Raw genomic sequence first — 56,557 nt, 5'->3', positions numbered from 1 at the left:
CGAGGATGCCACCGTAGCCGTAGCCAACATTCAGCGATTCATTGGCAGAACCCTGCACAGCGGCCACCTCCACCATGCCCGCCAAACCCGCGCAGGAACCTGCCAGAAAGCAGATCATCACCGTCAGCCTGCCAACGGGTAGCCCCGCAATTTTGGCGGCGCGGATGTTGCCACCAGCGGTGCGGGCGGCGAAGCCAAAGGTGGTGCGCTGCATCAGGAAATAGGCGATGACGCAGGCGATCAGCCCATACAGCAAGCCCCAGTGAACCCGCGTGCCAGGAATGTCGCCCAGCATATTAATCTCCGCCAGCGGGAAGGTCGATGGCTTATTGAGCGAACTGGGATCGCGCATGGGGCCGCCAACGAGGTGATTCAGCAGGGCGATCGCCACGTAGTTCAACAGCAGGCTGCTAATCGTCTCATTCACGCCGCGATAGTGCCGCAGCCATCCCGCCGCGCCGATCCAGATGCCACCCATCACCATCCCGGCGATCGCCATTGCGATCTGCACCATCAAAGGAGGGAAAGCCGTTCCCATAGCGAGACCCATCGAAACGGCTGCCAGTCCACCAACCACCAGTGCGCCTTCGTTACCAATGATCACCAACCCCAGTCGGGCGGGCAGCGCCGTACACAGGGCCGACAGCATCAGCGGAGCCGCCCGCACCAGCGTATTTTGGAAGGTGCTCCACTTGCCAAAGGCAGCCTTCCAGATCGAGGCATACACCGCGAAGGGGTTCGTCCCCACCAGCGCACAAAAAATTCCAAACAGCAAGATTCCGGCCAGAATGGCCCCAAACGACAGACAGAGAGATTCCAGCGTCCTGCGCCAGGTTTGTGAAAGCGCCATTGTTCTCTAGCCTCCCACCGACCCGATTACGCCTTCTACCAGATAATCCATCTGCTCCAGCTTGGGATCTTTTTGCTCCAGCTTTTCGTTCGCCCCGACCACCACACCGCCCTTGTTGTCCTTCACTTCGCCGGAATAGATGACGAGGCTGCCGTCCATCAGCGTGGCTTTGGCTGCGTCCGCAGCGGCCTTGGCTTCGGCGCTGACTGCCGGGCCGTAGTCCGATACCTTACAGAAGCCGTCCTTCAAGCCGCCGCGCAGGATGTGGTCAATTGTGCCGTCTTGCAGCGACTTGCCCGCGTAGATGTCTTCGGCAATTTTGGAGTAGATATTCGTCCAGTCCCACTCGGCTCCGGTGAGGTAGCCCTTAGGAGCCAGGGCCGCTTGGTTGGCATGATAGCCTGTGCAAAAAATGCCGCGCCGTTCCGCTGTTTCCATCACCACCTTCGGACTGTCCACATGGCAGGTGACAACATCAATGCCCTGATCCACCATGCTGTTGGTGGCTTCTGCCTCTTTGATCGGCTCCGCCCAGTTTCCGGTGAAGAGAACCTGAGTTGTGGCATCGGGGCGGACGCTGCGAGCGCCAAGGGTATAGCTGTTGACGTTGCGAAGCACCTGGGGGATTGGTTTCGCGGCCACAAAGCCCAGCTTGCCGCTCTTGGACGTGAGGGCTGCGACGATGCCCGCAACGTATTGCGCCTCGTCGATATAGCCAAAGTAGCTGCCAATATTTTTTGGCGTTTTGCCTTCCTGGTACAGTCCGCCCGCGTGGAAAAATTGGACATCGGGATATTCTTCCGCCAGCTTCAGGATGTGCGGGTCAAAGTAGCCGAACGAGGTGGGGAAGATGGCTTTTGCGCCGTCGATGTCGATCATGCTCCGCATGGATTCGGCAACGGCGGTGGTTTCGGGCACGTTTGCCTCTTCCACCAGCTTCACCCAGTTGAACTTGGCTGCCATGCCCGCTGCGCCCTCGGCGTGGGCCTGGTTGTAGCCGTAGTCGTCCTTCGGCCCGACGTAGATAAAGCCGATGGTGAGCGGGTCGCCGCTGCCTGATGCGCCTCCTTCGGCGGCGGCATCTGTTCCGCCTGTGCCAGAAGGACTGCACGCTGTTCCCAACTTCGCCGTGAGACCAAAAGCGCTGGTGGCCAGCAGCCCTCGAATCACCTGCCGACGAGACACGTTCAAAATTCGTTTCCTGCCCATCTCTTTGCTCACAGTGCTAGCTCCCTTAGCGACAAAACCTGGTGACGAAACCTCTGCGGTGAAATCCCAATCTCAAAAATCTCGAAACTCTTGAAACTCTGAATCCCCAGATTGCGGCGGCTCGAAAAACCCTGAAGCCGTCCTGACTGGGGCGATTAGAAGTTAGACCAAAGCCTATCAAAGCCGCGCCGGAAACGGGGTTCTAAAAGGTGTGGGAAAGGTTCGCAAAAGGTTCGATCTGAGTCAAACAGAATGTGCCTTGGGCTACAAAGGGCGATCGCCCAAACCGTTAGCATCGCTGATACGCAGTGGGGAGCCGCAGTGGGGAGCCGCAATGGGGAGCAATGAGCGCGATCGCCCTGATAGCGGGCAATTTCGATAGGACTTACGCAGTTGGACGCTTTCTCTCGCGCGCAGCCCGCAAGCAAGCGTCCAAAACCCAGAAAACTTATCGCAAGGTAAGTCCTGTTTGAGTCTTTTTTGTAAACAGTTATGAACTCCGAAGAAGCCCTAGCCATAGTTGAGTTCGCCCTGCGGGACAATCGCCTCAGCAAGCTGCAACGTGCGGTATTTTGTCAGGCATGGGAGGAGCAATCTTATCTAGAAATTGCTCGTCGCTATGGCTATGAGTTGGGCTATGTGAAACAGACGGGTTCCCAACTCTGGCAACTGCTGTCGGATACGTTCCAGGAAAAGGTCACCAAGCACAATTTGCAGGTCGTGCTGAAGCGGCAGGCTCCACGGGTCAAAGCCACGGGTTCAGACCCAGAGCGATTAGAACCCGTTGCTTTAGAACCCATAATTTCAGAGCCGCCGGCTGTGCTGGAGCAGCGTGCCGAACCCAGCGCAAATCGAGAGACGCTGCTGAGAAATTCTGCTCTGCTGTTGTCTGCTCCGGTCGCCACCTTGCCCGAAACCCGCGTGGCGATCGCCCCTCCCGTTCCCGCGGCTGCTTCCCTCCCTGCGCCCGTGGCCGACTGGGGCGATGCGGTCGATCTGCCTGCCTTTTATGGTCGCGATGCCGAGTTGCAGCAGGTCGCAGACTGGATTTTGGGCGATCGCTGTCGGCTGATCCTGATTTTGGGCATGGGGGGCATCGGCAAAACCACGCTGTCCGTCAAGCTGGCAAAACGGCTATCGGAGCGGCAAACCGCTGAACCGGGCAGATGCGATGCACCGTTTCAGTTCACCCTCTGGCGATCGCTCCGCAATGCGCCGCCTGTCCTGGAACTGCTGGCAGATCTCATTCAGGTTCTCTCCCATCGCCGGGATGCCGACCTGCCCGACTCGCTGGATGGGCGCATCCGTCGCCTGCTGGACTATTTGCGGCAGCACCGCTGTCTGATCGTTCTGGATAACGGCGAAACGGTGATGCGCCAGGGCGATCGCGGCGGCGGCTACTTACCTGGCTACGAGGGCTATGGTCAACTCCTGCAAGCCCTGGGCGAAGCAGAACACCAGAGTACCGTCCTCCTCACCAGCCGCGAAAAGCCGGGAAACCTAGCGGTGCGTGAAGGGTCGCATCTCCCGATTCGCTCGCTGCGGCTGTCGGGCTTGCCGCCAAACATTGGGCAGGAACTCTTTGCGCTGAAGGGCGAATTTAGCGGCACGGATGCCGAATGGCAAACGCTGGTAAGCCACTATGCGGGCAATCCTCTGGCGCTGCAAATGGTTGCCTCGGTGATTCAGGATCTCTTCGACGGGCAACTTACAGACTTTCTGGACTGTCTGGAAACAGGAACCTCGGTCTTTGGCGATATCCGCGATCTATTGGCGCAGCAGGTAAACCGCCTCTCGCTGCTGGAGCAACAGGTGATGGACTGGCTGGCAATCGCCCGCAAGCCTGTAACCCTCTCCAACCTGCGATCGTGGCTGGTGCCGCCTGTGGCGCTGGGGGCGCTGCTGGAGGCGATTTGTTCCCTGGAGCGGCGCTGTTTGATTGAGAAAACCGCACCCCGTCTCACTGAAAAATCGCAGGCAAGGTTCACGCTCCAGCCTGCCGTGATGGAGTATGTGACGGAACAACTTATTGAACGGCTTCAGCAGGAGATTGGTCACGTTGGTGCTGCTCAAGCTGAATGTGCGAGTGGCCCTTCTGTGATTTCAAGCAACCTGCTGCATACCCACGCAGTCCTCCAGCCCCAGGCAAAGGATTACATCCGCGAAACGCAGACTCGCATGATCCTTGCGCCCCTGGCAAAGCGCCTGCTGGAAAACCAGACCCAGACCCAGCTAGAAGAACGAGTGCGATCGCACCTCCAGCACCTCCGCTGCACGTCTCAAGCTCGGTCTGGCTATACGGCAGGAACCCTGCTGAACCTGTTAGTGCAACTGGGTACAGACCTGACGGGTTGGGACTTTTCGGAACTCGCCGTGTGGAATGCGTATCTGCGCGGTGTGAATCTGCATCGGGTGAATTTCACCGGGGCGAATCTGGTGCGATCGGGCTTTACCGAAACCTTTAGCCAAATTTTGGCGATCGCCTTCAGTCCCGATGGCAAGCTGCTGGCCACGGGCGATATAAACCACGAAATCCACCTCTGGCAAGTGTCAGATGGGAAACAACTGCTCAGCTTGCGGGTTGATGAAGGCTGGGTCTGGTCGGTGGCGTTTTCGCCGGACGGACGCACCCTCGCTAGCAGCGCCAACCGCAGCGTTCACCTGTGGGATTTGCAAACCGGGGCCTGCCTGAAAACGCTGCCCGGATATAGCGATCGCGTCTTTTCGGTGGCGTTTTCGCCGGATGGACAATACCTGGCGACGGGCAGCGAAGACCACTGGGTGCGCGTCTGGAATGTGCGATCGGGAACCCTGCTGCATTCTCTGGCGGGCCATACCCATGAAGTTCGCTCCGTTGCCTTTTCGCCTGCCCCGCTGCGGCAGGGGCCGACCGCGAAGTGTGTATCCAAATCTTCTGCCTTTCTGCTGGCCAGCGCCAGCTACGACGGAACGGTGCGCCTGTGGAATGTCAGCAGCGGTGCGTGCCTTGCCACCCTGAAGCATCCAGATCCCCCTGCAACAGGGGCGCTACCCTGGGTCTGGTCAGTGGCGTTTTCACCCGACGGCCACACCCTTGCCAGCGGCAATGACGACGGCACGGTGTGCTTGTGGACGGTGGAATCGGCCGGATCTTCGAGGGCTGTAATCCCGACCACGCACCCCCCCCTGCAAGGCTCTCGGCAACCCGTGCGGGCGATCGCCTTTAGCCCCGATGGGCGCACCCTCGCCAGCGGCAGCGATGACGGCAGTCTGCGCCTATGGGACTATCGTCAGGGCGATTGTCGGCGTGTGCTGACTGGGCATCGAAGCTGGATTGCGGCGATCGCCTTCAGTCCAGACAGCGGCATTCTCGCCAGCGGCAGCGAAGACCAGTCTGTGCGCCTGTGGGACGGGCGGGGTCTGTGTTTGCGGACGCTCCAGGGCTACAGCAACGGCGTGTGGTCGGTGGCGTTTTCTCCTGATGGGCGCATTCTTGCCAGCGGCAGCCAAGATCGCACCCTGCGGTTGTGGGATCGGCAGTCGGGACAACTCCTCGGCAGCTTGCAGGGCCACACGCGCTGGATTTGGTCGGTGGCGTTTCACCCAAAGCAGCCCCTCCTAGCCAGCGGCAGCGAAGACCACAGCATCAAGGTGTGGAATGTTCAGACGCAACGCCTGCTGCAAACCCTGGAGGGACACCGCGACGCAGTGATTTCGGTGCTGTACAGCCCCACTGGGGAAACGCTGCTTAGCGGCAGTCTTGACGGCACAATCAAGCTCTGGGATGCCCCAATAGGGTTGTGTCGTCGCACGCTGGCTGTCCACGAGGGCGGCGTATGGTGTCTGGCGCTGAGTGTCGACGGTCGCCTGCTGGCCAGCGGCAGCCAGGATCAGACCCTGCGCCTGTGGCATGTAGAGAATGGAAGCTGTTTGCAAACGCTAACGGGGCACACGAGCTGGATTCGGGCGATCGCCCTCAGCCCCGATGGACAACTCCTGGCGAGCGGCAGCGCCGACGGCGTGATCAAGCTCTGGCGTGTGCAGGATGGAGTCTGTGTTGCCACCCTCAAGGCGCACCGGGGGCCCGTGCTGGCGATCGCCTTTCACCCCAGCGGCAACCACTTCGCCAGTTGCAGCACCGACACCACCCTCAAGCTCTGGGATTCTGGTGCTGCCACCTGCCTGCACACGCTCCACGGACACCACCGCTGGGTGCGCTTCCTGGCCTACAGCCCCGATGGCAACACCCTGGCAAGCTGCGGGCAGGATGAAACAATCCGCCTCTGGGAGTTGGGATTTGAGGATCAGGGGTGTTGCGGGGAAGGCACGTCCTTAAGCGCTTGTCCGCCAGCCTCGCACCTGCGGCAACCCGAAGCTTCCTGGGTGCTGCGCGTGCCGCGACCCTACGAAGGAATGGCGATCGCCCAAGTCACAGGACTCACCGACGCACAGCGGGCCACCCTGCGGATGCTGGGCGCGGTAGAGTGATGCCGTGCTGAAGTGATGCCGGGTAAGTGACACCGGGTTGCAGTGATACTGTGCTGAAGTGATGCCGGGTTGAAGCGCCAGTCATAGCAACAACTGCAAAAACTTCAAATCTAGCCAGCGATCGAACTTGTAGCCCACCTGTCGCAGATGCCCGACTTCTGCATAGCCAAAGCGCTGGTGCAGGCGCAGGCTGGCGGCGTTGTCGGCATCAATTCCCGCAATTAGGGTGTGCAGACTGCGAGCTTTGGCCGCTTCGATGAGGGGCGCAAGGAGGCGCTGACCAATGCCGAGACCGCGGGCAGGGGCTGCGACGTAGACTGAGCTTTCGGCGGTGTAGCGATAGGCGGCCCAGGCGCGGAAGGGACCGAGGGCAGCGTAGCCCAGAATCTCGGCATCATCGGTTGCGGCATCATCGGTTGCGGCATCATCGGTTGCGGCTGATGCGGCTGCGGCATTAACGGCAACGAGAATGGGATAGCCCTCTGTTTGGCGGGCGGCAAACCAGGACTGACGCATTTCCAGCGTATGTGGCTCGTAGTCGTAAACCGCAGTCGTGTGCAGGATCGCGTCGTTATAGATTGTCAAGATGCCAGGTACGTCGGCCTCAGTGGCAGGGCGAATGTGCAGGTTGTCTAGCGGCGAGTCGGTCGGTGTTTGTGGGATCATGCAGTCATTCCCCTTTGCAAAACTGCTTTATCCTACGATGCACTCGATGTCTCAACTGCCTCATATCCACCCAACGGAACTTGCCGAACGGCTGGCGCAGGGAGCGCGGCTGCAACTGGTGGACGTGCGCGAACCGGAGGAACTGGCGATCGCCCAGGTAGACGGCTTCATCAACCTGCCGCTGAGTCAGTATGGCGAATGGTCAACCGATATCCACAGCCGCTTAGATCCGGAGGCAGAAACCATCGTTATGTGTCACCACGGGATGCGGTCGGCGCAGATGTGCGGCTGGCTGCTGTCGCAGGGCTTTCAGAATGTCAAAAATCTAACGGGTGGAATCGAAGCCTATGCGATTGCCGTTGACCCCACCATTCCCCGCTATTAACGCTATTAGAGCTATTAGCGCTATTAAAAAGAGTCAGATGGGCGACACATAGAAAATTCCCTCTGAAAGTTTCTATCATGCTGTCTCGCAGCAATTGATACTGCATGGTTGGTATCTTTGCTGAGAAGTGAATGTCGCCTAAACCTTGGGACAGCGGGGGGCGCTGTCCTATGGTTGCCGATGCCCAAGGAAAAATCTCCAACCCTGAAGCTGGGCCTTTGAAATGAAGGGACTGGGGGTGATTTTGAATTTTGGATTTTGGATTGCCAATTCACCGATTTATCGGGCGTGGGGCGATTTCCAGGGGGATGTTGTTTGGCGGAATGGAGAGAAGCCGTTATCTCTAAAATGATCCGGTTTTGACAAACAGCGGTGCGGATGAAAAAGAAATGCGAATTGGGCCCCAGGGTTGTGCAGATTGAAAATCCGTCCATCTGGCCAATTGTGCCAGGGGCGATCGCGGTAGATTTAGGCTGCGAAGGCGACAGTCGTTGCTATACAAGGACTTTGAAGCCAGTGCGATCGCTGCCCTTTACACCGCTTTGCCTGTGGAACCCTGCACTCCTGACCCAAGCCAAAGCAACTTTTGCAACTCCGGTAGGAACATCACCGATATGCAAGCGTCATCTAGAAGTGTCATCTCCCAAAGCCAAGCGTTGCCCATGAGCGAGTCTATGTCTGCGTCCTGGTCTGCCGTTGGGGCATCTGCGCCCCAGGCCAAGGTTCCGGCAGAGTCTCTGTCGAACTACGATTTGATTCTGCAATGTCAGGCAGGGCTACGGCCAAGCAAGACGGCGTTTGCGGAATTAATTCGGCGCTATCAGTCTCATGTGGACAAGGTGTTGTATCACCTTGCGCCCGACTGGTCAGACCGGGCCGATTTGGCGCAGGAGGTGTGGATTCGGGTCTATCGCAACGTTAGTCGGTTGCAAGAGCCAGAAAAGTTTCGGGGCTGGCTCAGCCGAATTGCCACCAACCTGTTTTATGACGAACTGCGGAAGCGGAAGCGGGTCGATAGCCCTCTCTCGCTAGACGCACCGCGCACGCTAGACGATGGCGAGATGGATTGGGAGCTTGCGTCGGACGGGCCAGGGCCCTCCGAAGATTTGGTTACACGCGAGTTCTATGACCAATTGCGGGCAGCGATCGCCGATTTGCCAGAAGTCTTCCGCACCACAATCGTGCTGAGGGAAATTGAAGGCATGGCCTACGAAGAAATCGCTGAAATTACGGGTGTGTCTCTGGGCACGGTGAAGTCTAGAATTGCCAGAGCGCGTCAGCGGCTTCAGTATCAGCTCCAGACCTATCTGGACAGCTGAGGGATATCTCTCCACCCGTGTTGTGGAGGATTGAGGGAAACAATGGGCGATCGCGTCGAAGTTCTGGTTCGGCATGTAGTGTGTGCAACTAGAGGCTGAGGCTGGTTTTACTATATTTCCCTTATGATTCCCCTTATGATCTGAGTAAGGTCTGAACTCAATGTTGGAACTCTATCCTCTCGCGATTGTGCATAACCTTTGCACACTAGCCCTGTGCATTGACTCATCGGTTTAGCGGTTTGCTCTCGATTCTGAGTCCTTGATTGATTTGACCATGATGCCTGATATTAACGACGGTAAAACTCCCCGGCAGCGTGCCTCTCGCCCTGCCTCTGGGAGCGGTCTGCCCCCAGAATGGGCGCATCGTTCACCTGTAGAGCCGATTGACCATTTGAAGCGCGATCGCTTTGAGTTATTGAGCGCCTATCTAGATGGCGAAGTCTCTGCGAGCGATCGCCGCCAGATTGAGGCATGGCTTGCCAGCGACGCTTCTGCACAACAGCTTTATGCTCGCCTCCTCAAGCTGCGTCAAGGGTTGCATGGGCTACGCACCCTCCCTGTTCCTGCCGAGCGCCCCGTCGAACAGACGGTCAGCCAGGTGATGAAGCGGCTGGAGCGTAAGCCAAAGCGTACTGTGGCCTGGGGCGGCATGGCGGCGGCAGCAGCGCTGTTTGCAGGCGCAGTGACGACGGTGGTGGCTCCGAGCTATCTTTCCCCGCATGTCAACGTGATTTCCCAGTCCGATTCTCAACTGATGATCGCGCTGGATCGTCCAGTCATTGACATTCCCGACATTGCCTATCCGAGTGCTGTGCCTCCGAGGACGACGGCCGTTCCCGTTCCCGACGTGGTTCCTGTTGCACCGTCTAACGGCGGGCAGCCTATCACGCCCTAAAGAGGCTCCAGCAAAATAAATCTATAGCAAATAAATCTATAACAAGGTGCATGGGCTGCGTTTGGCTCATGCACCTTGCTGCTCATGCACCTTGCTATGTATATCTCTGCTCTGCATATCTCCCAGGTCAGATTCATTCAACCCGCACCCTGCTGCCAGATTGATCGGTGTGGACGTGATATTTCCCTTGAGGTGTGGAAACTGTGACCCTATAGCCAGGAGTCATGACCTCAGCACAAACCTCGTCAGGTTCTGCGGCACCCAGGCAAGCATTATTCCAGGTTTGGGGGCTGACGTTGCTCAGCGTCATTTGCGCTGTTGAAAGACCCGTTTTCTCCGCTAGCGTGGTCTTGATGCGGGCTGCGACTTCTGCCGGGAGCGGTGTGGATGTTCCAAAGGAGCGAGAGGGGGATGATGGGAGATGAGAGGAGTCCTGACGGGTGGTGGTGTGTACGCTGGAAGACTCTGGGCCAGAGGCAGCCGTTGCGCTGCACCCGGTTAATAAGCCGACCAAAAAAAGCAGGGCGATCGCCCTGAGCCACCGCTTCCAACCTGCGTCAATCGTCCACACCACATCCTTGAACATCATAAATTTGAAGGTCTATTCACCAACTCTTTAATTTTAGCGATCGCCTTGTCCATCAAGCATTTGACCGTCACTAAAAAATCATTTTGGTAGCAACACGTAGGGGACTGTATCTAACTTAGTGGCAATTCGTTCACAGCTATGCCAGTTTAGAGGAGTGCTTAATAAGCCGCGTAGCCATAGATCCGTATTCTCCGTATGGGTCTGCGCGCTCACCCATTGCATATGCTGGGGTTGCAGCGTGGGTTCACCAAAATTTAATGCCCTGGCTCTGCATCTTCATAGAACGTGCAGAGGCTATGTGCATTTTGGTTAACATCCTGGCAGCCGCACGCCTCAATCCTTAAACCCTTGTCAAACTGGAAACATGATTAAAGTTATTGAGCTTTCTGGCATTCTAGATGGCACCCAGGTAGATGCCTTCCATCAGCAAATTGGTGAGGCTCTGGAAACCGGCGCTTCCGTCATTTTGGTGGACTTAGAGAAAGTGACGTTTATGGATAGTTCTGGGCTGGGTGCTTTGGCAAGCGCCCACAAAAAGGTGCGGGCTGCTGGTAAGCGGCTGTCTTTCTGCTCGATTGGCGAACAAGTTAAGATTTTGTTTGAGCTGACCAGTATGGATCAGGTGTTTGAAGTATTTCCGAATCGGGAAGCGTTTGATCAGACCGTGCTATCGGGCGCGGTGTCTTGAGGCAAAACTGGGTATTTATCAAAGGTGTTCAGTCCATCGTCTTGGATAAATTCAGAGCTTAGCGAGTTAAGCTTAACGAGTTAAAAAGGGTGAGGCGCACTGCGTCCCACCCTTTCTGATTAAAGGTTTAATTTGTTGTGTGACCAGGGCAATGAGAAGGTAGTCTGGCTTGACAACTCGACTAAGTTTTACACTAAGAACGTTGCGCCGCGTCAATCCAGCTTTTTGATCATAGATTCGGCTTGTGCCGCGCCCTCTGCGTTGCCCTGCTGCTCGTAAAGCTGGAGGGCACTGCGAAAGGCGGCAAGGGCCTCGTTCCGGCGATCGCGCTCCTTTAGCGCCACGCCAAGCCTATAAAACGCATCTCCACTTTCTGGCTCCAGTTCTGTTAGCCGCCGAAATGTAATGATTGCCTGGAGATAATTCCCCTGTTCCAACAGCAAGTTGCCCAAGGTCGAATGGGCATCGACTGAATTCGGCTCGGCAAAAGTTGCCCGTTGATAAAAGGCGATCGCCTCTTGCATATTGCCTTGGGCGCGATACAAGTCCCCGATTTGCAGATAAATATCAGCATTTCGAGGTTCTAGCTCGGCGGCTCGACGCAGTGCATTCAGCCCATCCTGCACCCGTCCTGAGTTGACCAGTGCCACTCCCAAATTGGCCTGTACCTCAGCCCGCCTAGGAGCCAAATCGGCGGCTTGTTGCAGCATCTCTGCGGCATCTCGATAGCGGGCAGCCAGCAGCAGTACCTCACCCATCGATTCATAAATGCGGGCACTGTTTGCGCCGCGCAGCGTCGCGGCTCGTCGATAGGCGGCTAGCGCTCCGTCATAGTCTTGCAGGCGAGTTAAAACCACGCCCAGACCCAAATTCGCGTCTAGGTTATTAGAATCCAGCGCGACGGCTCGACGATAGGATTCAGCGGCCCCTGCGTTGTCCCCCAGGTTGGCCAGACAAAAGCCAAGCGCGTAGTGAAAGTTGGCGTTGTTGCCATCTAGCTCGATCGCCCGACGATAGGCCGACACGGCTGCCGCATAGTTACGCTCCTGGGCATGAGCGAAGCCAATCGCAGAGTGGATGCGGGCGTTGTTTGGTTCTAGTGCTGCGGCCTGCTCGTAGATGGCGATCGCCTCGCTAAAATTGCGCGATCGCATCAGGTCGCGCCCCTGCCGTACGAGTTCATTTACCCGCCGACTTTGCTCTAGTCGCTGCTGAGGAGTCAGTTGTCGGGCCGTAGTGCCAGAATTTTCAATCTGGGCGATGGCCAGAGGAGGGTTGACCAAACCAGCGACAGGCAGAGAGAGAAAAAAGCTGGCGATCGCCGCCACAGAGTTAGAAGTTTTAAAGCTAATCACAGTTCAATCTGGAACAGACTGCAAGCTAATCCACGCTCGTTGACTTTCGTCAACGCAGATCAACACTCGTTAATAATTAGCCGATTTCGGCTGGATTGAAAACAGTAGCCCCCTCGAAACCTCTCGAAAGCTTACGAAATCTCGTTCAAAATTACACGCCTGAAACTGCACTCCAAACTGCACACCCAAAAAAGTACCTTGCCAGGGGACTGTATCGCCCAACCGTCAGTGCCATATTGGTTTCAGTTGAGTAAGCCAAGGAAAAACGTCAGAACGTTTATCTGCCAAGGCTTTCAACCACACACTATCAACCTGTTGAGGAACTTTAATTATGGCTACTGTTTGTTCTCCCTCCAAAGCAATGCGTGCTGAAGCTGCTGCGGCTGTTGCGCCTCCGGTCGGGGCCCAACCTCCCCAATACGCAGAAACAGAAACCTACTCCCGTAGCATTCTGGGCCCAGTGATGTTTGAACTGTCTGAGCTGCGTGTAGAAGGGACGGCCGATCTGCCTGTGCCCCCCACCTACGTCGCTCCTGGACAGTCTCCGTACATCATCGCGGCTGATGAAGAGTTCGTTTCAAGCGTGAAAATCGTATTCAACCGAACCCCCCTATCATCGCTGCTGATGTGCCTGGGCACCCAAATCTCGATGAACTTCCACTTTGAAGGCCAAGGCCGGAAGGCTACGGAAATTGACCTCCTAGCGGAAATTACAACCCAGAAGGATGTCTATGAGTACGAAGTGAAGCTGTCTGAAGTGCCCAAAAAAGCAGGACTCACCCCCGGTTTGTATGTGGTTTCCGCCACAGCCGAAATTGGCCCTGCCGAACACGAATGCAGCCAGTTCATCTTGGGCTACGGCTACATCTCTGGCACGCTGCTGCAAGTCTACAAAGAGGTCTAAGCGACGATTGGTTCGTACCATTTCCCCAGAGCATGTGAGCTAGCCACCTGCTCTAGGGTCACTCCTGAAGCTTGAACTCGCTGGTAGGTCTTCGTGACCTACCAGTTTTTTGCGGCCATACGATCAAACTACATGTTGTGGCTGGTGAATAATTGGCCACACCTCAAGCGGAGAACTTAAGGCTGTAGATAAGGATTGGTAAAGCTGGGGTTGAGGCTTGACCTTGCTCTAAAAACAGAGCCAGACATGAGAGAGGAGCGACATAAGAGCAAATTTTTTGTAAAGACTAATACAAGACATGACTATTAATTTTTATGTCTGAATGCGATCGCCATCTACACACGGGGCAATCTAGCTGTTATCCTAGTCACTTCTTAAGCTTCTCTTAAGCTATTGATCAAGGTATTGCAGCACTTTAGAGTGCTCTTTCTTCGCGCGAATTCTCTACTCATTCTGAGGCGATAGAAAATCTAGCTCTCAAGCTGAAGCATCTGCATCCTAACGCGACAGCCATTTTCACAGACCCTCCTCACGCCCTATGGAACTTGCTAGCGATTCGTACCCAGTTCGAGCATTTATTCGACACAAAGCCAAAATGAGAGTCTTAGAGGCCGAATCAATGGGGATTGGCTGCTTAGCCTTCGACGAGCCTCTTCTTCAAGAGTTGTCAACCACACTCTTCCAGTCAGAACGAGGAGCCGCAATCTTCATCGCCTACCCAAATCGTCAGGCTGCCGAAGCCATCGAAGATCAGTTCGCCCTGGAACTTGCAGAAACCTATCGCTACATCAAGCAGCGGAAGATGGATACTCAAGTGCAACGGTTAAATAGCCTGCTCTAATCTCTTCTAATCACTTTAGTTTGGACTAATGGTGAAGAGGAAGGCAGTCAATGAGAAGCACCGACTGCCGTAAGGTCAATGAAGTACAACCAACATTGACCCCATGATTTTCAACGAACTTCAGCAATTTCGCCAAACGTTGTATGCCAGCTTGGGAAACGCCAGAGATGCCCTGTTTGATCTGATGGATGCCGTGTTAGTGAGTGCGTGCATCGTGTCGTTTGTGAGGCTATCGCAGAGTCCTGTCTTTCGTCGCCAGTGGTCGAGCACCTATGAAGCGTTGCGCGATAGCCGCCTACCCCGATCAAAGGTGCTGAAGCTGTTGGTGCAGCAGATACCGACTCAGCAGCAACCGTTGTTGGCAGGTGATGCGAGTCGGTGGAACCGTCCTGCTGCCAGGCGTTTGAAAGACCGCACCTTATCAGGCAGAACAGGACATGCCCCGATAGCCGGACAAAACTACAGTACCTTAGCCTGGATTGCTGAAGACAGGGGCAGTTGGGCATTACCATTGCGGCATGAGCGCATCACCAGCTTTGAAACACCCGCCAGTAAAGCGGCATTCCAACTCAAACAACTTTAGTTTGGACTAACTGGCATCACAATAATGCTCAACAGGATGCCATAAAGAATCTGCTCAACCGTTCATAACAGTTGAACTTAAGGAATTGGATACAATCCTGCTCGCAGTTAAGCTGCTGTTGCAACCGGACTGTTCAGGGATTGTTCGGATGTCTTGCGTTTCGAGGCTCGTTTTTTGACCATCGGATAGCAGGGACGAGGAGTTGGCTTGTGCCCCTTGCCTCGTCCTGGCGATTTACCACGAGGTTTAGGCGCAGGAGCAGGGGTGCCAATCGCTGCCAAAATGCCTGCAAACGCTTGTGCGACCCGACCCGGAGTCAACGTTTCTTGCGGTGCCTGCCAGGGCAAGGGGTGGTCAGTACAGTCCTTTCGCGCTAACCACAACTGCCAACTGAGCAACGGCATCAGGCTGCTCCACTGTTCGGTTGCCGATACAGAACTGAACTGGGGATGTGTCCAATATAGCCTCTGCTTGGCAAAGCGATACCAGTGTTCAATGGCAAAGCGACGGAGGTAGTGCAACCACAGGGTTTCTAACGGAGGCATCTGCTCACCCAGCCAAACTAACCACAAAGGAGCCAAGCGTCGCGTGCTGCTCTGTGTCTCCAGCACCTCCACGCGCAACACTTCCATTGCCCGTTTGGGGGATTTGCGGAAATGGTATGCACTCCAACGACTGACCCGCACTCGTCCCCAGTTGGGATCATCGACTTCAACGGTTTCGACCGGGACACTCCAAGTGTCAGGGTCATTGAGTTTCATCTTATGTCCATGCTTGGCAGGTGCGCCTCGCCCTCGATACGCTGGGGGCGCGCCATAGACACATCGATTGGATGTAACCCGCAGCAGCAAGTCTGCCTCAATCCCTGCCGTTTGGTTGACAAAACTGGCATTGCCGTACCCTCGGTCGTAGATCGCCAACGGACGCACCGCTAACTGCCGAGTCACTTGTTTGAGTTGGAATGCCGCTTTACTGGCGGGTGTTTCAAAGCTGGTGATGCGCTCATGCCGCAATGGTAATGCCCAACTGCCCCTGTCTTCAGCAATCCAGGCTAAGGTACTGTAGTTTTGTCCGGCTATCGGGGCATGTCCTGTTCTGCCTGATAAGGTGCGGTCTTTCAAACGCCTGGCAGCAGGACGGTTCCACCGACTCGCATCACCTGCCAACAACGGTTGCTGCTGAGTCGGTATCTGCTGCACCAACAGCTTCAGCACCTTTGATCGGGGTAGGCGGCTATCGCGCAACGCTTCATAGGTGCTCGACCACTGGCGACGAAAGACAGGACTCTGCGATAGCCTCACAAACGACACGATGCACGCACTCACTAACACGGCATCCATCAGATCAAACAGGGCATCTCTGGCGTTTCCCAAGCTGGCATACAACGTTTGGCGAAATTGCTGAAGTTCGTTGAAAATCATGGGGTCAATGTTGGTTGTACTTCATTGACCTTACGGCAGTCGGTGCTTCTCATTGACTGCCTTCCTCTTCACCATTAGTCCAAACTAAAGTCAAACAAGTGACTCGGCAGTTAGCGGTGCGTCCGTTGGCGATCTACGACCGAGGGTACGGCAATGCCAGTTTTGTCAACCAAACGGCAGGGATTGAGGCAGACTTGCTGCTGCGGGTTACATCCAATCGATGTGTCTATGGCGCGCCCCCAGCGTATCGAGGGCGAGGCGCACCTGCCAAGCATGGACATAAGATGAAACTCAATGACCCTGACACTTGGAGTGTCCCGGTCGAAACCGTTGAAGTCGATGATCCCAACTGGGGACGAGTGCGGGTCAGTCGTTGGAGTGCATACCATTTCCGCAAATCCCCCAAACGGGCAATGGAAGTGTTGCGCGTGGAGGTGCTGGAGACACAGAGCAGCACGCGACGCTTGGCTCCTTTGTGGTTAGTTTGGCTGGGTGAGCAGATGCCTCCGTTAGAAACCCTGTGGTTGCACTACCTCCGTCGCTTTGCCATTGAACACTGGTATCGCTTTGCCAAGCAGAGGCTATATTGGACACATCCCCAGTTCAGTTCTGTATCGGCAACCGAACAGTGGAGCAGCCTGATGCCGTTGCTCAGTTGGCAGTTGTGGTTAGCGCGAAAGGACTGTACTGACCACCCCTTGCCCTGGCAGGCACCGCAAGAAACGTTGACTCCGGGTCGGGTCGCACAAGCGTTTGCAGGCATTTTGGCAGCGATTGGCACCCCTGCTCCTGCGCCTAAACCTCGTGGTAAATCGCCAGGACGAGGCAAGGGGCACAAGCCAACTCCTCGTCCCTGCTATCCGATGGTCAAAAAACGAGCCTCGAAACGCAAGACATCCGAACAATCCCTGAACAGTCCGGTTGCAACAGCAGCTTAACTGCGAGCAGGATTGTATCCAATTCCTTAAGTTCAACTGTTATGAACGGTTGAGCAGATTCTTTATGGCATCCTGTTGAGCATTATTGTGATGCCAGTTAGTCCAAACTAAAGTAATCACATTGCCTGCACAAAGCTTGAGGCGGCTGGAGAACCAGATAAGCTCTGGGATTATCCAGCCGTTTTCTGCATTATGACCACTCACCCCAATCCCTTCTTCAGGGAACTCGGCTTAAAACCTTGGCAAGAGCATAGAAAAAATGTGAGCCTAACTATCCGCTCCTAGATTTCTTGAGGATTTTTTTGAAGATGAAGACGGGAATCAGGGGCGATCGCCCCGTACTAGCCTCCTCAACCCCTTATTTGTTGGGGCTTTCAAGTTTTGGGAGTTTTTTTGAGAGAGTAGTTGACAGTTATAGGGAGATAGGGCTACATTAGTAAAGCGGTCGGGAGGACAGCCGAAGCGGAGTGAAGGCGAAGCAAGGCTAAAGTCTCGCCGCCCGAACCTAGAAAAGATAATAGTTTGGAAGCCAGAATAGCATCTGTGACCCGTTAATGCAAATATTGGGGGAGTTATTTCTGAGGTTTCAGAGATTTTTCAGGGAAATTGATATTTAGGGACTAGTTCTTGAACTAGTTTTTAGGGATTGATTTTGCCTGAAGAGTCGAGAGACGAGGGAATGACTTTTCTGAATTAACGAAACACAAGGAGATTATTTAGATAATCTCAAACCGGAACGAGAGTTCTGGAGCCAAAAAACTCTAAATGGAGAACAACATGGAGAGTTTGATCCTGGCTCAGGATGAACGCTGGCGGTCTGCTTAACACATGCAAGTCGAACGGGGTGCTTCGGCACCTAGTGGCGGACGGGTGAGTAACGCGTGAGAATCTGCCCTTAGGACGGGGACAACAGCTGGAAACGGCTGCTAATACCCGATGTGCCGAGAGGTGAAACATTTATGGCCTGAGGATGAGCTCGCGTCTGATTAGCTAGTTGGTGGGGTAAGAGCCTACCAAGGCGACGATCAGTAGCTGGTCTGAGAGGATGATCAGCCACACTGGGACTGAGACACGGCCCAGACTCCTACGGGAGGCAGCAGTGGGGAATTTTCCGCAATGGGCGCAAGCCTGACGGAGCAAGACCGCGTGCGGGAGGACGGCCTATTGGTTGTAAACCGCTTTTGATAGGGAAGAAGTACTGACGGTACCTATCGAATCAGCATCGGCTAACTCCGTGCCAGCAGCCGCGGTAATACGGAGGATGCAAGCGTTATCCGGAATTATTGGGCGTAAAGCGTCCGTAGGTGGTTGTTCAAGTCTGCTGTTAAAGCGTGCGGCTTAACCGCATACCAGCAGTGGAAACTGGGCGACTAGAGTGCGGTAGGGGTCAGGGGAATTCCCAGTGTAGCGGTGAAATGCGTAGATATTGGGAAGAACACCGGTGGCGAAAGCGCCTGACTGGACCTGCACTGACACTGAGGGACGAAAGCTAGGGGAGCGAAAGGGATTAGATACCCCTGTAGTCCTAGCCGTAAACGATGGACACTAGGTGTTGCCCGTATCGACCCGGGCAGTGCCGTAGCCAACGCGTTAAGTGTCCCGCCTGGGGAGTACGCTCGCAAGAGTGAAACTCAAAGGAATTGACGGGGGCCCGCACAAGCGGTGGAGTATGTGGTTTAATTCGATGCAACGCGAAGAACCTTACCAGGGCTTGACATGTCCAGAACCCTGCTGAAAGGTGGGGGTGCCTTCGGGAACTGGAGCACAGGTGGTGCATGGCTGTCGTCAGCTCGTGTCGTGAGATGTTGGGTTAAGTCCCGCAACGAGCGCAACCCTCGTTTTTAGTTGCCATCATTTAGTTGGGCACTCTAGAGAGACTGCCGGTGACAAACCGGAGGAAGGTGGGGATGACGTCAAGTCAGCATGCCCCTTACGTCCTGGGCTACACACGTACTACAATGCTGCGGACAAAGGGTTGCAAGCTCGCGAGAGCAAGCTAATCCCATAAACCGTGGCTCAGTTCAGATTGCAGGCTGCAACTCGCCTGCATGAAGGAGGAATCGCTAGTAATCGCAGGTCAGCATACTGCGGTGAATACGTTCCCGGGCCTTGTACACACCGCCCGTCACACCATGGGAGTTGGCCACGCCCGAAGTCGTTACTCCAACCCTCGGGAGGAGGACGCCGAAGGCAGGGCTGATGACTGGGGTGAAGTCGTAACAAGGTAGCCGTACCGGAAGGTGTGGCTGGATCACCTCCTTTAAGGGAGACCTACCCACTTTAGAGTCGAACGCACAGTGCAAATAGATTCAAAGTCGGTCATCCCAAGGTCGTTCGGATTACAGATAGGCTTCCAAACTATACTGGTTCGGTTTATGGGCTATTAGCTCAGGTGGTTAGAGCGCACCCCTGATAAGGGTGAGGTCCCTGGTTCGAGTCCAGGATGGCCCACCTTTGAAAAAGGGAAAAGCGAAGAATGAAGAGGTAAAAGAGATAAGAGCAAGCAAAGCCTCTGTAACGAAGTCTACGAAACCTTTTCTGTAACGAAGTCTGTTCTGTAACGGGTCTTTAAGTTTTGCTTGGAGCCTTAAGAACTGTTTAGGTTGCACTAGGTTTCAGCTTTTGCTCTAGTTCTTTTATTATTATTTCTTCGTTCTTCAATTCTCTGATTTTCGTATGGGGGTTTAGCTCAGTTGGTAGAGCGCCTGCTTTGCAAGCAGGATGTCAGCGGTTCGAGTCCGCTAACCTCCACTGAGGAATCTTGAATCCTCATGAGGCGATAGCTAGTTAACTTGCTTAGAATGCAGCTTGCTTAGCAGGCAGTTTGTTTAGTAGTCCGCTTACTTAGTTCAGCAACTTATCTTGTTCACCGAGTTAAGGAAGACCAAGAGAGCCTGCTGGATTAAACCAGCCAGAACCTTGAAAACTGCATAGAAAATTGTCAGGTAGCAGACAGCGAAAGTTGGCGGAAGAATAACAGCCTGCTGTCAATTAAAGCTGTCACTATCACAGACACCAATGTAAGCAAGACGAAAGCGAAAAAGTGGTCAAGCTACAAAGGGCTGATGGTGGATACCTAGGCACACAGAGGCGAAGAAGGACGCGGTTACCTGCGATAAGCCACGGGGAGCTGGAAGCAAGCATTGATCCGTGGGTTTCCGAATGGGGCAACCCCAAGTACTACCACCTGAATCCATAGGGTGGAGAGAGCGAACCCAGCGAATTGAAACATCTTAGTAGCTGGAGGAAGAGAAAGAAAACTCGATTCCCTTAGTAGCGGCGAGCGAAGCGGGAAGAGCCTAAACCAGGGGTTTTAACTCCTGGGGTTGTGGGACAGCGACATGGACTCTAGCGGCTAGACGAAGCAGCTGAATACTGCACCAGAGAAGGTGAAAGTCCTGTAGTCGAAAGCTTAAAGATACTAGCTGAATCCCGAGTAGGCCGGAGCACGTGGAATTCCGGTTGAATCATCGAGGACCACCTCGAAAGGCTAAATACTCCTGTGTGACCGATAGTGAACCAGTACCGCGAGGGAAAGGTGAAAAGAACCCCGGGAGGGGAGTGAAATAGAACATGAAACCGTCAGCCTACAAGCAATCGAAGCCCGATTAAACGGGTGACGGTGTGCCTGTTGAAGAATGAGCCGGCGACTTATAGGCACTGGCAGGTTAAGCCGAGAATGGCGAAGCCAAAGCGAAAGCGAGTCTGATAAGGGCGACAGTCAGTGTTTATAGACCCGAACCCCGGTGATCTAACCATGGCCAGGATGAAGCTTGGGTAAAGCCAAGTGGAGGTCCGAACCGACTGATGTTGAAAAATCAGCGGATGAGCTGTGGTTAGGGGTGAAATGCCAATCGAACCGGGAGCTAGCTGGTTCTCCCCGAAATGTGTTGAGGCGCAGCGGTAGAGATTATAGCGGGGGGGTAAAGCACTGATTCGGTGCGGGCTGCGAGAGCGGTACCAAATCGAGTCAAACTCTGAATACCCCGTGTACACTCTGCCAGTGAGACGGTGAGGGATAAGCTCCATCGTCAAGAGGGAAACAGCCCAGACCACCAGCTAAGGTCCCCAAATCATCGCTAAGTGGCAAAGGAGGTGGGAGTGCATAGACAACCAGGAGGTTTGCCTAGAAGCAGCCACCCTTAAAAGAGTGCGTAATAGCTCACTGGTCAAGCGCTCCTGCGCCGAAAATGAACGGGACTAAGCGATGTACCGAAGCTGTGGGATATATCTATCGATGTATCGGTAGGGGAGCGTTCTGTAGTAGTTAGAAGCATCAGCGGAAGCAGGTGTGGACGAAGCAGAAGTGAGAATGTCGGCTTGAGTAGCGCAAACATTGGTGAGAATCCAATGCCCCGAAATCCCAAGGGTTCCTCCGGAAGGCTCGTCCGCGGAGGGTTAGTCGGGTCCTAAGGCGAGGTCGAAGGACGTAGTCGATGGACAACAGGTTAATATTCCTGTACCGATGTGTAGTTGTGCAGAGGGACGGAGAAGGCTAACACAGCCAGAGGTTGGTTACTGGTTCAAGCGTCCGAGGCGATGAGGAGCGGTGAAAACGTTCCGAGTTGAGGCGTGAGTACGAGGAGATACGTCTCCGAAGTGTGTGATGTCACGCTTCCAAGAAAAGCTCTAAACACGTTAACTGCATATTGCCCGTACCCTAAACCGACACAGGTGGGATGGTTGAGAATACTCAGGGGCGCGAGATAACTCTCTCTAAGGAACTCGGCAAAATGGCCCCGTAACTTCGGAAGAAGGGGTGCCACCGAGAGGTGGTCGCAGTGAAGAGTCCCAGGCGACTGTTTACCAAAAACACAGGTCTCCGCTAAGTCGCAAGACGATGTATGGGGGCTGACGCCTGCCCAGTGCCGGAAGGTTAAGGAAGTCGGTCAGCGCAAGCGAAGCTGGCGACCGAAGCCCCGGTGAACGGCGGCCGTAACTATAACGGTCCTAAGGTAGCGAAATTCCTTGTCGGGTAAGTTCCGACCCGCACGAAAGGCGTAACGATCTGGGAGCTGTCTCGGAGAGAGGCTCGGCGAAATAGGATTGTCTGTGAAGATACGGACTACCTGCACCTGGACAGAAAGACCCTATGAAGCTTTACTGTAGCCTGGTATTGGGTTCGGGCTTTGACTGCGCAGGATAGGTGGGAGACTGTGAAGCAATCCTTGTGGGGGTTGCTGAGTCAACGGTGAGATACCACTCTGTCAGAGCTAGAATTCTAACTGAATGCCGTTATCCGGCTTTGGGACCGTATCAGGTGGGCAGTTTGACTGGGGCGGTCGCCTCCTAAAAGGTAACGGAGGCGCGCAAAGGTTCTCTCAGGCTGGTTGGAAATCAGCCGTAGAGTGTAAAGGCAGAAGAGAGCTTGACTGCGAGAGCTACAACTCGAGCAGGGTGGAAACACGGCCTTAGTGATCCGACGGCGCTGAGTGGAAGGGCCGTCGCTCAACGGATAAAAGTTACTCTAGGGATAACAGGCTGATCTCCCCCAAGAGTTCACATCGACGGGGAGGTTTGGCACCTCGATGTCGGCTCATCGCAACCTGGGGCGGTAGTACGTCCCAAGGGTTGGGCTGTTCGCCCATTAAAGCGGTACGTGAGCTGGGTTCAGAACGTCGTGAGACAGTTCGGTCCATATCCGGTGCAGGCGCAAGAGTATTGAGAGGATTCTTCCTTAGTACGAGAGGACCGGGAAGAACGCACCGCTGGTGTACCTGTTATCGTGCCAACGGTAGACGCAGGGTAGCCAAGTGCGGAGTGGATAACCGCTGAAAGCATCTAAGTGGGAAGCCCACCTCAAGATGAGTACTCTCATGGCAAAAGCCAGTAAGGTCACCCGCAGAACACGGGTTAATAGGCTCTAGATGGAAGTGCAGTGATGTATGAAGTCGAGGAGTACTAACAGACCGAGGGCTTGACCTCTGTTTCGTGTCTTGAATTTAAGTGTGTGTCTAGACGATTTTCTATGCAGCCTTTTGGGTTCCCTCTTTTAGCGGGGTCTTCTGGAAAGAAGATTTCTCGCGTGGAAGAGAGTCTAGACAGCCCAATGAGTTTCCTGGTGCCTATGGCGGTGTGGAACCACGCTCATCCATCCCGAACTGAGTTGTGAAACGCACCTGCGGCGAAGATAGTTGGTGGGTAGCTGCCTGCAAAAATAGCTCGGTGCCAGGGCGATAACACAACCCCCCTCGGATGTAATCATCCGAGGGGGTGTTTGTTTACTTTAGTTTGGACTAACTGGCATCACAATAATGCTCAACAGGATGCCATAAAGAATCTGCTCAACCGTTCATAACAGTTGAACTTAAGGAATTGGATACAATCCTGCTCGCAGTTAAGCTGCTGTTGCAACCGGACTGTTCAGGGATTGTTCGGATGTCTTGCGTTTCGAGGCTCGTTTTTTGACCATCGGATAGCAGGGACGAGGAGTTGGCTTGTGCCCCTTGCCTCGTCCTGGCGATTTACCACGAGGTTTAGGCGCAGGAGCAGGGGTGCCAATCGCTGCCAAAATGCCTGCAAACGCTTGTGCGACCCGACCCGGAGTCAACGTTTCTTGCGGTGCCTGCCAGGGCAAGGGGTGGTCAGTACAGTCCTTTCGCGCTAACCACAACTGCCAACTGAGCAACGGCATCAGGCTGCTCCACTGTTCGGTTGCCGATACAGAACTGAACTGGGGATGTGTCCAATATAGCCTCTGCTTGGCAAAGCGATACCAGTGTTCAATGGCAAAGCGACGGAGGTAGTGCAACCACAGGGTTTCTAACGGAGGCATCTGCTCACCCAGCCAAACTAACCACAAAGGAGCCAAGCGTCGCGTGCTGCTCTGTGTCTCCAGCACCTCCACGCGCAACACTTCCATTGCCCGTTTGGGGGATTTGCGGAAATGGTATGCACTCAAACGACTGACCCGCACTCGTCCCCAGTTGGGATCATCGACTTCAACGGTTTCGACCGGGACACTCCAAGTGTCAGGGTCATTGAGTTTCATCTTATGTCCATGCTTGGCAGGTGCGCCTCGCCCTCGATACGCTGGGGGCGCGCCATAGACACATCGATTGGATGTAACCCGCAGCAGCAAGTCTGCCTCAATCCCTGCCGTTTGGTTGACAAAACTGGCATTGCCGTACCCTCGGTCGTAGATCGCCAACGGACGCACCGCTAACTGCCGAGTCACTTGTTTGAGTTGGAATGCCGCTTTACTGGCGGGTGTTTCAAAGCTGGTGATGCGCTCATGCCGCAATGGTAATGCCCAACTGCCCCTGTCTTCAGCAATCCAGGCTAAGGTACTGTAGTTTTGTCCGGCTATCGGGGCATGTCCTGTTCTGCCCGATAAGGTGCGGTCTTTCAAACGCCTGGCAGCAGGACGGTTCCACCGACTCGCATCACCTGCCAACAACGGTTGCTGCTGAGTCGGTATCTGCTGCACCAACAGCTTCAGCACCTTTGATCGGGGTAGGCGGCTATCGCGCAACGCTTCATAGGTGCTCGACCACTGGCGACGAAAGACAGGACTCTGCGATAGCCTCACAAACGACACGATGCACGCACTCACTAACACGGCATCCATCAGATCAAACAGGGCATCTCTGGCGTTTCCCAAGCTGGCATACAACGTTTGGCGAAATTGCTGAAGTTCGTTGAAAATCATGGGGTCAATGTTGGTTGTACTTCATTGACCTTACGGCAGTCGGTGCTTCTCATTGACTGCCTTCCTCTTCACCATTAGTCCAAACTAAAGTTATTAATAGCTGATAGGCCTTCGTATTGTGGCTGTAGATTGTGGCTGTAGATTGTGGCTGTAGATAGTAAGGCAACGTTTTACAGCGATGTCGTATTGGTATTCTTCGGGCTAACAATATCTTGATTTCTATCTTCTAAAACTCTTAGCTGTTGCTGTATATGGGGCTGAATCTCTACGTCTTGTCTGAAAATTCTCCTGATAATCAACATGTAGGTTGGTCAGTCAGTCAGAATCTAGAAGAAGTTCTATCCAGTGTTTTTAAGCCTGTCTTTCTCTACCCCACTCATAACCAGTCAATTCGGCTGGGTTCGCTGAAAGTTTCCGATCGCTATGTGTCTTTTACTCGACGATATCGGCATCGCCTGTTTCGCTCCTGGTATGAGTTAGAGCAGTTGCCCAGTTTGGATTCTGGGATAAATGTATTGCTTATTGTAGGGCTTGGGTCGCAGTTCCTACTGTCGATGCATACGCTCGGCCCTCTGCTGAAACGGTTTGATGTCAGAATTGGTTACCTGTTGGATGGGTTTAGCGCAAATCACCTCAATCCTGCCGCCATTTCTTGCCTGGACTATCTGTTTACAATCAGTCAGGATATGGCTGATTCTGTGAGAGAGACGCACGGCATTAATGCGATGTACTTGCCGCTTGCGACAAATACGTTGAGGGTGGAACTCAATCGGCAGCATCGCTGGATTGATATCTTGAGCTATGGTCGGCGAAATGAAGCGATCCATCGACAGCTTCATGCGCGATTTGGAGGAGCAGAGAGCGATCGCTTTTATTTGTATTCCACCTTTTCCAAGCCTGATCTGCTTGACCGAGGCGAGCATGTGATGCTCCATTCGAGGTTGCTCAATCATGCAAAAATCAGCCTTTGCTTTGACTTTAGTTTGGACTAATGGTGAAGAGGAAGGCAGTCAATGAGAAGCACCGACTGCCGTAAGGTCAATGAAGTACAACCAACATTGACCCCATGATTTTCAACGAACTTCAGCAATTTCGCCAAACGTTGTATGCCAGCTTGGGAAACGCCAGAGATGCCCTGTTTGATCTGATGGATGCCGTGTTAGTGAGTGCGTGCATCGTGTCGTTTGTGAGGCTATCGCAGAGTCCTGTCTTTCGTCGCCAGTGGTCGAGCACCTATGAAGCGTTGCGCGATAGCCGCCTACCCCGATCAAAGGTGCTGAAGCTGTTGGTGCAGCAGATACCGACTCAGCAGCAACCGGTGTTGGCAGGTGATGCGAGTCGGTGGAACCGTCCTGCTGCCAGGCGTTTGAAAGACCGCACCTTATCAGGCAGAACAGGACATGCCCCGATAGCCGGACAAAACTACAGTACCTTAGCCTGGATTGCTGTTGACAGGGGCAGTTGGGCATTACCATTGCGGCATGAGCGCATCACCAGCTTTGAAACACCCGCCAGTAAAGCGGCATTCCAACTCAAACAAGTGACTCGGCAGTTAGCGGTGCGTCCGTTGGCGATCTACGACCGAGGGTACGGCAATGCCAGTTTTGTCAACCAAACGGCAGGGATTGAGGCAGACTTGCTGCTGCGGGTTACATCCAATCGATGTGTCTATGGCGCGCCCCCAGCGTATCGAGGGCGAGGCGCACCTGCCAAGCATGGACATAAGATGAAACTCAATGACCCTGACACTTGGAGTGTCCCGGTCGAAACCGTTGAAGTCGATGATCCCAACTGGGGCCGAGTGCGGGTCAGTCGTTGGAGTGCATACCATTTCCGCAAATCCCCCAAACGGGCAATGGAAGTGTTGCGCGTGGAGGTGCTGGAGACACAGAGCAGCACGCGACGCTTGGCTCCTTTGTGGTTAGTTTGGCTGGGTGAGCAGATGCCTCCGTTAGAAACCCTGTGGTTGCACTACCTCCGTCGCTTTGCCATTGAACACTGGTATCGCTTTGCCAAGCAGAGGCTATATTGGACACATCCCCAGTTCAGTTCTGTATCGGCAACCGAACAGTGGAGCAGCCTGATGCCGTTGCTCAGTTGGCAGTTGTGGTTAGCGCGAAAGGACTGTACTGACCACCCCTTGCCCTGGCAGGCCCCGCAAGAAACGTTGACTCCGGGTCGGGTCGCACAAGCGTTTGCAGGCATTTTGGCAGCGATTGGCACCCCTGCTCCTGCGCCTAAACCTCGTGGTAAATCGCCAGGACGAGGCAAGGGGCACAAGCCAACTCCTCGTCCCTGCTATCCGATGGTCAAAAAACGAGCCTCGAAACGCAAGACATCCGAACAATCCCTGAACAGTCCGGTTGCAACAGCAGCTTAACTGCGAGCAGGATTGTATCCAATTCCTTAAGTTCAACTGTTATGAACGGTTGAGCAGATTCTTTATGGCATCCTGTTGAGCATTATTGTGATGCCAGTTAGTCCAAACTAAAGTTTGAGGAGCATCCCACTTTCGATGAAACAGTCAACTGGCGAGCTGTCCATTGAGGTAGGCACAGCGCAGACTCAACATGGCATTAACGGAGGCCGTATTCCAGCGAGCACCCGAAATTTGGAGGCGTCGCCCAATCTGTTTGACAGCCGATTCTACGGCTCCTGATCCAATAGAACAGAGTTGCTCAGCCTGGTAGAACCCATAATTCACGATGCGAGAGCGATGGGTGCTCAGATAGGCTTCAAAATTGCGGGCTTGCTTGCGCCGACAGTCGGCAAAGAGGGCCCTGGCGGCTTCCACTTGACCTTGCCATAACAGCATTTCCGCCGCTGCTAAGCGCTTGAGCGACCCACCGACTTTGTAGAGGTTTTCTTTGAGATGGTACCAATCGAGGATTTCCCAACGGGTCTCAACGGTGGTGAGTTGAGCAAACAGATTCCACACCCCAGCGTGACCATCGCCCAGACAGACCAGTGGGGAGAGCAAGCGTTGAGCGCTGAGATAATCAATCAAGCTGTCATTGTCTTGGAAGAAGGCGTTGTAATCAATCCCCTCCACCCGCACCGCTTTGTAGTCTCGCCACGGGCTATCGGACTCTAGCAGGTCACGCAGACGGACTTTGCCGCCATCAATGCTGACCTCACTGACGCCTTGTTTAGCCTCGGCAGACTCGAACGACTGACGCCCCACCAGACGTTGTTGGGTCGAGTGCCCGACCCGCATCCCGGTCAGGGCTACGATGTCATCCTCTGCATCTTGAAACGATTCGTTGGCACTTAAGCGTAGGTTGGCTTTCTCTAGGCCACCACTGAGACGGCTGTAAGCCTTTACGCCTAACCGTTCTGCCTGACTTTGACGAATCTCAAGGACCCCTACCAAACTCTTCAATCGGCGAACCCGGCCTCGGGCGGGGTAGGCTTTCTGGTTGACAAAAAAAGGGCAACTCGAGGGCTCACCTCCTCTAGCATTTGCCGTCGTACAGTCTGCTCGATGCCTTCTAGACTATCGAGCCCCTCTCGGTTGCTATTGCGATACAAAATCTCGGCGATCTCTGCTGTACAAGCTTCCAATCGCTTTTGGTCTTCAGGTGTCCTGGTGAGTCATCCCTGGGGCTACCCTCCCATTCTCACCCTTCGCACTGTTTTCGCGAAAGTGGGATGCTCCCGTCGCCAGTTTTCCTCCCGGTGTACCCAGTGAAAAATCTGAGGTCCCTTATCACGTGCCGCTTTGCTACGAAACTGGCTCAAGAAATCCACCAATGCTGTGGCAAATTCCTGCTGTGTGCTAGGACGTTGAAATCGATAGATGACCTTATCCGTCACTTGCCCATAATCCAAGGAACGACCTTGTTTTTGAGCTTGCTGAATCTGTCCGGACAGGTATTTGCTAAACGCGCCCTGCACCACATCAAACAGCACTTGTTCTTCCGCATTCAAGTATTCAGTCATTGTTACCAATCCTTTGCGTTCATAGACTTCGTTACGTTTACGAAACTCAAAAAAGCCTGCATACCAGGGTTTGCCAGCAATCAAGTTGTCACAAATCCAAGGCAGTATTTTAGACACAGCCAGCCAGGTTTCTCCGTTTTCGGTTTGTCGAACGAGTGCTGGAAAGACCTGCCGTGCTACTTCATACAAATGCAGCACTTCATCAGTGACCTGCACGCGATACACGGGTGCATCCCAGTTATGCAATGAGTAGAAGTGCTTAGTGCAGATTAAGGGCAGACGCCGTAGGCTCAGAGCAGTTGCTCTAAGGATAGTTGAAGCGATGGATGCCACCAAGGAAGCCCAAATCAAAGCCCATGCACTGGCGTTAGCGGAGTTGCTTTACGACGAGACAGACCCTGAACAAGTCAAAACATTGGCCGGGATCGAAGTCGCCGTTCGTGACCACCCACTGGAGTATGTGGGGCCTGAGATCGGAAATTTTTTATCTGCACAAGCAGCGGCACAAGCTCTGGGCGAAAGCGGCACATCCAGAGTATCGTCGGACGCTTAAGTCTGAGTCAGCGCCAGAGCCAGCGGCTTAAGGTCAAGGCCCGCACCCAGTGGAGTCCTCAGGTTGAGACGTGCTGCTTGCTGCTGAGTGCCAACGAAGCCTATGCGCGAGCTGCCGACGATATCGCTGTGCTCACCGGGGTGTGCGTGTCAGGGAGTACCCAGCAACGGCTGGTGCATCGTCAAGACCTAGAGCCACCAGCGGTGGACAGCGGGGTTAAGGAAATGAGCTTAGACGGGGGCAAAGTCCGTCTGCGGACTCCTCAGGGGCAGCCCTGCCAGTGGCGCGATTACAAGGGGGTAAACCTGCATCAGTGCAGCATTAGCGCCTTCTACAAAGACAACGACAGCTTGGTCAACTGGCTCAACCAGCAGCCCTTAGCGCATCCCCTCGTTTGTCTTGGGGATGGTCACGACGGCATCTGGAACCTGTTTTCACAGATCGGGCATCGCAGCGAGCGCCTTGAGATCTTGGACTGGTACCACCTGATGGAGAATTTGGGTAACGTGGGTGGGTCTCAACAGCGTCTTGATGCCGTCGAAGCCTGCTTGTGGCAAGGGGATGTGGATGGGGCGGTTAGGCTATTCGACGACTGGTCCCATGAGCGGGTAGACCAGTTTATCGGCTATCTGGCTAAGCATCGGCTCCGTATCGTTAACTACAGCTACTACCAAGCTGAGGGGATTTCAATTGGCTCGGGTGCCGTGGAGTCGACTATCAAGCAAATTGGTAGGCGGGTGAAAATTTCAGGCGCTCAGTGGAAGGAAGACAACGTTCCACAAGTCCTTCGCCATCGCTGCGCTTATCTCAATGGTCAATTCTCATCCTGAGTCTTGTAAGACTGGGATGCACCCGTGCGCTGAGCGGCGCTTTGAGTTGTTTGTGCATTTTGGTGTGCGTATTTCCGATTCCTTAAATATTCAGAAACCTTTGCCTGGGCAGTTTGGTAATTTGGGTGAGACGCTGGAACCGCCTGCATCAGATCAATTGCTTGCTGCCACGTCTTCAGTACAGTATTCCATTCGTCGTGGGTCTTCGCCGTTTGCGTCAGGGTTGCAGCTTCCATAGCCTTGTTGACTGCATCCCGAAAAGGATCGCTTTGTGCAGCATTTTGTTCAGCATTTAGAGACTGGCTTGGCGCTTCTGCTGAAGGCTCTGCAACTGGACGGGACTGGCAACCGAGGGCGATCGCCGCCAAGCTCATCGCCAAAATTATTTTACCTGCTCGCATAAATCTGGGTTGGACTAGCCTTATCTGGTTCATAGTTTGGTACTAGCAAAGTCAACATTGAAGTGCATAAATGGGCGATCGCGGCTAGATCAGAAACACCCATGTCGCTATCGCGGCCGTTCACTCGCTGCTCTTTTGACTGGAAAGCTGGTCAAAATCACTTGTAAGGGTTGTCGCTATCGCCCGCCTGGCCGTTTACTCGCTGCCCGCCCACCGCAGCGTCGTCCACTGGCATCCAGTTGCCAAGGATGGTCGCAGTTGCCACTGCCACTGCTGCCACCACTGCTGCCATTCGTTTGTGAATAAGATGAGCTTCTCAGATCCCGACTGTTGCTACTGCCACTGCTGCCATTCTGTCTATCGCCCCTGCCAGGCTCCTCAAACCCTTGTGGGCCACGGTTCAGCACGTAGCCACTCCATTGGTCTGGCGCATAACGTCGCACCATATTTAATCCAGAGATCCAATGGTCGTCTGAACCCCGTACTTCAGCAGTTGGTTGGGTATAACGGTGGACTGGAGTTGTGGGGGATAGGCGGATGGTTCGCGCACGCTGTGTATCACTGTGGATTGGGGGTGTAGGGGGTAGAGCCTGGCAAAGCTCTGTTAGGTCAAGCATTCGTCCAGAGCTAGTGATCATGAAGCAGGATGGATATTCTTGGGCGATCGCCTGGTCTACTGTGGCTGGAATCACTGTTAGCAGAGAGGTGAGGTGAATTAAGCTAATTGTCCAAGGAACTGAAGATTGCATAGCCAATGATAAGCAGTTGAGTGTGGTTGGATTTAAGGTGATGTCCGAGAGGGGTGCTCAAACCATCGTCAGCAGATCAAACATGGGCATTGATTCTGGTGAAGTGGCCGCTGCAACTGGCAGACATCGCAATTTCAACAAGCTATGGGTATCTTAGGTAGCCAACCCTGCAAAAAAGCTTCCGAGTTGCAGGGAGGGCGCTGGTCTGCTAAGAAGTGATGTGTAAAATAGACCTCCTGCGTGAATGGGAGGGAATGTGCCAGTTAGGGATAAAAGCTTGCAAAGATGGATAGGCGCATGGCAGAACTAAATCCAAGGAGGAAATGCCATGCCTTATCAAGCCTTGCAAAGCCTGTCTGCTGGAGAGTTTAAGCGATTCTGTGGTGTCAACTGGGAAACCTTTGGCGAGATGGTCGAGGTGTTACGTCCCCAACTAAGTAGCCCCAACTAAGTAGTAAGTAGATAGACCAGATTAAAAAACAGATCCTGAACCCTGCGCCGCCCGCGCAGCAGGCGGCGCAGGGTCTTGGGTGCATCCCAGTCTTACAAGACTCAGGATGAGAATTGACCATTGAGATAAGCGCAGCGATGGCGAAGGACTTGTGGAACGTTGTCTTCCTTCCACTGAGCGCCTGAAATTTTCACCCGCCTACCAATTTGCTTGATAGTCGACTCCACGGCACCCGAGCCAATTGAAATCCCCTCAGCTTGGTAGTAGCTGTAGTTAACGATACGGAGCCGATGCTTAGCCAGATAGCCGATAAACTGGTCTACCCGCTCATGGGACCAGTCGTCGAATAGCCTAACCGCCCCATCCACATCCCCTTGCCACAAGCAGGCTTCGACGGCATCAAGACGCTGTTGAGACCCACCCACGTTACCCAAATTCTCCATCAGGTGGTACCAGTCCAAGATCTCAAGGCGCTCGCTGCGATGCCCGATCTGTGAAAACAGGTTCCAGATGCCGTCGTGACCATCCCCAAGACAAACGAGGGGATGCGCTAAGGGCTGCTGGTTGAGCCAGTTGACCAAGCTGTCGTTGTCTTTGTAGAAGGCGCTAATGCTGCACTGATGCAGGTTTACCCCCTTGTAATCGCGCCACTGGCAGGGCTGCCCCTGAGGAGTCCGCAGACGGACTTTGCCCCCGTCTAAGCTCATTTCCTTAACCCCGCTGTCCACCGCTGGTGGCTCTAGGTCTTGACGATGCACCAGCCGTTGCTGGGTACTCCCTGACACGCACACCCCGGTGAGCACAGCGATATCGTCGGCAGCTCGCGCATAGGCTTCGTTGGCACTCAGCAGCAAGCAGCACGTCTCAACCTGAGGACTCCACTGGGTGCGGGCCTTGACCTTAAGCCGCTGGCTCTGGCGCTGACTCAGACTTAAGCGTCCGACGATACTCTGGATGTGCCGCTTTCGCCCAGAGCTTGTGCCGCTGCTTGTGCAGATAAAAAATTTCCGATCTCAGGCCCCACATACTCCAGTAGGTGGTCACGAACGGCGACTTCGATCCCGGCCAATGTTTTGACTTGTTCAGGGTCTGTCTCGTCGTAAAGCAACTCCGCTAACGCCAGTGCATGGGCTTTGATTTGGGCTTCCTTGGTGGCATCCATCGCTTCAACTATCCTTAGAGCAACTGCTCTGAGCCTACGGCGTCTGCCCTTAATCTGCACTAAGCACTTCTACTCATTGCATAACTGGGATGCACCCAGGGTCTTTGGGTTTTATATTTTTATATTTATTAATGTCCACCTACTTAGAACGACAGGGAAAGCGGGGCGGACAAAACAAACTGAGCGTGGAAGAGCAATTGCTAGTGGCATTGGAATATTGGCGGGAATACCGCAGCCAGTTTCACATTGGCGCGAGTTGGGGCCTGCATGAAACCCCAGTCGGACGCATCATCAGGAAAGTGGAAGACATCTTGATCAAGTGCGGCAAGTTTCGCTTGCCCAGCCAACGGCAGTGGTACCAGCCTGGATGGGAATGGAAAGTGTTTATCGTAGACGCAGGTGAAGTTGAAATTGAACGTCCAAAAAAAACAGAAACGTGACTACAGTGGCAAGCAGAAGAGCCATAGCCTGAAGGCGCAACTGTTGGTGGATTTTGAGAACGGGCTAGGTGATTGCGACTGCAATCGACAAAGGCAAGACGCATGACTTCAAGCTGCTCAAACGAAGTCGCCTGCCCTGGGTATCGTCGCAGTTATGTTTAGCTGACCGCGGGTATCAAGGGTTTGCCAAGCGTCATGCTGGAGCTTGTACGCCCACCCAAAAGCCGCGCAACCAACCGTTAGCCGAGGACGAGAAGCAACACAATCGGGCATTAGCGAGACTGCGGGTGAAAGTAGAGCATGTGATTCGTCGCTTCAAGATCTTTCGCATCTTCTCAGGGCGCTATCGCAGCCGGAGACGACGCTTTGGCTTGCGCTTGAACTTGATTGCAGGGTTGCTCAACTACGAACTGGCACACGCTTCCTGATTCATGCAGGAGGTCTAATGCCTCAAGCGGCTGATGAGCTACAGGTACTCTGCCAGAAAATCGAGAGCATCAGTGGCATCTGCACCGAAGGGGTCATCTTCCCAGCAGGGGGCAGGCAACAGCAGCGCCAGATTCGCCAGCACGTCCGCTTCGATTTCATCCAGATTTTTCACCGAAAACCAGTCCTCTAACGCCTTCAGGTCGCGATCACGCAGAGGAGCCAGCGTTGGCGTTTCAACAGGCGGGACGATCGGCAATTCAGGCAGAGGTGCAAGCGTGCTTCCTGGCTCTACCCTTGCCAGCGCTACGTCTCCATCGGGCAGTCGCAGGGCGGGAGTTGTGCCCACAGCCTGCCGACGAGCCACGCGCTTGCGGGTAAGGGCACGCGCACTAAACTCCAACAGTTCTGCCAGAGACGGGTCGGCGTTGTCGTGAGGAGAGGTGAGGAACATGGAGGGTGTGTGGGAGGGGGGAGGGAAGAGGAGAAACGGCGAAGAAGTGTAGGCTGATCTGGTGCGCGTGTGGGTCTGTGTATGCTTGGCGGGTGGTGAAGTTGGGGTGCAACGAGCTAGCGCGATCGCGCTCTGTTTGACCGGGCTATGCAACCGGAACCCGCAAGCAGGCTATGCAACTGGGAACAGCGTTTCAGCAGGAACAGCGCGACTGGGAACAGCGTTTAACTTAGTCTGTCGAGATTCCGAACCCAGGCCAACCGACCTTATGCTGAAATGCCTGCATAATGTCCTGAAAATCAGGCAATGTGAGCCTGCGGGCACTTCAGAAGTATTGGGTTTGCAGATTAAAGACTGGCAGAGTGCGATCGCCCAGGTGAATTGATTGAACTGTGACTAAGCAGATCCTGAGTATCAGAATCAACCAGAATCAACAGATTCTTGAATCCAGCGATATGGCAAAAGCTACTATTGCTTAAACCAGATCTTGGCTTCAGCAATGCTGCGGAAATTTGAGAAACACCCCGTTTCTTGAAGATACGAAAAAATCCGGAAAGTTGCCAATTTATTTACAGATCGTTCACGGTTATGCAATAGGGCTGGAGCGTCACTTCAAAGACCTCGGCAAAAGACTGGGCGATCGCCCCTTGCACCTCCGCCACGGTAATCTCTGGAATCCAGTCGGCCAGGCAACCCACGGGGCGATCGCCGATGCCGCAGGGCACGATCGCCCCAAAGCCACGCATCTCCGGGCAAACATTTAGCGAAAAGCCGTGCATCGTCACCCAGCGGCTCACCTTCACGCCAATTGCGCCGACCTTGCGCCCGCCCACCCACACGCCCGTCAGCCCGTCGATCCGGTCGCCTGCCAGCCCAAACGAGGCGATCGCCCGGATCACTACCTCCTCCAACTGCCGCAAATACCAGTGCAAATCCTGCCGATAGCGCCGCAGGTTCAAAATCGGATAACCCACCAGTTGCCCCGGCCCGTGATACGTCACCTCGCCACCGCGCTCGACCCGGTGAATCTCTGCATCCGTCCGCTCAAGATCAAACTTCACAAAATCCAGCGTTGCCCCCTGCCCCAGCGTGTAGACGGGTGGATGCTCCAGCAAGATCAGCAGGTCTGGGGAATCGGGCTGCCGGATCAGGCGATTTAAGTGCGATCGCTGCCATTCCCAGGCTGTTTTGTAAGGCACAAGTCCCGCTTCCCAAAGCCAGCAAATATGGCTGGATGGTTGATTTACCCGTTGCTCCACCAAAGGACTCATCCCGCCCAAAAGCGACAGTCTGCACCTGCCAACAAATCAAGAATCATCACAGCTTGCAAAGCATTATGTAACGAATCCGTCGTCCAGAATACAAGGTGCTAGGGTGAAAATATACCCACTACAACAGGGTAATTGAATACCCACCATTAAGGGGAGGAAGCTCTATGAAGCTTGTCATCCAGGGCAAAAACATTGAGATCACCGATGCGCTCCATGAATACGTTCGTCAGAAAGTTGAAAAGGCAGTGAGTCATTTCCAAAACCTGACGACCGAAGTGGATGTATGTTTGTCGGTGGCTCGCAACCCCCGGATTAACCCTCGACAAACGGCTGAGGTGACGATCTATGCAAACGGCGCTGTTGTCCGCGCAGAAGAAAGCAGCGAAAACCTCTACGCCAGCATCGACCTCGTGGCGGACAAGATTAGCCGCCAGCTCCGCAAGTTCAAAGAAAAGCGGAAAACACACACCCCCATACGCACGGCTGAGGTGTTGCCCTATCAACCCGTTGATGCCGACTTGCTCGCCAACCGCGAACCCGAACTGCCCTCGGAGGTGGTGCGAAGCAAGTATTTTGCCATGCCGCCGATGACTATTGAGCAGGCGCTAGAACAGCTTGAACTAGTAGATCACGATTTTTACATGTTTCTTAACGCCGAGACGGGCGAAATCAACGTGATTTACGAGCGCAACCACGGCGGCTATGGCGTGATTCAGCCGCGCCGCACCAATGGCCACCACCCTGCTGAAAATGGCAATGGCAAAGCGGCTCAAAATGGCACCAAAGCCTACACGCCTTCAACTACTGCTTCGGTTCATAAGGGAACCTAGACCGCAGGGCGCGTTGGTTCATGCCATTCGTTTAAGTCAGTTACGTCAATCAGTTACAGCGGCTTACACAGCAGCTTATACAGCAGCTTAAAAGTTGCTGACCGCTCTTAACTGATTGCTCTAATCGCTTTTAACAGGAAAAACGGGAGTCCAGCAGTTTCGCTTGGCTCCCGTTTTAGGTTTTAGCAAAACTTACGCCCCTGAAGCCGCCAGCCCTGCCCTCACCAAGCTCCTGAAAACGCAATACGGGGTCGTATCGATTCGGGTTCTGCAATTTTGAATGGTCAGTCAAGCGTCTGTAGGGCTTTTGGCGATTCCATTCATAGCGCCCTTGGGGAGAGCTAATGCCGCTTGGGGTATGAGAGGGTCGATTTAATACATCGAGCACCAAGCTTCCGTATCAGATTTCATTTTGATTCTTTAATTTCACGTCTTTAGAAAGCGGATACGTATACATAGCCAGCCTAAGTGTATAGAAGCACTTCATGATGCCTCCATGAAAGCACCATGAATTTTCCATAAAGACCTGGGGGCAGGATTATCAGACCCTTTGGCGATTCAGCCAATCTACGCTCTACAAAGTAAATTCATACACGGGTCAGTAATGATAAAGATTTAATGGACTGACCGGATACCGCTTTCTATCCGTAGTTACACGGTTTAAGTTGTACGTATACGCAGTGAAGTCTTAAAAACTTTAAGAAGTAAGTTTATCTACTGCCTGATGTTGAGGCGAGTGGTTTCACTGACTCATGTACAGGCGGTTTCTGAGGTGTTTCTAGTTTGTCAGTCTCTTTGAGGGCAATTAAGGATCTGGCTCATTTCAGGCTATGGGCTGCTTTAGGGTGTGTTGAAAGGGGGTGTCGAAACATATTTTAGCTGGAGTCTAGTTCTGTTCCGCTGATTCGGTTGTTGGTTCGTCGGCAGAGTTTCTCTTGCATCAGAGTTCAAGCTTGTTGCTTGATCAACCTTGGTTTCACCCCCCGGTTTTAGGGGCATGACTGATCATCTGGTCTTGGATGCATGTGTTTCGGTTACGTTTGAGTGTTAGCTGGAGATTCAAAAGAGATGGTTTCCATAAAATCCCTCTCGCTCGGTTCGGCATCTAGAACCCTGTCCGACTTGCGATCGCCCGCCTTTACTCAACTCCGCAGAGGTGTGGCAATTGGCTGGGTGCGGATGCTCAGTTTGCTCGTGTCGGATGGCGCTGCGATTTTACTGGCTTGGGGGCTGGCGGTTTCTCTAGGAACCGAGTTGGACTCCCCTTGGAGTAGTTTAGGCCGCTACTCCTTCTTGCCGCTCATTCTGGCGGTCAAGCTGGGAGTCATGATTTCGCGAGGGCTGTACGGTTCGGGGCTGCCCCGTCGAGACTACCTGGGAGTTGTCAAAGCGCTTTCACTGGCGGAAGGGTTGCTGCTGCTGATTGCCTTCCTCTATGAGCCAGATCGGTATGTCTCGCGCTCGACGTTTCTGATTTCCTGGTTCCTGAGTGTGGCGTTTGTATGTAGCGGTCGGTTCTTGATTGACCGGGGCACTGAGATCGTTCGTAAGCGCGGTGCAGCCTGCTATCCGGTATTTTTAATCTGTGATGATGATGAGCAGCAGCGAAATATTCAATTGATTGAAAAAGAAAGTCGTTATCGTCTGATGGGGGTGGCGAGTGCCCGCGCCCTCGACCGACGCAATCGAGATGAAACAATCCGACGAGTCCGAGAGCTTGGCATTGCGGAGCTGTTTGTTTCTTGGACTTCGATTCAAAACCGACTCCACCTCTGTTGGCATTTTCAAACGGCGGGCATTACGCTTCGTATCTTGCCGGGTGAAATTGCCTCTTCGTTTCCCAAGTCGCAGTTTCGGATGATGGGTGAGTTGCCGACGCTGACGCTGGAAGCGCCAGTTCTGGTCGGTAGTGATTTTTGGATTAAGCGGTTCTTTGATTTCTGGGGTGCGGCGATCGCCATTCTGGTGTTCTCTCCGCTCTACGTTGCGATCGCCCTGCTGATTCGGATGGATTCTCCGGGGCCCATCTTCTTCCGGCAAACCCGCGTCGGTCTACATGGCAACAAGTTCAAGGTCTGGAAGTTCCGCACAATGGTGCAGAATGCGGCTCAACTTCAGGCCGTGCTAGAGGCGCAGAACGAGATGAAGGACGGCGTGCTGTTTAAGATGAAGGACGACCCCCGGATTACGCGAATCGGCAAGTTCCTGCGTCGCTACAGCTTGGATGAGCTACCGCAACTGTTCAATGTGCTGGTGGGTGAGATGAGCTTCGTGGGGCCGCGCCCTCTGCCTGTGCGAGATGTTGAGCGCTTTCAAGAGCGCCACTTCATTCGGCAAGAGGTGCTGCCTGGGATTACGGGACTGTGGCAGGTTTCGGGGCGTTCGGATATTACCGATTTCGAGAAGGCCGTGCAGCTTGACTTGATCTACATCACCAACTGGTCGCTCTGGCTTGACTTAAAGATTCTGCTGAAGACGGTTCAGGTGGTGATTGGCAAGAGCGGCGCTTATTAAGCCCTCTCCTAGAGCAGAAGAGGGATTTCGAACCTCTCTTGCTCCCCTTCTCTCCACCTGGGAGAAGGGGTTGGGGGGTGAGGGCAGATTGAACGTTGTACATCGCGTCTATACAAAGCGAGGGGGCACAATGCTCTCTCGCTTCTTCTTATAACGGCTTTCCTAAGATTATGGCTCTCCTGAGATTATGGCTCTCCTGAGATTATGGTTCTCCTAAGATTATGATTCTTCTGCAGCGCTTAACCGTTTATTCGCTAGCGAGTAAATAAACCGCACCCTGTTCGTCTCCGTCGATCACAATGCTCTCAAACATCAGTCGTCCCTGCACGATTCGCCGCTCTCCAGATTGCACCGTTGAGTCTGGCGAGAGAACCCAGATGCTGCCTGTGTTGTCTTGCAGTTCATACAGCAGCGCATCTACAAGCGGAGCGCGATCGCCCACCACGCCCGACACTCGAACGGGCACGCTAAAAACAAACGGCATCTGCTGCACCGAGCGAATCGAAACCGGAATGCCTACCCAACTGAGGGCCGCAAATCGCAGCGGCGTGAACAGCAGCACTGCGAGTACAATGCCTAGCAGACCTGCCAGAAGATAGGAGAGCGATCGCCGTTGAGTCACGGTTGGGGCATGTTGGAGGGTTGGAGGGCGAGAGCCATTGGAGCTTTGGAGTATTGAAGCATGAGACCGCTGATATCCAATGATCCGATTTCCAAAGCAACCATGCGAGCCACGGGCATTGTGCTGGTATTTGTAGGCGGGCTGCTGCTGCTGCAAGCGTGGAATGAAGTGCAGACATTGGGGCGGCGCAGCCGAACCTTCTGGCAGGATGTGGTTTTAGGGAGCGCGTTTGCGGCGCTGGGGGTGTGGCTGATCGTGTGGGGGGTGTTGCGCTAGTGGCTTGGTCACTGAGGACCCGGCTTGAAACGACTGACACACCCTACGCCACAGGGGATGCCTCGGCCCCCGCTGGCGAATTTCTAGAACGCGCTCACTCAGGCGACGGCGGTAGTCGGTGGGAATGTCAAACAGGAGCGTATAGCTTTGCCACAGCAGGGTTGAAACCGCGAGGCTAGCGCAGAGAATCAGCCCTGTGGCAGCCAGTGGATGGTAGATCAGCCCGTAGCGCACGGCAGTCCAGGTGAAATATTGCCGCCAGAGCGCAATTTCATCGCGCAGGTGCCACAAGGAGAGCGGCACAACCGCCAGCCACAACAGCCCTAGCCACCGCCAGCGCATGTTCATCCAGTGCTGATGCAGTCGCTCCACTTCAGCCTGAAAGTCCGAATCCGTGGGAAAGGGATCTGGCTGGGCCGCAGGTTTTTTCCAAATCGGTATGGGCCACATAGAAGCTACGTCTGAGAAGCTACGTCTGAGAAGCTACATCAAAAAAGCCATTTCCAAAAAGCCATTTCAAAGCCATTAGGACTTACGCAGTTGGACAATTTCTCGCGGGCGCAGCCTGCGAGAAATTGTCCAAAACCCGACAAGTTTAATCGCAAGTGCGTAAGTCCTAGCCATATCTAAGTAAAACTGCGTCGGTGCTTAGATGCCCTTGGTGGTCAGGCATCTTCTGGGCTGGGAGTAATGTCAAGCGGGCCGTCGGCAACGGGTTCTGGCTGGGCGATCGCCCGTCCCGTCCGCTCTCGCCAAAAGGCCAGCAGCGTACTGGCGATAAAAATACTGGAATAAGCACCCGCTACGAATCCCACAATCAGCGCCAGGGCAAAGTATTTCAGCGTTTCTCCGCCAAACAGGAAGATCGCCACCAGACTCAAGATTGTGGTCAATGTCGTGTTGATGGAGCGGGTCAGGGTTTGGTTTACCGCCTCGTCCACAATGTCATTGATGTGGCGGCCCGGGCTTTCCTTGATGCGCTCCCGAATGCGATCGTAAATTACCACCGTATCATTCACCGAAAAGCCCACAATCGTCAGCAGCGCCACAATAAACAGGCTATCCACTTCCAGCCCTGACACCAGCCCCAGGATCGAAAACAGCCCCAGCGTCACCAGCACATCGTGCAGCAGTGCCACAATCGCAAACAGAGCATAGTCGAACTGGAACCGCAGGCTGAGGTAGACCATAATGCCCGCGAAGGCCGCCAGCAGCGCCAGCAGCCCCGATGTGAAAATCTGCCGACCGAGCGTGGGTCCCACGGTGTCAATCTGGGTTGCAGCAGGGTCAAATTTGCCCAGCTTGGCCTCCAGGGCTTGCAGGAGTTCGGTTCGCTGTTCCACATTCAGCGTCGAAGTGCGAATCAGCAGGGCATCTTGCTCGGTTCCTAATACCTGGATGCTGCTGTTTGCTAGTCCCTGTTCTGCCAGAACAGACCGCACCGTTGCTGGATCGATGGGCTGCTCACAGGTTTTCTCGCGGGCGCAGGCCAGCTCTAGCTGGAGCCGGGAGCCGCCCACAAAGTCGAGGCTAGGCCGCAGCGGCGCACCAAAGTTTTGCCAGGAGATCAACATCGCTGCCAGTCCACTGAGGATGAACGCGGCGGAGATCGCCCACCAGAGGTTGCGCTGTTTGATGACGTGCAGTTTCATGGAGTTGCCTTTGCCAGACGTGCGGCAGAAATGAACGGCAGAGCGGAGCCTTGTTTCGAGAAATGCTCAAACCTTCTCAGGTCGAAGAGGGACGAGCCGAGGGGGAATTGGAAACGCCGGGGCTAAAGTAGCTGGGCTTCCGCAGGCTGGGAACCGACAGCGCAGTGAGTAGCAGCGTGCGGGTACAGGTCAGCGCGGTAAACATGCTGACGACCACGCCAATTGCCAGCGTTAGGGCGAAGCCTTTGACCAGGCCCACCCCTAGCCAAAACAGGGCAGCACAGGCAATCAGTGTGGTGACGTTGCTGTCCAAAATGCTGGAAAAAGCGCGATAGAAGCCAGATTCCACGGAGCGGTAGAGGGTTTTGCCAGACCGCAATTCTTCGCGGGTGCGCTCGAAGATCAGCACGTTGGCATCCACCGCCATGCCGATGCTGAGGATAAACCCGGCAATCCCCGGCAGCGTGAGTGTGACGTTGAGTAGATTGAACAGCGCCAGGGTCAGCAGCGCGTAGACGACCAAAGCAATATCAGCTAGCAGACCCGGCAGGCGGTAATACACCACCATAAAGATGAGGACGAGAATGAGGCCGGCGATCGCCGCATAGATACTCCGCTGAATGCTGTCGCGGCCCAGAGTTGCGCCGACAGTGCGGTTTTCGACAATTTCCACCGGCACAGGCAGCGCCCCACTCCGCAGTTGCAGCGCCAATTCCCCGGCCCGCTGTGCGTCAAAGCCGCCGCTGATGCTGGCGCGGCCGCCGACGATGCCCGTTTCGGCATATTTCACGTCTACGGTGGGAGCGCTGAGCAGATCGTCATCTAGGAAAATGCCCAGGCTGCGGCCTGTGCCCGCTACGGCTTTGGTCATTTCGGCAAATTTCTGACCGCCCTCCTCGTTAAATTCCAGCCCCACTTCCCAAGCGTTGCCGCTGATGGGCTGGGCGTAGGCATTTCGTAGCATGTCGCCCGTTAGCCCTACTTTGTCGAACAAGCTGGCGATCGCCTGGTTGCTGCGCTCGATGGCGGCTCGGTTTTCGGCCAGTTCTGCCGGGTCTGCGTTGTTGATTTCTAGATTCGCCTGCTGCACGAGCAAGCCTTGCAGCACTTGATATTCTGCCCGAAGCTGGGCCTCTGTACCTTGGCGCTGCTGGCGAAAATCGAGCTGGGCCGTGTCGCCCAACACTCGCTCTGCCTGGGCCGGATCGCTCACGCCCGGAAGCTGCACCAAAAGCTGCGTGTCTCCCACGGTCTGCACCAGCGCCTCCGATACGCCCAGCCCGTTGACCCGGCGCTCCACCACCGCCCGCACGCTCTCCATCTTCTCTGGTGTGATTTCGGGGACTTCTGCCGTCGGGCTGACTTGGAGCGTCAACTGTGATCCGCCCCGCAAATCCAGACCCAAATTCAGCGGTCGCTGGGTTAGCAAAACCGCCGCGGCGATCGCCAACAGTAAAATCAACGCCAGGAGAGAACGCTGTCTGCCCATGCTTTGTAGCTCATACGACAATCGCTATGATAGCCGGATTTGGGAAGTGTTGGGGCGTTAGCGCCTTGGGGTGGAACTGTGAAAATCGAGGATCATGCTGTCCCGTCATTCCCTCTGCTCTTCCAAACGCGATCCACTTGCCGATCTGCCCGCACCTCCACCACCCAATCCACTTGCTCAGAATCCCGCAGCAGGGGCGGGTAAAATAGCGCAGGATGGAGCGATCGCCAGAAATATTCCACAAACTGGTCGATTTCGGCATCGCTCATGCCGGGGCGGCCAGCGGCGGCCATGCGGTGTTCGGCTTGCTTTCGCCACTGCTGGCTGAGGCGATAATCATCGGGGCGCAGCACAATCAGCCCATCCAGTAGGTTCCACAGGGGCAGATAGTCCGCCAGACGAGTGTTGCAGTCGCGGGCAAAGGCTCGGTCGGCGGCGGTGAGAATGGGCAGCGGCGCGTCGTCGAAGGCGGCTGAGTCGATGGGTCGCAGCCCGACAAACCAGCCTTCAAACAGCACCAGGTCTGCACCGGAAACTGGCTCTGGCGCGGTGCGATCGCCCTGGCCCTGGTGCAGCGATTTGTCGAACCGGGGCAGCAGCACGGGACTTTTGCCCTGTCGCAGGGCTTGGAGCGTCTGAATTCCCAGATCTACATCGTGAGTGCCGGGGGGGCCGCGCCAGCGCAATCGCGGATCGGCCTGCTGCAACTGCTGGCGATCGCCCCAGGTTTTATACAAATCATCAATCGATAAACAAACAACCCGCAGCCCGTCCGCCGCCAAAATGCCGCGTAGCAGCCGCGCCAGGGTCGATTTGCCCGTGCCCTGCCCGCCCAAGATGCCCTGAATCAGAGGTCGCGAGTGCAATCGCCAGCACTGCTTGAGCCATTCTGCCAGCGGCAGCCACAGACCCCACAGCAGATCTAGGGGCACTACGTCCCAGCCGAGTTCATCCTGGCAAAGGGGGGCGATCGCCCGATACGCCTGTCGAAATTGTTCGGCTTGGGCGATCATCCAGTCGTCTAGCTGGGCATCGGCAAGCCCAAACTGCTCAGGTCGCCAGCCCCGTGCCAGCCAATCTGCCCTTAGCAACGAAACTGCTAACGAAACGGCTGCGGACGAATCAGAACCCTGCCCAGGAAACGGTTCGTCAGCGAGTTGCGCCAGGAGGGTCTGAAATGGAGCGTTCTGAGTTGCCACAAGTTGCTGTAAGTTGCCACAATGCGTCTTGCCGAACCGCTTGTCGAACTTCTGCTGCGCCTCAGCTTCCCAGCTTGAAGGCTTCCAAAAACAGTCCGTAGGTCAGCCCTATTTTCATGGCGTTTAGCATCTCTGACACGATGGACGGGCGCGGACGGCCGTTGACAAGCTGCGATCGCCGCTGCCAATACACAAAGCGACTAATCGCCTCCGTTATCGCCACCATCAAGGCTGACACCAAAATGTCCAACTCTGAAGTCGCTCCGGCTGTGGTGGCCACCGCCCCCGCCAGAAAATTTCCCAGCAGCAAACTCATCACTACCAGCGAAATCCGCCGCCAGGGATTGAGCAGCCATTGGTCAAACTGGCCCAGCGTACCGTTGAGGAGGCGAGTCAGGCGAGTGTCCTGCATTTCTGGAGATGGGGATTAGGAGTTGGGGATTAAGGCACGATGTGCAACTTTCAATCTGCCCTCATCCCCTGACCCCTTCTCCCAGGTCGGGAGAAGGGGAGCAAGAGAAGCTTGAAGTCCCTCTCCCGCCCTGGGAGAGGGATTTAGGGTGAGGGGGATCGGCAAAGTTGCACATTGCGTGGATTAAGGCAGCTCGACGGAGGTGGGTTTGGCGACATGGGGCAGGCCCCAGCCCAGTTTCTCGCGGAGGACGTGGAAAAATTCCGGTGGCTTTAGCCGCACAAACTTGGCAGGATAGGGCGATCGCTGCACGCGCACCCGGTCTTCAGGACACACGTAGCAGCCTGCGTTGCCGTCCACGACCATCACTAGGCGATCAGGATTAGCTGCGTAGATTGTAACGGGTTCTGTGGCAGAAAAAACCAGGGCGCGAGAGGCCAGCGAATGCGGGCAGATCGGCACCAACTGCATCACGGCTACGTCGGGCGTGATCACCGGGCCGCCTGCCGACAGCGCGTAGGCGGTAGACCCCGTGGGGGTAGAGAGAATAATGCCGTCGGCGGCGATATCGACGGGCGCGTGGCGGCCCACTTCCACCTCGAAGTGGCACATGCTGGTTAGCGGCTCTCGATGCAGCACCATCTCGTTCAAACAGAGCGCCTCCCAGGCCAGCACGTCCTTTTGAAACAACTGAACCGTCAGCATCAGGCGCTCTTCGATATCGTAATCCTGCGCCAAAATCGCCTCAATTGCCTGAGGAAGCTGGTTCAAATAGGTTTCGGTCAAGAAGCCCATGTGCCCCGTGTTGATGGCCAGCAGCGGGATGCCGTGGGGAGCCACCTGCCGAAACGCTGCCAGCACGGTTCCATCTCCGCCCAGCACCACCGCCAGCGCCATGTCTTCGTCAAACCCGGTGGGGGCGAGACTGGCGATCGGCGTATGGCACATGGGCCGGTTCGGCTTGGAATATCCCAGGATGCCGCCCATTCCGGTTGCTAGGTGTACCTCCCAGCCATAGCCTGCAATTTTCTCGTTCAGTTCTTCCGCAATGCGGCAGGCCACAGGTTTGATGTCGTTGTAGATAATCCCGATTTTGGGCACACTCAGCGTCCGGTTCTGGTGGTTGGGCAGTCGTCGAGGGAAAGGGTCGCACGAGGGTCGGGTCGGCGAATTTGGCGATCGCCCTCCAGACTGGCTCCGCAGCAGCGATGCAGCTTGAACTCCGGCAACACGCATTTGCAAGAGCGACCAAGAGCGACCAAAAGAGAGCTAGCCAAGACAGAGTTAGCCGAGACAGAGTTAGCCGAGATAGAGAGCCGAGACAAAGCTGCGCTCCAGGCTGACCCATCATTCCCTTACTATTTAGATTATGTCCAACCGTAGAAGTTTGCACGCTGCTGCTCAAGAGTTGGCAGGGGATGGGGCGATCGCCCCCCAATACAGATTGATAATCCCAGCTAATGACCCCCTGCGGGTTCTCCAATCTCCCCAATTCTGCTTTGAGTTGCGACTTTTGTGAATACTTGTTACAAGTGAGGTGGCTTCGTTACAAATTCGTTACAAGAATTGAACGATCCGCTGCGAATGCCTCCCACCCCTCTACTGCTGGATACCCTTTTAACAAAGCATATGTTTGGCGGTTTTACTGGTTTCACACGCCCACTCAATACTGACATGGGTGAGCAGGTGCTGAATGCGGTTGCAAACCAGTCCATCCGCCACCTGTTCACGAGCAGCGAAGCCATCGATGTGCAGATCCGCTGCTTTCCCTCCAGCAAGCTGTTGCAAGGCAGCATCGACAGCTTCAAGATGCAGGGCCGTAACCTGGTGATTCGGCGCGATTTCCACGTCGAAGAAATGTCGTTTACTACGGATGCAGTGTCGATTGACCCGGCCTCGGCGCTGAGCGGGCAACTCCGCCTCAAGCAGCCGACGCAGGCCGTGGCGCAGGTAATCCTCACAGAAGAGGGGATTAACAAGGCTTTTGACGCTGATTTGGTGCGCCAGCATTTGGTGAATGTAGAGATGGAGGCGCTGACGAATCTGTCGGGCGGCGAACCCGTATCTTTTCGGGATGTCCACATTACCCTGATGCCCGAAAACCAGGTGCATATTGGGGCAAAGGTAGATTTGCCAAACCGGAAGGATCTGCCGATTAGCCTGCGGTCTATGATCGCCGTTGAAAAGCGCCGACAGATCCGCTTTCAGAATGCGGAGTTTGATCCAGAGGGTGTGCCAGACGAGGGGCGATCGCTCTCTAAAATCGTCAGCCTCGCCTTTGCTGAGGTGCTAGACGGCATGGTGGATTTAGATCGGTTTGATCTGGACGGCGTGATGGTGCGGATCAATCGTCTGGAAACCCACGGCAAAAAACTGGTGTTTACCGGGTATGCTCAAATAGACCACTTTCCCGGTTCTCGGTAAAGTCGCCTTTTTTGCCCCGTTTCATGTCAATTCCTAACCTACTTGCCACGGGCGGCCTGGTGATGGTGCCGCTGCTAGGGCTATCGATCTTGGCGATGGCGCTAGTGCTAGAGCGGCTAGTGTTCTGGTGGCAGTTGACCCGCCAGCAAGATCGCGTCATCCAAGACACGTTGGCCCTCTATCGCCGCAGCCCCCGCGCCGCGTTTCAAAAGCTAGAGCAGCACGCCAACTTGCCCATGGCCCGCATTTTCCTGGCGGCGCTGGAGCTAGAGCAGGCCACACCGGACGAGTTTCGGCTGGCGCTAGAGAGCGCGGCCCAAGCGGAGCTGCCCTTGCTACGACGGTTCAACACAGTCTTCGACACGGTGATCAGCGTTGCGCCGCTGCTAGGGCTGTTGGGCACGATTCTGGGGTTGATCCAATCCTTTAGCTCGCTGCGGCTGGGCGACCTCGGCGGTACGCAGACCGCAGGGGTAACGGCGGGCATCAGCGAGGCGCTCATCTCCACCGCCGCTGGGCTGATTGTGGCGATTATCACGCTGCTGTTTGCCAACACGTTTCGCGGCCTATATCAGCGGCAGGTAGCGCTGATTCAGGAATACGGCGGCCAGTTGGAACTGCTACACCGCCGCCGTCAGGAATATCGGAGTCCCCCCTATGCGCCTACCCAGTGAGCCAGATCCGCCGCCGTCGATCAACATCGTGCCGATGATCGATGTGATTTTTGCGATTCTCACCTTCTTTGTCCTGTCTACGCTGTTTCTGACGCGCTCCGAGGGGTTGCCTGTGAACCTGCCAGGGGCGGCGACGGCAGAGCTTCAACCCCAGGAGCAAACCGTCGTCACCATTGACGCTAGCGGAAACCTGTTGCTAAACCAACAGCCGATTACGCTAGACGCGCTGGATGCAGCGGTGCGCCAGCGGACAGACGGGGGCAATTCGCCGCTGGTGGTGATTAATGCCGATAAGGCTGTACCCCACGGTCAGGTGGTGGCGGTGATGGATCGGCTGCGGGCAATTCCGAATGTGCGGTTGGCGATCGCCACGGAACGACCCTAGCAATTTTGGATTTTTGGATTTTGAATTTTGGATTTCAGGCTTTGGAGGCGAGGAACTCATCGTAGGCGGCGTAAACGCCCTGGACGTTGTACCAGTTGAGGAAGACGCGGGCGATTTCGAGCGCAAGCTGCGGTTTGCCCCGATCGATTAGCCATTGCAGCAGGGGCGCGAGGGTGCGCTCGTTGAGCCGGCCACCGAGAGACAGCACGCCCCACAGGACGCGGTGTAGCCAGGTCATCTGGATCATCAGGCGCACGTCCCAAGTGGGGTGCTTTTGGTAGAACAACACGCCCATGCGGCCGCGCTGAATTTCTTTGTCAATTAGGTTGGGAATTTGGCTGAGGGCGAAGGGTGGATGCCAGTGATAGCCGACGGCCGCCGGACATTTCACGAGGGTCAGCCCCAGGTTTTTCAGGCGAACGCCCAGTTCCAGGTCTTCCCATCCGTAGAGCTGAAAGCGCGTGTCAAACAGCCCTGCTTGCTCTAGCCAGTGACGGGCGATCGCCACGTTTCCAGTGGCAAAGTATGCCGCCGAAAAATCCGTCACCTTGAACGGTTCAGCGGTTGGGTCGTCGAAATTGCAGGTATTGATCACGCGGCCGTAGGTAAAGAGGCGATCGCTCCCCAGCCGCTTTGTGCCTTCCACCAGCGCCGCCGCGTGGGCCTGCAAGAAGACCTCTGTCACCACTAGATCGCTGTCGATAAAGATAATCGTGTCGCCCGTTGCTTTTTCCACGCCCAGATTACGAGCCGCAGCCGGCCCCTGGTGATCTTGCAGAAACAGGCGGACGTGTGGCAATGCTGCGGCGTTTGCCCGGAGCCAGCCGACGGTTTCATCCGTCGAGCCGTCGTCTACGACGACGACTTCATAGCCTTCGATGGGGCTGTTGGGCGGAATGACCTGCTGTTCGAGCGATCGCAGGCATTTTTCCAGAATCGGCTTGCGGTTGTAAGTCGGAATAACAACGCTAAAGAACACGCTTTCCCTCGGACAAGTTCTGAATCAGGCGGTGCAATCTCGGCGCAATCTCCATTCTCCGATTTTGGATTTGCGATTGGATTTGCGATTTTGGACTGCCAGTCAAGCTTTTGCTAGGCTTCCAGCAATTTCCTTCGCAGCGCCACCTGGGAGAATTGGACATCAGCCCCAGCAGCCTACGGCCGCCAGCACGTCATTCCGAGCTTAGCGCAGATGCCAGGCGACCTGTCCCAAATGGAGGACGCTTATTCCTGAATTCGCACACCGACCACAGGTGCATTGAATCGGAAGGTTTGTCCCTCCAGTTCCAGCGGCGTGCCCACTTTCACCTTGTTGTTGCCCAGCACTGGCCCATCGTCCGTCATTTGGGCATCTCCCGCCAGAGTAATCATCATGTCTAGGGTGAAGTCCAACTCTGGGCGCGGATCGGGCAGCGAAATCACCGTGCCATCGGGCTGGGGAACCGCCACCGAGCGGGGAAGTTGCTTTACGCCCACCACGTCCAGTTCGCCATAGGGCTGGTTACGGATGATCACATTGACCTTTTTGCTCTCTTGCAAGGATTGCACCAGCGCCGCCGGATCGCTGACCGTTAGCCCACGCACAATGGTATCCACCTGCACGGGCTTGGTCTGTACGCCAAGCTGCGCCACCGAGGAACCCGAAGTTCCTGGCACTAGAAAAACTGCCACCGCTACCAGCAGCATCACCAGCGCCGCGCCTAAATCGAGGATATTGACCTTGCCAAACAACCGTCCCTTTGAGTCCAGAATAGCCATGTCTGAAGCGTTCTAGCCGACGCAATACCAGGTTTAACCCAATTCCTGCACCACTGCAATGCAGCGGACTATGAAAGAGTAGCACGACGGGATGACGGTGGTGCAGTCCGTCCATTAGAGGGGAAAAATATTTGGGCAGTCGAGGGACTTAAGACCTTTTTGGATGATTTGCGGGCATCAACCCGCTACGAATAGTCTGCCTGTATTTCGACGGTTGGGAGCATCTGCTTCCCTTTGTGCTGCACAGTCTGGCGCTACACATCTCGCCCAGCACCACTTGCCCAGTACCAACTGAGCCGCCATACTGAGCCGCCATACTGAGCGTTGCTGCTGCTGGCGCAGGACAATTGACGGGGGCGATCGCATCCAGTACAAACGTCCATCAAGCTGTAATTCGATTCCTATCAGTGCAGCTTGCCTTTCCCCCGAAATTTTGGTCGTTTAGTCACCTACGGCATTGGCAGGTGTTCGCTGCACCCACTAACGCCTGACCCCTCGACAGTCACCGCCTGTCTCAGGACTGCGTCCATTGTAGGCCGCCCTGTCCCAGCGCTTCACGTCCGTGGGCGGCCAACATTTCGGGGTTTCCTACCCCACTCGTTTCCTGGAGGAAACCCCAAATGCTGACAATTCAATACACCTGGTCGTCCCCATTCTCGGAGGCGACCCAGTTTTCGTTGCCCCCGCTCACCTGCGAACTGCCCCACCGTCGCCGCCTGCGCCACTGCATCATCGGCCTGCCTGAAGACGCGCAGATGGCGATTGACCGGCTCCACCTGCTGCGCTATGCCGAGCGCTTCGAGTGGACGCACGCCCTGGATTTCCCACCCCACGGCATCGTCCTCGACGGTCGCCCCGGTGAAGTGCTGCGCTATCTCTACCGTGAAATCCGGAGCAATCCTGGCGCAAACGAGTAAGAACAGATAAGGAGGGTTGCACAGTTTGCGGATTGGCAACGCCAGCGGGTCACGACTTTCATCAGCTACCTTCACAAGCATCGACAGCGGATTGTAAATTATGGCTATTATCAAGCCGAAGGTATCTCCACTGGTTCCGGTACTATTGAACCGACCGTTAAACAAATTGGGCGGCGAATCAAGATATCGGGGGCGCAGTGGGGCAAAGCTAACGTCCCACAGGTGCTGAAGCAGTGTTGTGCCTACCTCAATGAGTAATTCTCAAGATGAGGCTTACAAAACTGGGATGCACTCTCTTCATTTTCCCCTCCATATCGAGAAGGCTTTACTGTTGATCCGTTGACAATTTAATTTATCTAGTGGATTTGATCCAGTGAATTAGTTAAGGAAAATATGCTTGAAGCAGCGTTTTGGGATGGGGTTAAGCAATTTAACCATCGTCAATTTTATGAGTGTCATGACACCTTAGAGGCTATCTGGATAGAGGCAATGGAGCCAGAGCGGACGTTTTATCAGGGCGTGCTGCAAATTGCTGTGGCGCTCTATCACCTCAGCAATGGCAACGGGCGTGGGGCGACGATGCTGCTGGGTGAGGGGCTGCGGCGACTGGGGCGCTATACACCAGACTACGACGGGGTCGATGTGGAGCAGTTGGTTCACCAAAGCACGGCGATCTTGGAGGACTTGCAGCAGCGCGGGCCAGAGCAGGCGGCGGAGCTATGGCGATCGCTCTCCACGTCTCCAGGCAGCGAGTCCCCTTGCCTGCCTACAATTCACCCCGTGAGATAGCGCAGCAGCCAAGCCAAGTCGATTCGTTGCTCTGCGTTTCTGTGTAGAAGGGCGATCGCCCTTAGAAAGTCTCCAGAAAGTTTTGTGACGGACTTGTTCGAGGGACTTGTTCGAGGGACTTGTTTGAGGAACCTTCTGAGGCGCTCTAGCGTCTTTTTCTCTTAAAAAGCTGGGACTCTGCGGATCTCGAACTGAGGGGCGTGGCGCTAATATTGCTAATATTTTGCAGGGGCACAACAACCGTTCAGAACGCTGTCGGCTCGATTTCACTGGCTTTAGAATTCACCACCGGGCAACCCAATGATGGTTTTCTCTCGTTTTTTGAGCCCTGCCACAGCAGGCGCACGTCGGGCAACGCAAGAAGCAAAACCGAAGGCGAAACAGGCGAAACAGACGAAACAGATGTGGATTACTGGGTTGGCGATCGCCCTGACGCTTCCCACCGCCGCCTTCCACGCTGCCACCGCGCAGGCCCCACCCCCGGCTGGCCAGCCCCTCCGTCTCGAAGCAGACACTACCGAAGCCAACGCTGTCACTGGGGTCATCACGGCGCGAGGGAATGTCCGCATCACCTACCCCGCCCGACAGATCCAGGCGACCGCCGTGCAGGCGCAATACTTCAGCCGCGAACGCCGCATCGTCCTCAGCGGCAATGTCTATGTCTTGCAAGAGGGCAACAGCCTGCGTGGCGAGGTGGTCACCTACCTAGTGGACGAAGGACGCTTCCTCGCCCTCCCCGATCGCGGGCAGCAGGTCGAAGCCATCTACATCGTGCCCGACCCCAACCCCACCACGGGCAGCAACCCCGCCGCCCCGCCCGCCTTCAATCCCAAACCAGAATTTAAGCTTCCCGAAAGTCCAGAATAATTGGATTTGCGTATCACGCATTGGGTCGGACGGATCACCCGTTGAGTGTATCCCACTTTACCTATCCCTCACCCTAAATCCCTCTCCCAAAGCGGGAGAGGGACTTCCAATCCGGCTCCCCTTCTCCCGTTTTGGGAGAAGGGGCTGGGGGATGAGGGCAAACTTGCAGAACTGGGATGCACCCTAACCCATTCGGGTAGATCTAGGCGCTCCTGTCTTCCGAACCGCTGCTTCTTTGATAAGATCATTGGCTGATTCCATCTGCTGCGAGTACGCCGTTGAAGATTGTCTTAGAGAACATTCATAAATCTTATGGGCGGCGGCAAGTGGTCAATCGCGTCAGCCTTTCGGTTGGGCAAGGCGAAGTGGTGGGGCTGCTAGGGCCAAACGGGGCTGGCAAGACGACCACTTTCTACATTGCAACGGGAATCGAACGCCCGGATCAAGGCCGCGTCTGGCTAGATAATCAGGAAATTACTCGTTTGCCAATTCAGGAACGCGCCAGGATGGGCGTTGGCTACTTGGCCCAAGAGCCAAGCATTTTCCGCAACCTCAGCGTGCGTGACAACATCCTGCTTGTATTTCAACAAACTGGTGTGCCCGCTGAAGAGCATGAGGCTCGGCTCCGTGGGCTACTCAAGGAATTTCGCCTGGAAACCGTTGCAGGGACACCCGGAAACCGCGTATCTGGTGGAGAGCGTCGCCGCACCGAAATCGCCCGCGCCCTGGCCGCAGGCATCCACGGACCCCAGTTTCTTTTATTGGATGAACCGTTTGCAGGCGTTGACCCGATCGCCGTTGCCGAAATTCAGGAGATTATTGCCACCCTGCGCGATCGCCAAATTGGTATCCTCATTACCGACCACAACGTCCGCGAAACCCTCGCCATCACCGACCGCGCCTACATCATGCGCGATGGCGAAATCCTTGCCTCCGGCAGCACCGAAGAACTCTATGCCAATCCCCTTGTGCGGCAGTATTACCTGGGCGATAGCTTTCAGCCCTGAGCGGGTTGGAGTATGGCGGGGTGGGGAGGAGACAGCCTGAACCCTCTGATGCGAAGCGGCTCCAAAAGCACCTCCAACCCCCCGACCCTGCAACAGGCTATTCTTCCTCAGCTTCTTTTCCTGCATCTTCTTCTTCTGCACCAAACTCACCCCTTCCTATGACCACTCTCACTCGCCCCTACCAGCCTCGCCAGCCTTGGTGGCAGCGCCTTCTGCCGATTCCGGTGATGGATCGGTACATCATTTCAGAATTGCTGCCAACGTTCCTCTTTGGTGTGGGGGCGTTTACCTCAATTGGGGTATCGGTGGATAGCCTGTTTTATTTGGTGAATCAGGTGGTTGAAAAGGGGCTGCCAGTTGCCAAAGCCATCGAGGTGCTGCTGCTCAAGTTTCCCGAATTCATTGTGTATGGGCTGCCGATGGCGACGCTGCTTTCCACGCTGATGACCTTTGGGCGGCTGTCGAGCGATAGCGAACTGGTGGCGCTGCGAGGCTGTGGCATTAGCACCCAGCGCTTGATGATGCCTGCGCTGATTTTTTGCCTGTTGATCACGGGGCTGATGTTTGCGTTTAATGAGTCGATTGTGCCGGCAGCGAATCTGCGTGCTTCGACAACGCTGCGGGCGGCGCTGAATCAGGAGCAGGTGGAATATCGAGAGAGTAATATTCTCTATCAGGAGTTTCAGCAGGTTCAACAGCCGGATGGCAGTCGCGAAAGCGCCCTGGCGCGGATTTTTTACTCGAAGGAGTTTGACGGCAAGCGGATGCGGGGGCTGACGATTCTCGACTTTTCACGGGAAGGACTCAATCAGATTGTGAGTGCCGAGTCGGCCCAGTGGAATCCGCAGCAAAGCGCTTGGGACTTTGAAAACGGCACAATTTATGTGGTGTCGCCGGATGGCTCGTTTCGGAATATTGTGCGGTTTACAGAGCAGCAGCTTGCCCTGCCGCGATCGCCCCTTGACTTGGCTCAGCGCAGCAAAGACTATGGCGAAATGAACATCGCCGAATCGCGGGAATATTTGAAGATCATCGAGCCAGCGGGCAATATTGGCAAAATTCGCGAACTGAGGGTGCGAATTCAGCAGAAAATCTCGCTGCCGTTTGTCTGCGTCGTCTTCGGGCTGGTGGGGGCAACGCTAGGGTCGCAACTGCGGCGGGCCGGGCGATCGACCGGGTTTGCTCTCAGCATTCTGATTATTTTTGCGTACTATATCCTGTACTTCATTTTTGGGGCGATCGCCCAGGCTGGGGCCCTGCCCCCCGTGCTGGGGGCCTGGATTCCCAACCTGTTTGGACTCGCTGCCGGACTTTTGCTGATGATCCGGGCATCGCGCTAGAGCCGCCCTGTCAACACTGCATCCGGCTGCGCCGCGCGGATCTGCATTCCTACATCGGGCCGATCGGTAATGATGCCCTGAATCCGGCGATCGCCCAGCAAATCCGTCATCAGCGGCTCATCGTTCACCGTCCACACCCAAACTGGGCGATCGCCCATCACCACCTGCGACAGCAGGCTATGGCTCAGCAGTTGCCAGTTTGGGGCGATAAAATCGGCTCGCATTTCTCGGACGCGATCGCGCACCGACTTCGCATTCAGCCGAAACGACTTGCAAAATTTAACCGTACCATGACCAAATAAAAACCCCGCCTTAACGTCGGGGTAGTGTTGCTTGATGCGGCGGATGGCAAAGGGGTGAAACGAGGTAACCACCATCGACTCAGCATCGAAGGCTGGCCTCAGGATTTCCATCACCTGCTTTTCGTAGCCGGCCTCTTTTAGCTCTACATCAAGCCGGATCTTCCCTTTGCACAGATCCACGACCTCTGTCAGGGTGGGAATGTCGGGGTCGAGGACGTGCAGTTCAGAGTAGGTCAGCTTGCGAATGGGCTTATCATTCACTTCGGCATCGTGGTAGATCACCAGCACCCGATCCTTGGTGCGGCGCACGTCAAACTCCACCATGTCTGCCCCAAAGGCGATCGCCCGCTCAAACGCTGACAGCGTATTTTCCTTGGCATTCGCCGATGCGCCCCGGTGGGCAATGATTAGCGGTTGCATACTCGTCCACTCCAGCGCTGAATCGTTCAGTCCATAGTCTACAGTTCCCACGGAACCTTGCTGCGTGTTCTGTATGCCAGTTGATTTTGGGTAACCGGAGAGAGACGGGTAGAGCGGCAATCAATCGAATCCCCCTCCGTTCCTTTCTCTCCTTGCTTCCAAGGTGCTTTCAAATTGATCTTTTCACTTCGCAGATAAAGCGATACAATGTTAGTTTTGGGAAAGCATTTCGGAGAGGAATCTAATGGCACGATATCGAGGTCCCCGCCTCAGAGTGGTGCGCCGTCTGGGAGAACTGCCCGGACTGACGCGCAAAAGCCCCAAGCGGGCATATCCCCCCGGACAGCACGGTCAGGCCCGCAAAAAGCGGACTGAGTATGCCGTCCGTCTAGAAGAGAAGCAAAAGCTCCGGTACAACTACGGTCTGACCGAGCGTCAACTGCTTCGCTATGTTCGTAAAGCTCGTCGCGCCTCTGGTTCCACAGGCGAGTCGCTGCTGCAACTGCTGGAAATGCGGCTGGATAACACCGTATTTCGCATGGGCATGGCTCCTACCATTCCAGCAGCGCGTCAGTTGGTGAATCATGGCCACGTCACCGTTAACGGCAGAGTGGTAGACATTCCCAGCTTCCAGTGCAAGCCCGGTATGGAAATCGGCGTGCGAGACAGCGATCGCTCCCGGAAGCTCGTAGAAGAAAATCTCCAGTTCCCCGGTTTGGCAAACCTGCCCAGCCATCTGGAGTTTGACAAAAACAAGCTGACCGGTAAGGTAAACGGCGTGATCGACCGGGAATGGGTCGCGCTATCGATCAACGAACTGCTGGTGGTGGAATACTACTCCAGACAGGCGTAAGAGTTTCTGCGGAAGGCGATCGAGCGAGTCAGACCGCTTACCGTCAAACCCGCAAATCCTACGCAAAGTCCCCAATACTTCCAGGTTACTTTCCAAAAAAAATTCCAGTGTTGGCACTCGTGCGGCTGCGATGCCCTCTCTGAATCCGAATTGTTTTAGCGAAATATCAGGCGACTAGCCCAAAGTTGGCACGTTTGATATGGGACAAACCTCCGATGATCCGTCAGTCATCGGAGGTTTTTGTTTGACTAGGAGACCACCCGATTAGCTGCGACTGGGCGATCGGCCAACATTTGCATCGTCAACCTAGCTTCACCTTTGGGTGGGACGCTACAGGCGGTTGCCACGAACAAGGCTTTTGCTTTGCCATCGAGCTTACGTTTGTCC

At 55.0% G+C, this 56,557-nt stretch carries 52 protein-coding genes, 2 tRNA genes, 3 rRNA genes and 1 pseudogene (1 of these 58 running past the window's edge); 33 read left to right on the top strand and 25 right to left on the bottom strand.

The window, feature by feature from the left end:
- Positions 1 to 850: the 5' portion of an ABC transporter permease gene (locus HPC62_RS09160; protein ID WP_172355033.1), read on the bottom strand. The gene continues 269 nt to the left of window position 1, outside the view; only the first 850 of its 1,119 coding nucleotides appear in the window; the start codon lies at positions 848 to 850; its stop codon lies beyond the left edge, outside the window.
- Positions 851 to 856: 6 nt separating this feature from the next.
- Complete coding sequence (locus HPC62_RS09155) at positions 857 to 2,059, bottom strand: BMP family ABC transporter substrate-binding protein (protein WP_172358866.1); 1,203 nt, start codon at positions 2,057 to 2,059, stop codon at positions 857 to 859.
- Between the two features lie 492 nt (positions 2,060 to 2,551).
- Here HPC62_RS09155 and HPC62_RS09150 point away from each other — a divergent pair, with 492 nt between their 5' ends.
- Positions 2,552 to 6,526 (top strand): WD40 domain-containing protein, encoded by a 3,975-nt coding sequence (locus HPC62_RS09150; protein WP_172355031.1) that lies wholly within the window; start codon positions 2,552 to 2,554, stop codon positions 6,524 to 6,526.
- Positions 6,527 to 6,607: 81 nt separating this feature from the next.
- Here HPC62_RS09150 and HPC62_RS09145 read toward each other — a convergent pair whose 3' ends face one another.
- Positions 6,608 to 7,192, bottom strand: coding sequence for a GNAT family N-acetyltransferase (locus tag HPC62_RS09145; protein ID WP_172355029.1), 585 nt, complete (start codon positions 7,190 to 7,192; stop codon positions 6,608 to 6,610).
- A 46-nt stretch (positions 7,193 to 7,238) separates the two neighbouring features.
- Between HPC62_RS09145 and HPC62_RS09140 the strand changes: the two genes are divergently transcribed.
- From HPC62_RS09140 to HPC62_RS09130, 3 genes are all read left to right on the top strand, one after another.
- Positions 7,239 to 7,577, top strand: coding sequence for a rhodanese-like domain-containing protein (locus HPC62_RS09140; RefSeq protein WP_225906670.1), 339 nt, complete (start codon positions 7,239 to 7,241; stop codon positions 7,575 to 7,577).
- Positions 7,578 to 8,239: 662 nt separating this feature from the next.
- Entirely contained in the window at positions 8,240 to 8,896 is a 657-nt protein-coding gene (locus HPC62_RS09135; protein WP_172355025.1) for a sigma-70 family RNA polymerase sigma factor, read from the top strand.
- Positions 8,897 to 9,170: 274 nt separating this feature from the next.
- Complete coding sequence (locus tag HPC62_RS09130) at positions 9,171 to 9,791, top strand: anti-sigma factor family protein (RefSeq protein ID WP_225906669.1); 621 nt, start codon at positions 9,171 to 9,173, stop codon at positions 9,789 to 9,791.
- A 133-nt stretch (positions 9,792 to 9,924) separates the two neighbouring features.
- On the opposite strand, the gene HPC62_RS09125 is transcribed toward HPC62_RS09130, so the two are convergent.
- Positions 9,925 to 10,380, bottom strand: coding sequence for a hypothetical protein (locus tag HPC62_RS09125; RefSeq protein WP_172355023.1), 456 nt, complete (start codon positions 10,378 to 10,380; stop codon positions 9,925 to 9,927).
- A gap of 364 nt (positions 10,381 to 10,744) precedes the next feature.
- Here HPC62_RS09125 and HPC62_RS09120 point away from each other — a divergent pair, with 364 nt between their 5' ends.
- A complete protein-coding gene (locus HPC62_RS09120) occupies positions 10,745 to 11,068 on the top strand; it encodes an STAS domain-containing protein (protein WP_172355021.1) in 324 nt (107 codons plus the stop codon).
- Positions 11,069 to 11,280: 212 nt separating this feature from the next.
- On the opposite strand, the gene HPC62_RS09115 is transcribed toward HPC62_RS09120, so the two are convergent.
- Positions 11,281 to 12,423, bottom strand: a complete 1,143-nt coding sequence (locus HPC62_RS09115; protein ID WP_172355019.1) for a tetratricopeptide repeat protein — start codon at positions 12,421 to 12,423, stop codon at positions 11,281 to 11,283.
- 361 nt (positions 12,424 to 12,784) lie between these two features.
- Here HPC62_RS09115 and HPC62_RS09110 point away from each other — a divergent pair, with 361 nt between their 5' ends.
- The 3 genes from HPC62_RS09110 to HPC62_RS09100 all read left to right on the top strand — a co-directional run bounded on the left by HPC62_RS09110 (position 12,785) and on the right by HPC62_RS09100 (position 14,751).
- Positions 12,785 to 13,327 carry a hypothetical protein gene (locus tag HPC62_RS09110; RefSeq protein ID WP_172355017.1) on the top strand — a complete coding sequence of 181 codons (543 nt, stop codon included), beginning with the start codon at positions 12,785 to 12,787 and terminating at the stop codon, positions 13,325 to 13,327.
- A 538-nt stretch (positions 13,328 to 13,865) separates the two neighbouring features.
- On the top strand, positions 13,866 to 14,168 hold the full coding sequence (locus tag HPC62_RS09105; protein WP_172355014.1) for a hypothetical protein: 303 nt from the start codon (positions 13,866 to 13,868) through the stop codon (positions 14,166 to 14,168).
- A gap of 103 nt (positions 14,169 to 14,271) precedes the next feature.
- Complete coding sequence (locus tag HPC62_RS09100) at positions 14,272 to 14,751, top strand: hypothetical protein (protein WP_172355011.1); 480 nt, start codon at positions 14,272 to 14,274, stop codon at positions 14,749 to 14,751.
- A gap of 107 nt (positions 14,752 to 14,858) precedes the next feature.
- Here HPC62_RS09100 and HPC62_RS09095 read toward each other — a convergent pair whose 3' ends face one another.
- Complete coding sequence (locus HPC62_RS09095) at positions 14,859 to 16,172, bottom strand: NF041680 family putative transposase (RefSeq protein WP_172353244.1); 1,314 nt, start codon at positions 16,170 to 16,172, stop codon at positions 14,859 to 14,861.
- A gap of 98 nt (positions 16,173 to 16,270) precedes the next feature.
- On the opposite strand from HPC62_RS09095, the gene HPC62_RS23410 reads away from it, so the two are divergent.
- From HPC62_RS23410 to rrf, 6 genes are all read left to right on the top strand, one after another.
- A complete protein-coding gene (locus HPC62_RS23410; RefSeq protein WP_172355009.1) occupies positions 16,271 to 17,110 on the top strand; it encodes a transposase in 840 nt (279 codons plus the stop codon).
- A 774-nt stretch (positions 17,111 to 17,884) separates the two neighbouring features.
- A 16S ribosomal RNA gene (locus HPC62_RS09085) occupies positions 17,885 to 19,372 on the top strand.
- 115 nt (positions 19,373 to 19,487) lie between these two features.
- A tRNA-Ile gene (locus HPC62_RS09080) sits at positions 19,488 to 19,561 on the top strand.
- Between the two features lie 227 nt (positions 19,562 to 19,788).
- Positions 19,789 to 19,861 (top strand) — tRNA-Ala (locus HPC62_RS09075).
- A 294-nt stretch (positions 19,862 to 20,155) separates the two neighbouring features.
- Positions 20,156 to 23,035 (top strand): 23S ribosomal RNA (locus tag HPC62_RS09070).
- A gap of 132 nt (positions 23,036 to 23,167) precedes the next feature.
- A 5S ribosomal RNA gene (gene rrf / locus HPC62_RS09065) occupies positions 23,168 to 23,284 on the top strand.
- Together the 16S, 23S and 5S rRNA genes with 2 tRNA genes alongside form the textbook arrangement of a ribosomal RNA operon.
- A 163-nt stretch (positions 23,285 to 23,447) precedes the next feature.
- On the opposite strand, the gene HPC62_RS09060 is transcribed toward rrf, so the two are convergent.
- Positions 23,448 to 24,761, bottom strand: coding sequence for an NF041680 family putative transposase (locus tag HPC62_RS09060; RefSeq protein WP_172355006.1), 1,314 nt, complete (start codon positions 24,759 to 24,761; stop codon positions 23,448 to 23,450).
- Between the two features lie 251 nt (positions 24,762 to 25,012).
- Here HPC62_RS09060 and HPC62_RS09055 point away from each other — a divergent pair, with 251 nt between their 5' ends.
- Positions 25,013 to 25,753, top strand: coding sequence for a hypothetical protein (locus HPC62_RS09055; RefSeq protein ID WP_172354345.1), 741 nt, complete (start codon positions 25,013 to 25,015; stop codon positions 25,751 to 25,753).
- A 74-nt stretch (positions 25,754 to 25,827) separates the two neighbouring features.
- Positions 25,828 to 27,141 carry an NF041680 family putative transposase gene (locus HPC62_RS09050; RefSeq protein WP_172355003.1) on the top strand — a complete coding sequence of 438 codons (1,314 nt, stop codon included), beginning with the start codon at positions 25,828 to 25,830 and terminating at the stop codon, positions 27,139 to 27,141.
- Positions 27,142 to 27,285: 144 nt separating this feature from the next.
- Here HPC62_RS09050 and HPC62_RS09045 read toward each other — a convergent pair.
- Both HPC62_RS09045 and HPC62_RS09040 read right to left on the bottom strand, forming a co-directional pair.
- Positions 27,286 to 28,325 (bottom strand): ISKra4 family transposase gene (locus HPC62_RS09045; RefSeq protein ID WP_172355000.1). Its coding sequence is split into 2 segments (ribosomal slippage): positions 27,286 to 28,193 and positions 28,193 to 28,325, totalling 1,041 coding nucleotides; the frame shifts between segments, so codons are not numbered across the junction.
- Positions 28,326 to 28,367: 42 nt separating this feature from the next.
- Positions 28,368 to 28,928 carry a hypothetical protein gene (locus tag HPC62_RS09040; RefSeq protein ID WP_216655347.1) on the bottom strand — a complete coding sequence of 187 codons (561 nt, stop codon included), beginning with the start codon at positions 28,926 to 28,928 and terminating at the stop codon, positions 28,368 to 28,370.
- A 97-nt stretch (positions 28,929 to 29,025) separates the two neighbouring features.
- Between HPC62_RS09040 and HPC62_RS09035 the strand changes: the two genes are divergently transcribed.
- A protein-coding gene (locus HPC62_RS09035; protein ID WP_172354997.1) for an ISKra4 family transposase occupies positions 29,026 to 30,086 on the top strand; the annotation gives its coding sequence in 2 pieces (ribosomal slippage) (positions 29,026 to 29,182 and positions 29,182 to 30,086; 1,062 coding nt in all).
- Here the strand turns inward: HPC62_RS09035 and HPC62_RS09030 are convergent.
- On the bottom strand, positions 30,071 to 30,454 hold the full coding sequence (locus HPC62_RS09030) for a hypothetical protein (RefSeq protein ID WP_172354994.1): 384 nt from the start codon (positions 30,452 to 30,454) through the stop codon (positions 30,071 to 30,073). The two genes, HPC62_RS09035 and HPC62_RS09030, sit on opposite strands and share 16 nt — an antisense overlap.
- Positions 30,455 to 30,644: 190 nt before the next feature.
- The gene (locus tag HPC62_RS23920) at positions 30,645 to 30,779 is read right to left on the bottom strand and encodes a hypothetical protein (RefSeq protein WP_255548906.1); all 135 of its coding nucleotides are present in this window, start codon (positions 30,777 to 30,779) and stop codon (positions 30,645 to 30,647) included.
- 785 nt (positions 30,780 to 31,564) lie between these two features.
- Here HPC62_RS23920 and HPC62_RS23915 point away from each other — a divergent pair.
- The gene (locus tag HPC62_RS23915) at positions 31,565 to 31,687 is read left to right on the top strand and encodes a hypothetical protein (RefSeq protein WP_267313434.1); all 123 of its coding nucleotides are present in this window, start codon (positions 31,565 to 31,567) and stop codon (positions 31,685 to 31,687) included.
- A gap of 101 nt (positions 31,688 to 31,788) precedes the next feature.
- Here HPC62_RS23915 and HPC62_RS09025 read toward each other — a convergent pair.
- Positions 31,789 to 32,849 (bottom strand): ISKra4 family transposase gene (locus HPC62_RS09025; RefSeq protein ID WP_172353248.1). Its coding sequence is split into 2 segments (ribosomal slippage): positions 31,789 to 32,693 and positions 32,693 to 32,849, totalling 1,062 coding nucleotides; the frame shifts between segments, so codons are not numbered across the junction.
- 131 nt (positions 32,850 to 32,980) lie between these two features.
- Between HPC62_RS09025 and HPC62_RS09020 the strand changes: the two genes are divergently transcribed.
- Positions 32,981 to 33,289, top strand: a complete 309-nt coding sequence (locus tag HPC62_RS09020) for a helix-turn-helix domain-containing protein (protein ID WP_172354991.1) — start codon at positions 32,981 to 32,983, stop codon at positions 33,287 to 33,289.
- A 68-nt stretch (positions 33,290 to 33,357) separates the two neighbouring features.
- Entirely contained in the window at positions 33,358 to 33,717 is a 360-nt protein-coding gene (locus HPC62_RS09015; protein ID WP_172354987.1) for a transposase family protein, read from the top strand.
- Between the two features lie 38 nt (positions 33,718 to 33,755).
- On the opposite strand, the gene HPC62_RS23090 is transcribed toward HPC62_RS09015, so the two are convergent.
- Both HPC62_RS23090 and lipB read right to left on the bottom strand, forming a co-directional pair.
- A complete protein-coding gene (locus HPC62_RS23090; protein WP_205371154.1) occupies positions 33,756 to 34,169 on the bottom strand; it encodes a hypothetical protein in 414 nt (137 codons plus the stop codon).
- A 569-nt stretch (positions 34,170 to 34,738) separates the two neighbouring features.
- Entirely contained in the window at positions 34,739 to 35,440 is a 702-nt protein-coding gene (lipB, locus tag HPC62_RS09005) for a lipoyl(octanoyl) transferase LipB (protein WP_172354984.1), read from the bottom strand.
- Positions 35,441 to 35,604: 164 nt separating this feature from the next.
- On the opposite strand from lipB, the gene hpf reads away from it, so the two are divergent.
- Positions 35,605 to 36,270 (top strand): ribosome hibernation-promoting factor, HPF/YfiA family, encoded by a 666-nt coding sequence (gene hpf / locus HPC62_RS09000; RefSeq protein WP_172354982.1) that lies wholly within the window; start codon positions 35,605 to 35,607, stop codon positions 36,268 to 36,270.
- A gap of 1,068 nt (positions 36,271 to 37,338) precedes the next feature.
- Complete coding sequence (locus tag HPC62_RS08995) at positions 37,339 to 38,784, top strand: sugar transferase (protein WP_172354979.1); 1,446 nt, start codon at positions 37,339 to 37,341, stop codon at positions 38,782 to 38,784.
- Positions 38,785 to 39,031: 247 nt separating this feature from the next.
- Here HPC62_RS08995 and HPC62_RS08990 read toward each other — a convergent pair whose 3' ends face one another.
- Positions 39,032 to 39,406 (bottom strand): hypothetical protein, encoded by a 375-nt coding sequence (locus HPC62_RS08990; RefSeq protein ID WP_172354977.1) that lies wholly within the window; start codon positions 39,404 to 39,406, stop codon positions 39,032 to 39,034.
- Positions 39,407 to 39,466: 60 nt separating this feature from the next.
- Here HPC62_RS08990 and HPC62_RS08985 point away from each other — a divergent pair, with 60 nt between their 5' ends.
- Positions 39,467 to 39,682, top strand: a complete 216-nt coding sequence (locus HPC62_RS08985) for a hypothetical protein (protein WP_172354975.1) — start codon at positions 39,467 to 39,469, stop codon at positions 39,680 to 39,682.
- On the opposite strand, the gene HPC62_RS23700 is transcribed toward HPC62_RS08985, so the two are convergent.
- The 6 genes from HPC62_RS23700 to HPC62_RS08955 form a co-directional block, all read right to left on the bottom strand.
- The gene (locus HPC62_RS23700) at positions 39,623 to 40,132 is read right to left on the bottom strand and encodes a hypothetical protein (protein WP_205371158.1); all 510 of its coding nucleotides are present in this window, start codon (positions 40,130 to 40,132) and stop codon (positions 39,623 to 39,625) included. The two genes, HPC62_RS08985 and HPC62_RS23700, sit on opposite strands and share 60 nt — an antisense overlap.
- 215 nt (positions 40,133 to 40,347) lie before the next feature.
- Positions 40,348 to 41,334, bottom strand: coding sequence for a protein translocase subunit SecF (gene secF, locus HPC62_RS08975; RefSeq protein ID WP_172354973.1), 987 nt, complete (start codon positions 41,332 to 41,334; stop codon positions 40,348 to 40,350).
- Positions 41,335 to 41,410: 76 nt separating this feature from the next.
- A complete protein-coding gene (gene secD / locus HPC62_RS08970; protein ID WP_172354971.1) occupies positions 41,411 to 42,823 on the bottom strand; it encodes a protein translocase subunit SecD in 1,413 nt (470 codons plus the stop codon).
- Positions 42,824 to 42,915: 92 nt separating this feature from the next.
- Positions 42,916 to 43,914 carry a glycerate kinase gene (locus HPC62_RS08965; protein ID WP_172354969.1) on the bottom strand — a complete coding sequence of 333 codons (999 nt, stop codon included), beginning with the start codon at positions 43,912 to 43,914 and terminating at the stop codon, positions 42,916 to 42,918.
- A gap of 169 nt (positions 43,915 to 44,083) precedes the next feature.
- Entirely contained in the window at positions 44,084 to 44,434 is a 351-nt protein-coding gene (locus HPC62_RS08960) for a DUF565 domain-containing protein (RefSeq protein ID WP_172354967.1), read from the bottom strand.
- Positions 44,435 to 44,617: 183 nt separating this feature from the next.
- On the bottom strand, positions 44,618 to 45,535 hold the full coding sequence (locus tag HPC62_RS08955) for an NAD(+) kinase (protein WP_172358863.1): 918 nt from the start codon (positions 45,533 to 45,535) through the stop codon (positions 44,618 to 44,620).
- Between the two features lie 528 nt (positions 45,536 to 46,063).
- On the opposite strand from HPC62_RS08955, the gene HPC62_RS08950 reads away from it, so the two are divergent.
- The 3 genes from HPC62_RS08950 to HPC62_RS08940 are packed head-to-tail and all read left to right on the top strand — an operon-like array spanning position 46,064 to position 47,917.
- Positions 46,064 to 46,858, top strand: coding sequence for an LmeA family phospholipid-binding protein (locus tag HPC62_RS08950; protein ID WP_172358862.1), 795 nt, complete (start codon positions 46,064 to 46,066; stop codon positions 46,856 to 46,858).
- Positions 46,859 to 46,881: 23 nt separating this feature from the next.
- A complete protein-coding gene (locus HPC62_RS08945; protein WP_172354965.1) occupies positions 46,882 to 47,532 on the top strand; it encodes a MotA/TolQ/ExbB proton channel family protein in 651 nt (216 codons plus the stop codon).
- Positions 47,516 to 47,917: an ExbD/TolR family protein gene (locus HPC62_RS08940; RefSeq protein ID WP_172354963.1), complete on the top strand. Its 402-nt coding sequence runs from the start codon at positions 47,516 to 47,518 to the stop codon at positions 47,915 to 47,917. Before HPC62_RS08945 ends, HPC62_RS08940 begins: the two co-directional genes overlap by 17 nt.
- Before the next feature lie 34 nt (positions 47,918 to 47,951).
- Here HPC62_RS08940 and HPC62_RS08935 read toward each other — a convergent pair whose 3' ends face one another.
- The 3 genes from HPC62_RS08935 to HPC62_RS23910 all read right to left on the bottom strand — a co-directional run bounded on the left by HPC62_RS08935 (position 47,952) and on the right by HPC62_RS23910 (position 50,058).
- Positions 47,952 to 48,896 (bottom strand): glycosyltransferase family 2 protein, encoded by a 945-nt coding sequence (locus HPC62_RS08935; protein WP_172354961.1) that lies wholly within the window; start codon positions 48,894 to 48,896, stop codon positions 47,952 to 47,954.
- Between the two features lie 245 nt (positions 48,897 to 49,141).
- Entirely contained in the window at positions 49,142 to 49,675 is a 534-nt protein-coding gene (locus HPC62_RS08930; protein WP_172354959.1) for a DUF4330 domain-containing protein, read from the bottom strand.
- Between the two features lie 254 nt (positions 49,676 to 49,929).
- Positions 49,930 to 50,058 (bottom strand): hypothetical protein, encoded by a 129-nt coding sequence (locus HPC62_RS23910; RefSeq protein WP_255548908.1) that lies wholly within the window; start codon positions 50,056 to 50,058, stop codon positions 49,930 to 49,932.
- A 237-nt stretch (positions 50,059 to 50,295) separates the two neighbouring features.
- On the opposite strand from HPC62_RS23910, the gene HPC62_RS08925 reads away from it, so the two are divergent.
- The 6 genes and pseudogenes from HPC62_RS08925 (at position 50,296) to HPC62_RS08905 (ending at position 54,595) form a co-directional block, all read left to right on the top strand.
- Positions 50,296 to 50,592: a hypothetical protein gene (locus tag HPC62_RS08925; protein WP_225910622.1), complete on the top strand. Its 297-nt coding sequence runs from the start codon at positions 50,296 to 50,298 to the stop codon at positions 50,590 to 50,592.
- 48 nt (positions 50,593 to 50,640) lie between these two features.
- Positions 50,641 to 50,850, top strand: a pseudogene (locus HPC62_RS23400) (ISKra4 family transposase); the annotation flags it as partial.
- Between the two features lie 135 nt (positions 50,851 to 50,985).
- On the top strand, positions 50,986 to 51,381 hold the full coding sequence (locus HPC62_RS08920; RefSeq protein ID WP_172354957.1) for a DUF309 domain-containing protein: 396 nt from the start codon (positions 50,986 to 50,988) through the stop codon (positions 51,379 to 51,381).
- A 402-nt stretch (positions 51,382 to 51,783) separates the two neighbouring features.
- A complete protein-coding gene (locus HPC62_RS08915) occupies positions 51,784 to 52,248 on the top strand; it encodes an LptA/OstA family protein (RefSeq protein ID WP_172354955.1) in 465 nt (154 codons plus the stop codon).
- 278 nt (positions 52,249 to 52,526) lie between these two features.
- Complete coding sequence (gene lptB / locus HPC62_RS08910; RefSeq protein WP_068507664.1) at positions 52,527 to 53,255, top strand: LPS export ABC transporter ATP-binding protein; 729 nt, start codon at positions 52,527 to 52,529, stop codon at positions 53,253 to 53,255.
- A gap of 227 nt (positions 53,256 to 53,482) precedes the next feature.
- A complete protein-coding gene (locus tag HPC62_RS08905) occupies positions 53,483 to 54,595 on the top strand; it encodes an LptF/LptG family permease (RefSeq protein ID WP_172358860.1) in 1,113 nt (370 codons plus the stop codon).
- On the opposite strand, the gene HPC62_RS08900 is transcribed toward HPC62_RS08905, so the two are convergent.
- Complete coding sequence (locus tag HPC62_RS08900) at positions 54,592 to 55,317, bottom strand: glycerophosphodiester phosphodiesterase (protein WP_172354953.1); 726 nt, start codon at positions 55,315 to 55,317, stop codon at positions 54,592 to 54,594. The two genes, HPC62_RS08905 and HPC62_RS08900, sit on opposite strands and share 4 nt — an antisense overlap.
- A 244-nt stretch (positions 55,318 to 55,561) precedes the next feature.
- Here HPC62_RS08900 and rpsD point away from each other — a divergent pair, with 244 nt between their 5' ends.
- Complete coding sequence (gene rpsD / locus HPC62_RS08895; RefSeq protein ID WP_172354951.1) at positions 55,562 to 56,170, top strand: 30S ribosomal protein S4; 609 nt, start codon at positions 55,562 to 55,564, stop codon at positions 56,168 to 56,170.
- Positions 56,171 to 56,557: the final 387 nt, after the last annotated feature.

Source organism: Thermoleptolyngbya sichuanensis A183, assembly GCF_013177315.1.
Taxonomy (GTDB): domain Bacteria; phylum Cyanobacteriota; class Cyanobacteriia; order Elainellales; family Elainellaceae; genus Thermoleptolyngbya; species Thermoleptolyngbya sichuanensis.
This window is presented reverse-complemented; position numbering and strand designations above follow the sequence as displayed.

What these genes read in the sequence shown, in the direction of transcription:
- HPC62_RS09155 (WP_172358866.1), bottom strand. Translation starts at nt 2,059, where the DNA reads ATGGGCAGGAAACGAATTTTGAACGTGTCTCGTCGGCAGGTGATTCGA.
- HPC62_RS09150 (WP_172355031.1), top strand. Translation starts at nt 2,552, where the DNA reads ATGAACTCCGAAGAAGCCCTAGCCATAGTTGAGTTCGCCCTGCGGGAC.
- HPC62_RS09145 (WP_172355029.1), bottom strand. Translation starts at nt 7,192, where the DNA reads ATGATCCCACAAACACCGACCGACTCGCCGCTAGACAACCTGCACATT.
- HPC62_RS09140 (WP_225906670.1), top strand. Translation starts at nt 7,239, where the DNA reads ATGTCTCAACTGCCTCATATCCACCCAACGGAACTTGCCGAACGGCTG.
- HPC62_RS09135 (WP_172355025.1), top strand. Translation starts at nt 8,240, where the DNA reads ATGAGCGAGTCTATGTCTGCGTCCTGGTCTGCCGTTGGGGCATCTGCG.
- HPC62_RS09130 (WP_225906669.1), top strand. Translation starts at nt 9,171, where the DNA reads ATGATGCCTGATATTAACGACGGTAAAACTCCCCGGCAGCGTGCCTCT.
- HPC62_RS09125 (WP_172355023.1), bottom strand. Translation starts at nt 10,380, where the DNA reads ATGATGTTCAAGGATGTGGTGTGGACGATTGACGCAGGTTGGAAGCGG.
- HPC62_RS09120 (WP_172355021.1), top strand. Translation starts at nt 10,745, where the DNA reads ATGATTAAAGTTATTGAGCTTTCTGGCATTCTAGATGGCACCCAGGTA.
- HPC62_RS09110 (WP_172355017.1), top strand. Translation starts at nt 12,785, where the DNA reads ATGCGTGCTGAAGCTGCTGCGGCTGTTGCGCCTCCGGTCGGGGCCCAA.
- HPC62_RS09105 (WP_172355014.1), top strand. Translation starts at nt 13,866, where the DNA reads ATGGAACTTGCTAGCGATTCGTACCCAGTTCGAGCATTTATTCGACAC.
- HPC62_RS09100 (WP_172355011.1), top strand. Translation starts at nt 14,272, where the DNA reads ATGATTTTCAACGAACTTCAGCAATTTCGCCAAACGTTGTATGCCAGC.
- HPC62_RS09095 (WP_172353244.1), bottom strand. Translation starts at nt 16,172, where the DNA reads ATGATTTTCAACGAACTTCAGCAATTTCGCCAAACGTTGTATGCCAGC.
- HPC62_RS09060 (WP_172355006.1), bottom strand. Translation starts at nt 24,761, where the DNA reads ATGATTTTCAACGAACTTCAGCAATTTCGCCAAACGTTGTATGCCAGC.
- HPC62_RS09055 (WP_172354345.1), top strand. Translation starts at nt 25,013, where the DNA reads ATGGGGCTGAATCTCTACGTCTTGTCTGAAAATTCTCCTGATAATCAA.
- HPC62_RS09050 (WP_172355003.1), top strand. Translation starts at nt 25,828, where the DNA reads ATGATTTTCAACGAACTTCAGCAATTTCGCCAAACGTTGTATGCCAGC.
- HPC62_RS23920 (WP_255548906.1), bottom strand. Translation starts at nt 30,779, where the DNA reads ATGGCAGCAGTGGTGGCAGCAGTGGCAGTGGCAACTGCGACCATCCTT.
- HPC62_RS23915 (WP_267313434.1), top strand. Translation starts at nt 31,565, where the DNA reads ATGCCTTATCAAGCCTTGCAAAGCCTGTCTGCTGGAGAGTTTAAGCGA.
- HPC62_RS09020 (WP_172354991.1), top strand. Translation starts at nt 32,981, where the DNA reads ATGTCCACCTACTTAGAACGACAGGGAAAGCGGGGCGGACAAAACAAA.
- HPC62_RS23090 (WP_205371154.1), bottom strand. Translation starts at nt 34,169, where the DNA reads ATGTTCCTCACCTCTCCTCACGACAACGCCGACCCGTCTCTGGCAGAA.
- lipB (WP_172354984.1), bottom strand. Translation starts at nt 35,440, where the DNA reads ATGAGTCCTTTGGTGGAGCAACGGGTAAATCAACCATCCAGCCATATT.
- hpf (WP_172354982.1), top strand. Translation starts at nt 35,605, where the DNA reads ATGAAGCTTGTCATCCAGGGCAAAAACATTGAGATCACCGATGCGCTC.
- HPC62_RS08995 (WP_172354979.1), top strand. Translation starts at nt 37,339, where the DNA reads ATGGTTTCCATAAAATCCCTCTCGCTCGGTTCGGCATCTAGAACCCTG.
- HPC62_RS08985 (WP_172354975.1), top strand. Translation starts at nt 39,467, where the DNA reads ATGAGACCGCTGATATCCAATGATCCGATTTCCAAAGCAACCATGCGA.
- HPC62_RS23700 (WP_205371158.1), bottom strand. Translation starts at nt 40,132, where the DNA reads ATGTGGCCCATACCGATTTGGAAAAAACCTGCGGCCCAGCCAGATCCC.
- secF (WP_172354973.1), bottom strand. Translation starts at nt 41,334, where the DNA reads ATGAAACTGCACGTCATCAAACAGCGCAACCTCTGGTGGGCGATCTCC.
- secD (WP_172354971.1), bottom strand. Translation starts at nt 42,823, where the DNA reads ATGGGCAGACAGCGTTCTCTCCTGGCGTTGATTTTACTGTTGGCGATC.
- HPC62_RS08960 (WP_172354967.1), bottom strand. Translation starts at nt 44,434, where the DNA reads ATGCAGGACACTCGCCTGACTCGCCTCCTCAACGGTACGCTGGGCCAG.
- HPC62_RS08950 (WP_172358862.1), top strand. Translation starts at nt 46,064, where the DNA reads ATGTTTGGCGGTTTTACTGGTTTCACACGCCCACTCAATACTGACATG.
- HPC62_RS08945 (WP_172354965.1), top strand. Translation starts at nt 46,882, where the DNA reads ATGTCAATTCCTAACCTACTTGCCACGGGCGGCCTGGTGATGGTGCCG.
- HPC62_RS08940 (WP_172354963.1), top strand. Translation starts at nt 47,516, where the DNA reads ATGCGCCTACCCAGTGAGCCAGATCCGCCGCCGTCGATCAACATCGTG.
- HPC62_RS08930 (WP_172354959.1), bottom strand. Translation starts at nt 49,675, where the DNA reads ATGGCTATTCTGGACTCAAAGGGACGGTTGTTTGGCAAGGTCAATATC.
- HPC62_RS23910 (WP_255548908.1), bottom strand. Translation starts at nt 50,058, where the DNA reads ATGGACGTTTGTACTGGATGCGATCGCCCCCGTCAATTGTCCTGCGCC.
- HPC62_RS08925 (WP_225910622.1), top strand. Translation starts at nt 50,296, where the DNA reads ATGCTGACAATTCAATACACCTGGTCGTCCCCATTCTCGGAGGCGACC.
- HPC62_RS08920 (WP_172354957.1), top strand. Translation starts at nt 50,986, where the DNA reads ATGCTTGAAGCAGCGTTTTGGGATGGGGTTAAGCAATTTAACCATCGT.
- HPC62_RS08915 (WP_172354955.1), top strand. Translation starts at nt 51,784, where the DNA reads ATGTGGATTACTGGGTTGGCGATCGCCCTGACGCTTCCCACCGCCGCC.
- HPC62_RS08905 (WP_172358860.1), top strand. Translation starts at nt 53,483, where the DNA reads ATGGATCGGTACATCATTTCAGAATTGCTGCCAACGTTCCTCTTTGGT.
- HPC62_RS08900 (WP_172354953.1), bottom strand. Translation starts at nt 55,317, where the DNA reads ATGCAACCGCTAATCATTGCCCACCGGGGCGCATCGGCGAATGCCAAG.
- rpsD (WP_172354951.1), top strand. Translation starts at nt 55,562, where the DNA reads ATGGCACGATATCGAGGTCCCCGCCTCAGAGTGGTGCGCCGTCTGGGA.